The sequence below is a fragment of the Streptomyces sp. NPDC058371 genome (assembly GCF_042723265.1).
GTDB lineage: Bacteria > Actinomycetota > Actinomycetes > Streptomycetales > Streptomycetaceae > Streptomyces.
Genome location: NZ_JBHXJC010000004.1, coordinates 509,956 through 564,118, shown reverse-complemented (window position 1 = coordinate 564,118; position 54,163 = coordinate 509,956). Strand labels below are relative to the sequence as shown.

At 69.5% G+C, this 54,163-nt stretch carries 48 protein-coding genes and 1 pseudogene; 22 read left to right on the top strand and 27 right to left on the bottom strand.

Going from position 1 to position 54,163, the window contains the following annotated elements; translation table 11 throughout:
* Nucleotides 1-298, top strand: a pseudogene (locus ACFWM2_RS17295) (hypothetical protein); the annotation flags it as partial.
* Between the two features lies 1 nt (nt 299).
* Here the strand turns inward: ACFWM2_RS17295 and ACFWM2_RS17290 are convergent.
* The 3 genes from ACFWM2_RS17290 to ACFWM2_RS17280 all read right to left on the bottom strand — a co-directional run bounded on the left by ACFWM2_RS17290 (nt 300) and on the right by ACFWM2_RS17280 (nt 3,660).
* Nucleotides 300-740 (bottom strand): hypothetical protein, encoded by a 441-nt coding sequence (locus ACFWM2_RS17290; protein WP_383279726.1) that lies wholly within the window; start codon nt 738-740, stop codon nt 300-302.
* Between the two features lie 171 nt (nt 741-911).
* Nucleotides 912-3,194: an RHS repeat-associated core domain-containing protein gene (locus tag ACFWM2_RS17285; protein WP_383279723.1), complete on the bottom strand. Its 2,283-nt coding sequence runs from the start codon at nt 3,192-3,194 to the stop codon at nt 912-914.
* The gene (locus tag ACFWM2_RS17280) at nt 3,139-3,660 is read right to left on the bottom strand and encodes a bifunctional DNA primase/polymerase (protein ID WP_383279720.1); all 522 of its coding nucleotides are present in this window, start codon (nt 3,658-3,660) and stop codon (nt 3,139-3,141) included. The genes ACFWM2_RS17285 and ACFWM2_RS17280 overlap by 56 nt, the downstream gene beginning before the upstream one ends.
* A 337-nt stretch (nt 3,661-3,997) precedes the next feature.
* On the opposite strand from ACFWM2_RS17280, the gene ACFWM2_RS17275 reads away from it, so the two are divergent.
* Entirely contained in the window at nt 3,998-4,906 is a 909-nt protein-coding gene (locus ACFWM2_RS17275) for a hypothetical protein (protein ID WP_383279717.1), read from the top strand.
* A gap of 153 nt (nt 4,907-5,059) precedes the next feature.
* Here ACFWM2_RS17275 and ACFWM2_RS17270 read toward each other — a convergent pair whose 3' ends face one another.
* From ACFWM2_RS17270 to ACFWM2_RS17260, 3 genes are all read right to left on the bottom strand, one after another.
* Nucleotides 5,060-5,698 (bottom strand): hypothetical protein, encoded by a 639-nt coding sequence (locus ACFWM2_RS17270; protein WP_383279715.1) that lies wholly within the window; start codon nt 5,696-5,698, stop codon nt 5,060-5,062.
* Nucleotides 5,699-5,822: 124 nt separating this feature from the next.
* Nucleotides 5,823-6,239, bottom strand: a complete 417-nt coding sequence (locus ACFWM2_RS17265) for a hypothetical protein (protein WP_383279712.1) — start codon at nt 6,237-6,239, stop codon at nt 5,823-5,825.
* A gap of 242 nt (nt 6,240-6,481) precedes the next feature.
* Nucleotides 6,482-6,892, bottom strand: coding sequence for a hypothetical protein (locus tag ACFWM2_RS17260; protein ID WP_383279709.1), 411 nt, complete (start codon nt 6,890-6,892; stop codon nt 6,482-6,484).
* Between the two features lie 540 nt (nt 6,893-7,432).
* Here ACFWM2_RS17260 and ACFWM2_RS17255 point away from each other — a divergent pair.
* Nucleotides 7,433-8,743, top strand: coding sequence for an APC family permease (locus ACFWM2_RS17255; RefSeq protein ID WP_383279706.1), 1,311 nt, complete (start codon nt 7,433-7,435; stop codon nt 8,741-8,743).
* Here ACFWM2_RS17255 and ACFWM2_RS17250 read toward each other — a convergent pair.
* Complete coding sequence (locus ACFWM2_RS17250) at nt 8,656-9,450, bottom strand: thioesterase II family protein (RefSeq protein ID WP_383279704.1); 795 nt, start codon at nt 9,448-9,450, stop codon at nt 8,656-8,658. The two genes, ACFWM2_RS17255 and ACFWM2_RS17250, sit on opposite strands and share 88 nt — an antisense overlap.
* A 508-nt stretch (nt 9,451-9,958) precedes the next feature.
* Between ACFWM2_RS17250 and ACFWM2_RS17245 the strand changes: the two genes are divergently transcribed.
* The 7 genes from ACFWM2_RS17245 to ACFWM2_RS17215 all read left to right on the top strand — a co-directional run bounded on the left by ACFWM2_RS17245 (nt 9,959) and on the right by ACFWM2_RS17215 (nt 18,928).
* Complete coding sequence (locus tag ACFWM2_RS17245; protein WP_383279804.1) at nt 9,959-11,143, top strand: LeuA family protein; 1,185 nt, start codon at nt 9,959-9,961, stop codon at nt 11,141-11,143.
* Nucleotides 11,143-12,555: a 3-isopropylmalate dehydratase large subunit gene (leuC, locus tag ACFWM2_RS17240; RefSeq protein WP_383279702.1), complete on the top strand. Its 1,413-nt coding sequence runs from the start codon at nt 11,143-11,145 to the stop codon at nt 12,553-12,555. The genes ACFWM2_RS17245 and leuC overlap by 1 nt, the downstream gene beginning before the upstream one ends.
* 17 nt (nt 12,556-12,572) lie before the next feature.
* Entirely contained in the window at nt 12,573-13,208 is a 636-nt protein-coding gene (gene leuD / locus ACFWM2_RS17235) for a 3-isopropylmalate dehydratase small subunit (protein WP_383279801.1), read from the top strand.
* On the top strand, nt 13,205-14,377 hold the full coding sequence (locus tag ACFWM2_RS17230; RefSeq protein ID WP_383279699.1) for a pyridoxal phosphate-dependent aminotransferase: 1,173 nt from the start codon (nt 13,205-13,207) through the stop codon (nt 14,375-14,377). Before leuD ends, ACFWM2_RS17230 begins: the two co-directional genes overlap by 4 nt.
* Before the next feature lie 86 nt (nt 14,378-14,463).
* The gene (locus tag ACFWM2_RS17225; protein WP_383279696.1) at nt 14,464-16,416 is read left to right on the top strand and encodes an amino acid adenylation domain-containing protein; all 1,953 of its coding nucleotides are present in this window, start codon (nt 14,464-14,466) and stop codon (nt 16,414-16,416) included.
* Nucleotides 16,413-17,624: a cytochrome P450 gene (locus tag ACFWM2_RS17220; RefSeq protein ID WP_383279693.1), complete on the top strand. Its 1,212-nt coding sequence runs from the start codon at nt 16,413-16,415 to the stop codon at nt 17,622-17,624. Before ACFWM2_RS17225 ends, ACFWM2_RS17220 begins: the two co-directional genes overlap by 4 nt.
* Before the next feature lie 131 nt (nt 17,625-17,755).
* Complete coding sequence (locus tag ACFWM2_RS17215) at nt 17,756-18,928, top strand: aminotransferase class I/II-fold pyridoxal phosphate-dependent enzyme (protein ID WP_383279690.1); 1,173 nt, start codon at nt 17,756-17,758, stop codon at nt 18,926-18,928.
* A 10-nt stretch (nt 18,929-18,938) separates the two neighbouring features.
* On the opposite strand, the gene ACFWM2_RS17210 is transcribed toward ACFWM2_RS17215, so the two are convergent.
* Entirely contained in the window at nt 18,939-19,472 is a 534-nt protein-coding gene (locus ACFWM2_RS17210; protein ID WP_383279687.1) for an Lrp/AsnC family transcriptional regulator, read from the bottom strand.
* A gap of 112 nt (nt 19,473-19,584) precedes the next feature.
* Between ACFWM2_RS17210 and ACFWM2_RS17205 the strand changes: the two genes are divergently transcribed.
* The gene (locus ACFWM2_RS17205) at nt 19,585-20,013 is read left to right on the top strand and encodes a DUF2000 domain-containing protein (protein ID WP_383279684.1); all 429 of its coding nucleotides are present in this window, start codon (nt 19,585-19,587) and stop codon (nt 20,011-20,013) included.
* Nucleotides 20,014-20,156: 143 nt separating this feature from the next.
* On the opposite strand, the gene ACFWM2_RS17200 is transcribed toward ACFWM2_RS17205, so the two are convergent.
* From ACFWM2_RS17200 to ACFWM2_RS17170, 7 genes are all read right to left on the bottom strand, one after another.
* The gene (locus tag ACFWM2_RS17200; RefSeq protein ID WP_383279681.1) at nt 20,157-20,441 is read right to left on the bottom strand and encodes a hypothetical protein; all 285 of its coding nucleotides are present in this window, start codon (nt 20,439-20,441) and stop codon (nt 20,157-20,159) included.
* Between the two features lie 102 nt (nt 20,442-20,543).
* Nucleotides 20,544-21,983 carry an MFS transporter gene (locus ACFWM2_RS17195; protein WP_383279678.1) on the bottom strand — a complete coding sequence of 480 codons (1,440 nt, stop codon included), beginning with the start codon at nt 21,981-21,983 and terminating at the stop codon, nt 20,544-20,546.
* Complete coding sequence (locus tag ACFWM2_RS17190; RefSeq protein WP_383279675.1) at nt 21,980-22,645, bottom strand: HAD family hydrolase; 666 nt, start codon at nt 22,643-22,645, stop codon at nt 21,980-21,982. Before ACFWM2_RS17190 ends, ACFWM2_RS17195 begins: the two co-directional genes overlap by 4 nt.
* On the bottom strand, nt 22,642-23,133 hold the full coding sequence (locus tag ACFWM2_RS17185; protein WP_383279672.1) for an NUDIX hydrolase: 492 nt from the start codon (nt 23,131-23,133) through the stop codon (nt 22,642-22,644). Before ACFWM2_RS17185 ends, ACFWM2_RS17190 begins: the two co-directional genes overlap by 4 nt.
* Nucleotides 23,130-24,395 carry an FAD-dependent oxidoreductase gene (locus ACFWM2_RS17180; protein WP_383279669.1) on the bottom strand — a complete coding sequence of 422 codons (1,266 nt, stop codon included), beginning with the start codon at nt 24,393-24,395 and terminating at the stop codon, nt 23,130-23,132. Before ACFWM2_RS17180 ends, ACFWM2_RS17185 begins: the two co-directional genes overlap by 4 nt.
* 129 nt (nt 24,396-24,524) lie before the next feature.
* Nucleotides 24,525-25,067, bottom strand: coding sequence for a hypoxanthine phosphoribosyltransferase (gene hpt / locus ACFWM2_RS17175; protein ID WP_383279666.1), 543 nt, complete (start codon nt 25,065-25,067; stop codon nt 24,525-24,527).
* A gap of 143 nt (nt 25,068-25,210) precedes the next feature.
* Nucleotides 25,211-26,518 (bottom strand): acetyl-CoA carboxylase biotin carboxylase subunit family protein, encoded by a 1,308-nt coding sequence (locus ACFWM2_RS17170; protein ID WP_383279663.1) that lies wholly within the window; start codon nt 26,516-26,518, stop codon nt 25,211-25,213.
* 74 nt (nt 26,519-26,592) lie between these two features.
* Between ACFWM2_RS17170 and ACFWM2_RS17165 the strand changes: the two genes are divergently transcribed.
* Nucleotides 26,593-27,798, top strand: coding sequence for a GNAT family N-acetyltransferase (locus tag ACFWM2_RS17165; RefSeq protein ID WP_383279660.1), 1,206 nt, complete (start codon nt 26,593-26,595; stop codon nt 27,796-27,798).
* A gap of 4 nt (nt 27,799-27,802) precedes the next feature.
* On the top strand, nt 27,803-29,035 hold the full coding sequence (locus ACFWM2_RS17160; RefSeq protein ID WP_383279657.1) for an MFS transporter: 1,233 nt from the start codon (nt 27,803-27,805) through the stop codon (nt 29,033-29,035).
* A 55-nt stretch (nt 29,036-29,090) separates the two neighbouring features.
* Here ACFWM2_RS17160 and ACFWM2_RS17155 read toward each other — a convergent pair whose 3' ends face one another.
* The 5 genes from ACFWM2_RS17155 to ACFWM2_RS17135 form a co-directional block, all read right to left on the bottom strand.
* Nucleotides 29,091-30,311, bottom strand: a complete 1,221-nt coding sequence (locus tag ACFWM2_RS17155; protein ID WP_383279654.1) for a cytochrome P450 — start codon at nt 30,309-30,311, stop codon at nt 29,091-29,093.
* Nucleotides 30,312-30,458: 147 nt separating this feature from the next.
* Nucleotides 30,459-30,707 (bottom strand): hypothetical protein, encoded by a 249-nt coding sequence (locus tag ACFWM2_RS17150; protein ID WP_383279652.1) that lies wholly within the window; start codon nt 30,705-30,707, stop codon nt 30,459-30,461.
* Nucleotides 30,665-32,521: a carbamoyltransferase gene (locus ACFWM2_RS17145; RefSeq protein ID WP_383279649.1), complete on the bottom strand. Its 1,857-nt coding sequence runs from the start codon at nt 32,519-32,521 to the stop codon at nt 30,665-30,667. The genes ACFWM2_RS17150 and ACFWM2_RS17145 overlap by 43 nt, the downstream gene beginning before the upstream one ends.
* A 13-nt stretch (nt 32,522-32,534) precedes the next feature.
* Complete coding sequence (locus ACFWM2_RS17140; RefSeq protein WP_383279646.1) at nt 32,535-32,672, bottom strand: hypothetical protein; 138 nt, start codon at nt 32,670-32,672, stop codon at nt 32,535-32,537.
* The gene (locus ACFWM2_RS17135; RefSeq protein WP_383279643.1) at nt 32,669-33,610 is read right to left on the bottom strand and encodes an SGNH/GDSL hydrolase family protein; all 942 of its coding nucleotides are present in this window, start codon (nt 33,608-33,610) and stop codon (nt 32,669-32,671) included. The genes ACFWM2_RS17140 and ACFWM2_RS17135 overlap by 4 nt, the downstream gene beginning before the upstream one ends.
* A gap of 700 nt (nt 33,611-34,310) precedes the next feature.
* Here ACFWM2_RS17135 and ACFWM2_RS17130 point away from each other — a divergent pair.
* From ACFWM2_RS17130 to ACFWM2_RS17115, 4 genes are read left to right on the top strand one after another with little or no spacing between them, the layout of a single operon-like run.
* On the top strand, nt 34,311-35,330 hold the full coding sequence (locus ACFWM2_RS17130; protein WP_383279640.1) for a radical SAM/SPASM domain-containing protein: 1,020 nt from the start codon (nt 34,311-34,313) through the stop codon (nt 35,328-35,330).
* A gap of 1 nt (nt 35,331) precedes the next feature.
* Nucleotides 35,332-35,787 (top strand): methylaspartate mutase subunit S, encoded by a 456-nt coding sequence (gene glmS / locus ACFWM2_RS17125; protein ID WP_383279637.1) that lies wholly within the window; start codon nt 35,332-35,334, stop codon nt 35,785-35,787.
* Nucleotides 35,771-37,177, top strand: a complete 1,407-nt coding sequence (locus ACFWM2_RS17120) for a hypothetical protein (RefSeq protein WP_383279634.1) — start codon at nt 35,771-35,773, stop codon at nt 37,175-37,177. The genes glmS and ACFWM2_RS17120 overlap by 17 nt, the downstream gene beginning before the upstream one ends.
* Entirely contained in the window at nt 37,174-38,403 is a 1,230-nt protein-coding gene (locus ACFWM2_RS17115; protein ID WP_383279631.1) for a glutamate mutase L, read from the top strand. Before ACFWM2_RS17120 ends, ACFWM2_RS17115 begins: the two co-directional genes overlap by 4 nt.
* Nucleotide 38,404: 1 nt before the next feature.
* Here the strand turns inward: ACFWM2_RS17115 and ACFWM2_RS17110 are convergent, their stop codons facing one another.
* Entirely contained in the window at nt 38,405-40,000 is a 1,596-nt protein-coding gene (locus ACFWM2_RS17110; protein ID WP_383279628.1) for an AMP-binding protein, read from the bottom strand.
* Between the two features lie 169 nt (nt 40,001-40,169).
* On the opposite strand from ACFWM2_RS17110, the gene ACFWM2_RS17105 reads away from it, so the two are divergent.
* The 3 genes from ACFWM2_RS17105 to metH all read left to right on the top strand — a co-directional run bounded on the left by ACFWM2_RS17105 (nt 40,170) and on the right by metH (nt 45,707).
* Nucleotides 40,170-41,006: a formylglycine-generating enzyme family protein gene (locus ACFWM2_RS17105; protein ID WP_383279625.1), complete on the top strand. Its 837-nt coding sequence runs from the start codon at nt 40,170-40,172 to the stop codon at nt 41,004-41,006.
* Entirely contained in the window at nt 41,003-41,719 is a 717-nt protein-coding gene (locus tag ACFWM2_RS17100) for a formylglycine-generating enzyme family protein (protein WP_383279622.1), read from the top strand. Before ACFWM2_RS17105 ends, ACFWM2_RS17100 begins: the two co-directional genes overlap by 4 nt.
* Nucleotides 41,720-42,182: 463 nt before the next feature.
* A complete protein-coding gene (gene metH, locus ACFWM2_RS17095; protein ID WP_383279619.1) occupies nt 42,183-45,707 on the top strand; it encodes a methionine synthase in 3,525 nt (1,174 codons plus the stop codon).
* On the opposite strand, the gene ACFWM2_RS17090 is transcribed toward metH, so the two are convergent.
* The 6 genes from ACFWM2_RS17090 to ACFWM2_RS17065 all read right to left on the bottom strand — a co-directional run bounded on the left by ACFWM2_RS17090 (nt 45,694) and on the right by ACFWM2_RS17065 (nt 50,964).
* Nucleotides 45,694-46,695: a hypothetical protein gene (locus ACFWM2_RS17090; RefSeq protein ID WP_383279616.1), complete on the bottom strand. Its 1,002-nt coding sequence runs from the start codon at nt 46,693-46,695 to the stop codon at nt 45,694-45,696. The genes metH and ACFWM2_RS17090 overlap by 14 nt on opposite strands.
* A 79-nt stretch (nt 46,696-46,774) precedes the next feature.
* The gene (locus ACFWM2_RS17085; protein ID WP_383279613.1) at nt 46,775-47,785 is read right to left on the bottom strand and encodes a hypothetical protein; all 1,011 of its coding nucleotides are present in this window, start codon (nt 47,783-47,785) and stop codon (nt 46,775-46,777) included.
* A 31-nt stretch (nt 47,786-47,816) separates the two neighbouring features.
* The gene (locus tag ACFWM2_RS17080) at nt 47,817-49,196 is read right to left on the bottom strand and encodes a cytochrome P450 (RefSeq protein WP_383279610.1); all 1,380 of its coding nucleotides are present in this window, start codon (nt 49,194-49,196) and stop codon (nt 47,817-47,819) included.
* A gap of 5 nt (nt 49,197-49,201) precedes the next feature.
* The gene (locus ACFWM2_RS17075; RefSeq protein WP_383279607.1) at nt 49,202-50,341 is read right to left on the bottom strand and encodes a serine hydrolase domain-containing protein; all 1,140 of its coding nucleotides are present in this window, start codon (nt 50,339-50,341) and stop codon (nt 49,202-49,204) included.
* Nucleotides 50,341-50,592 (bottom strand): hypothetical protein, encoded by a 252-nt coding sequence (locus ACFWM2_RS17070; RefSeq protein ID WP_383279604.1) that lies wholly within the window; start codon nt 50,590-50,592, stop codon nt 50,341-50,343. The genes ACFWM2_RS17075 and ACFWM2_RS17070 overlap by 1 nt, the downstream gene beginning before the upstream one ends.
* 87 nt (nt 50,593-50,679) lie before the next feature.
* Nucleotides 50,680-50,964, bottom strand: a complete 285-nt coding sequence (locus ACFWM2_RS17065; RefSeq protein ID WP_383279601.1) for a phosphopantetheine-binding protein — start codon at nt 50,962-50,964, stop codon at nt 50,680-50,682.
* 247 nt (nt 50,965-51,211) lie between these two features.
* Here ACFWM2_RS17065 and ACFWM2_RS17060 point away from each other — a divergent pair, with 247 nt between their 5' ends.
* Both ACFWM2_RS17060 and ACFWM2_RS17055 read left to right on the top strand, forming a co-directional pair.
* Nucleotides 51,212-52,435, top strand: a complete 1,224-nt coding sequence (locus tag ACFWM2_RS17060) for a type III PLP-dependent enzyme (protein WP_383279598.1) — start codon at nt 51,212-51,214, stop codon at nt 52,433-52,435.
* 459 nt (nt 52,436-52,894) lie between these two features.
* The gene (locus tag ACFWM2_RS17055; protein WP_383279595.1) at nt 52,895-54,040 is read left to right on the top strand and encodes an ABC transporter substrate-binding protein; all 1,146 of its coding nucleotides are present in this window, start codon (nt 52,895-52,897) and stop codon (nt 54,038-54,040) included.
* Nucleotides 54,041-54,163 lie beyond the last annotated feature (123 nt).

Here is a 54,163-nt window from a genome sequence, read left to right as displayed (position 1 = left end):
CCTCTGCGCTTCCGACGAGGCCTGGGAGTGGCTGTACGAGGGCCGCATCGAGACGAGGAGAGCTCTCCTGCACTCGGAGCCCTGCACGGTCACGATCAACCAGGGCAGCACACGCATCACTTGGACAGCCCGACCAGTGCTCTTCCTGCCGCTAGCGCACCGGCGAGGCCTTGAACTTCCGTCCTGCGCATATGACTTCAAGATGGCAGCATTCATCGCAGAAACGATCAGTACTCCCCGGACCACCCGTGTCCGGCGGCCCGGCTGCGCAGCCGCCGGAGTAATAGTCCCGCCTTGATTTACAGATGAACGGCAGGATCAATCGCTCTTACCACGTGACCTTCTGCGGTCCCTCCCGTGCATTTCCAGACAGCGGCCTCATGGAAATAACCTACATGCAAACCGAGGCCGTGATCGCCACAGATAGGCCAAACCATGCGATGGTGGCTCATCATGAATTCTTGCACTCCTTCCGCCACGGCACCCAGGACGTCTACCCAATCGGGCGTCGAAACCTCTGCGGATTTGATGCGAACCACGCCAACAGGCCCCAGATCCGGGTCGCGCAAGTAGTCGATGTAGCAGAATTCGTCCCCGGCGGCCGCTTCCCCTGTCTCCTCCTCAGCCGACCTGACGACCATCTCAAACGCCGATCGTGCCATGCAAAAGGTTCGCGCGGTCCATGATTCACAGAACTCTGGTTCCGAAATGTCTCCGAGTTCACCGTACAGTTCGGACATCCATGTCAACACCCCCTCCGGTAGCTGCTCCCCGTGCCGCCAGACCGCTCGCAGCATCCGGTCCTGCCAGTCCGAGAAATTCGACATACTCGCCGCCCTCCAATTGCAATAGAAGCCGGGGGAGAAACTGGCCCTCCAATTCTCCCCCGGCGATGATCAACCCGAAGGTCCTCAGGTGAAGAGGCCGTAGACGTTCAGGGTCGGGTTCCTCACGCAGATACCTTGAACGGTGAATTTACCGCTGAATTCAACGTTATCTGTCCAGTCGAACCAGAAGGTCATCCCCATGGCCCTGTACTTCCCGCGATCCGACTCCGGTCTACCTCTCCCGTTCGGAACGCCCCAGGAGCCATGGAAGGTGTATTTTCCCGACTCCAGGTGGCCGTAGCTCTGATTTCTTGCGGCGTTGTACAGCGGAAGGACGATGCTGTACACGAACTTCAGAGAGCCGTACTTCTTCCATATACTTTTCAGCTTCACGTACCAGGTCAGGCTGCACTTTGACTTCCCGGTGCAGTTCCTACTGATGCCCAGCGTGTAGTTCTTCGTCTTCTTTGTCTGGTTGCGGTAGTTCAGCTCACCGCTGGTGTCCGTCTGACCGATCGGGTCACCGGGGTAGATGTAGGCGCTGGTGTTGCCGCCGTAGACCGGGTCGGTCTGGAGGAAGCGGCCGGTTGCCGGATCGTAGACGCGGACACCCATGAGGGTGTACCCGGCCAGGCCGTCGTTGGCTCGCTGGTAGGCGCCCAGGGAGCCGTACTTCGCTGCGGCGGCGGCGTCCAGTGGGTTGCCGTACTCGTCGTAGCGCTGGACCTTGGCGACGGCGGTCTCAAGGTCCAGCTGGACGGAGATGTCACCGTGCAGGTTGGCCAGTTGGAGGACCGCGTCGCCGGTGGCACTGGTGGTGATAGCCAGGCCGCCGGAGAGGTCGGACACATGGCGGCTGACCTTGGAAGCGGAGCCCGCGGTGGTGACTGTCCACGACGGAGTGTCGCAGCCACAGCTGTAGTGGTTCACCGTGGTGCTCGTGGTCGACCAGGTGGTGCCGCTGTCGCTGGTGGTCGCGGTGGCGGAGGAGGCCAGGCGGCCGGAACCGTCCAGGCCCCAGGTGGTACGGGCGGTGCCCACGATCTCGCTCGCCACGAGGTCGTTGGTGTAGTAGGCCAGGGTGTCGCCCGCCAGCTGGGTGGTGCGGCCGAAGGCGTCATAGCTGTAGCCAGCGGCCTTGAAGCGGCCCGCGGTGTCGTACGCGTACGCCTTGGTGGAGGTGGTGGCGGTGCCGTCCGCAGCCGTGAGCGTGGTGGTCAGCGAGGTGCGGTTGTCGTCGGTGTCGAAGGCGTAGGCACGCGAGGTCGTCGTCGTGCCGTCGTCATCGGTGGCCTGGGCCAGGCGTCCGGAGGCGTCGTACTGATAGGCCGTGGACAGGGTTCCGCCGTCGGTCTGGGTGTGGTCGGCCTGCTTGCCGTGGATGGTGTAGGTCGCGACGTCGGAGAGCACGGTGGTGCCCGTGGAGTCCGCGTAGGTCACCGAGGTCTGGTTGCCTGTCGTGTCGTAGGTCTTGGCCAGGGTGTAGCCATCGGGGAGTGATTCACCCGTGAGAGCGCCGTCGGCGTCGTAGGCGGTGGCCGTGGACTTCCCGGCTACAGAGTCGGTGACGGACAGGGCCTGGCCGGTGGTGTCGTCGTATGCGTAGGTGGTGGTGGAGGGCACCGAGCCGGACGCCGTCACCGGGCGGTCGAGGATGTCGTAGGTGTAGGAGGTGGTGTTGCCCGCTCCGTCGCTGTACGAGAGCGTCCGGCCCAAGGCGTCGTATGCCGTGGTGGACGTCTTGCCGTTCGCGGCGGTGGTGGCGACTTGGCCGGTGGGTCCGTCGTAGGTGATCGTGGTGGCCGGGGTGCCCGTTCCGGTGCCGCCGGTGACGGTCGTACCGGTCGGACGGCCTGCCGCGTCGGGCGTGGTGGTGGTCGTGCGGGTCACGCCGTTGGCGCTCTCGGCCTTGGTGACGACCTGGCCCCACCGGCCGTAGGAGTAGACGGTGGTGATGGCCTCGGCGGGGTTGGTTCCACCGCCCGAGATGGTTGCGGCCGGGGCCGTCTTGCAGAGCAGGCCGTCCCACTCGGTCGAGGCGCAGGTGCCGGTGGCGTCCGCGTCGTAGTAGGTGTACACCAGGCTGCCCGCGTCCGAGCCGGACGATCCGGGGGTGCGGGTGGTGGCCACCCGGCCCGTGTCGTCGTAGCTGGTCACCAGGCCGGCGGACTCGCCGCCGCCCGTGGTGGTCAACTCGGCCCCCGTGGACCAGTCGTAGGTGGTGGTCGTGGCCCTGGCCTCCGCGTCGGCGGCGTAGCCGGCGATGACTGCACCCGTGGTGGAGGAGGTGACCAGCTCGGAAACCGCCGCGTCAGCGGGGGCTCCCTCGTCGTAGGCGTAGGAGGTGTGGGCACGAGCCGGAATCACCGTGCCGGCCGCCAGGGTTGACTCGGCGGTGGCACCGGTCAGTTTCTCGGCCAGGGGGGTTCGCCTGCGGTCGCCGGGTCGGAGCTCTCAGCCACTGATACCGGTAACCGGCCATGGGCATCGGGCCGGGGACAACGACCACGGACTTGGTGTTCAGGTATCGGTAGCAAGGTGGGGTCTGCGTCTCTCTACCGAGGTAATGAGTGAAGGATTTCTGGCTGTCGGAGGAGAGGAAGAATCCGACGCAACGAGCCTTGTGGTCCACCAGAGCAGGACCGAACGGCGCGACTCGGCGGAGCAGTTGGTCGAAGGTCTCCAAGCCAAGACGCTCGTTCACCACAACTACGTCGAAGAGCCGGCCCGTCGGCAACATGCAGGGCCTGCACGGATCCTCCGTCCAGACCGCTCGGCACTTCTCCGGATCATCGGCCGCCGCGGAGAGCCACTCCACTCCCCTGCTGGTCATCCTTTGCACCGTCATCCCACCTCGATCGGAGTGCGTTGCGGCTTCGGTGCCGCTGTGACTCCAGAGTGGGGCGCCTAGCCTGACCAGGGCAGATGACAAGCGTGGACGAGGGATGACGTGTCAGCGCATGATGCGTCATCCCTCGTCACCCCGGTCTCGGGGACGATCTCTTTAGTCGCCTGCCACAGACGGTGACGGGTGCGTACATTCGATGCCCGGAACGAGTCGTCGTACCAACACCCGTGCAGGGAAGGAACGGACACGTCCCCCGATGGAGTCGATCAGCGTTCACTTACGTGAGGCCCGCACAGGTCGAGGGCGGAGTCAGCCGAGATTGGTGCGCGAACTGCGCCAGGCTGCCGCTCGGCGTGGTCATCAACTTCCGTCGGATGCGAGCGTCAAGCGCCGTATTGCCAGTTGGGAGAACGGGCACAGTACGCCGGATGACTTCTACGGCCCGCTCCTCTGTGACGTCTACGGGGTTAGCGCTTCGGAACTCGGGCTGAGCCACAGTTCGCAGCAGGACTCCGCCCTCTTGGACGCCGGCTACCCGGCCAGTCCGGATGCGGCGATCCAAGCCGTCGGGAACCTGTGGCGAGCGGACCTCAACCGGTACGAGCCTTTGTTGGAAGCCGAGCCATCCGAGCCGACGTGGAGTGAAGCGTCCCTTCGCTGGTTGGTGGCTCCCGAGCCCGCGATTCCCCGTCCACGCGCAGAGGGTCTGCGTGTTGGGCTGGGTGACGTCGCCGCCGTCAAGACCACCGCGGACATGTTCGCTCGGCTCGACGACCAGTTCGGTGGGGATCACGCGCGCCATGCCCTAATCCAGTACCTCAGTAACGACGTTTTGCCGATGTTGCGAGGGAAGCACACGGAGCAGGTAGGGCGAGCCCTCTTCTCAGCTGCCGCTGAAGCAACGCTGCTTGCCGGCTGGATGTCCTACGACTCCTGCCATCCCGGCCTCGCTCGGCGGTATTTCCTCCAGGCACTCCGGTTAGCCCAGGACGCCAACGACCGGCAACTTGCAGGGAGCATCCTCTCCGCGATGAGTCACCAGGCCACGTTCCTCGGTCAGTACACACACGGCGCGACACTCGCCCGAGCCGCGCTCATGGGCATTTCCCCGGTGGCCACGCCGACCCTGCGTGCCCAGTTCCACGCCATGGAGGCCCGCGCGCTTGCGCGTACCGGTGACGTCGCCGCATGCGAGGCTGCGCTGAGCGCGGCGCTCCGCCCGATGTGTTAGCTATCTCGCGGAGTTTCGACAGAACCTTTCAGCGACGAGCGACAACGCAACTTCGCGAGAATTTACAGAACAGGTCAGCGAGCACAGACCATGGGGGGCCTCCGCGCTCGAACGAAATCTCTGATTCTCACCTCAGAGAGAGTTCCGGGAAGTTCAGAGCACCGTGAAGCTGTCCTTAACCACGCTGTAAGTCTTGAGCGCCTGAACCTCGACGTCAGCCTGATACCAGGTGTTGATCTGGTACGACTTACCGTAGGCATTGAAGCCGAGAAGCAAGGCGTGCCAGTGCACTCCTTGCAACTTGAAGGTGTATTCCCAAACAACCGCGGGCCAGCCACGGAAAGTGGCCTCTAGAAAACGAATCTTCCGATAGTCCCCGGCCTGGGGGACATTACGCTCGGAAGCCTCCCAGGTCTGCATCAGGTCACCTCGGGCCGGTGAAGACTTGGCCACGAGTTCCTGATTTCCGGCCGGGGAAGTGTAGTGCACCTCGGTCCCCGTCTTCAGATCCCGCCTCCAACCCTTGGGCGTGACCCACGCGTACCCTCCAGCCTCCGTGTGTGCTCCAGCTGGCAACGTGGGTGCGGCGCCGATGACCACAGGCGACGCCGCTGCCTTCTGGTCGTTCAAAAAGAACGAAGTGCCGAACCCGGCCCCAAAAACCAGAAGTACGGAAGCAGCGACGACCAGCCAATTCTTACGGACTGGAGCGACGATGCTTCGGATTTCTGTGGCTGAACTGTTCCTTGAGTTCCCAACCGAGGCTTTTACAGTCAGTTCGATGTCGAACAACGAGGCAAGGTACCTGCGCCACAGAACTCGGTCCTTGTATCGACCGTTTCCGATGAAGTGGTCCAGTGATTCAAGGTTTTCGTTCCTGGAATCAGTCAGAGACGCCCAATAGCGTTGGCGGAGATTACTCACGGCCGACCTCCGCTCCATCCGGCAAAGTCGCGGACTGCTGGGCCGGCTCCAGGGCCACAACGGCGCTGCGACTCCCGTTTATCGCCGCTTGGACGGTCTTTGCGCTGCCAAGTTGCCGCAACAGCGCCGGAGCAGAGGCTCCCACCGCGACCGCTGCGAATGCTCCAGTCAGTTGCGGGGAAAAGATCCATCCGGCGCTTGCACCCAGAGAGAGCCGAGTGAGTGCCGCCAGTGCATCGGACGGTGCGTCGATGTACTTGCCGAGCGGCGGTAGCTGATCTCTCGTCTTGTTCTTCGCCAGGGCGCGATGGCGAGCCGCCTGCCATGCCGCGATGCGCCCGTAGAAGACCACTATCTCCACGACGAGGCCGCCAAGTGCGCCACAACTTACGCACGTCGTCCACTGCATGGCCTCCCCCTGGGCAATGCCTATAGCTCAGTCAGCACAGCATTCCAGAGCGGAGGTTTGTCCGGGAAGGTAATGGACCGGAACCTCTTGTGATCTTTTGCGGATACTTGATCCAAGAGGGCGGAGTCCCAGCGCGCTTCACCCAGCCGCATGGCCGCGTAGTACAGGCACCCGAAGAATGCCCGCAGCCGTCGGCCGCTCGCACGCTCGTAGCCACCCACGTAGGTGAGCGCAGTGAGCAGCTACCGAGGCTGCCGAGGGTTGACCACCACCCGACGGTCAACCTCCTGGACCGCCCGCTTGCCCCGTTTGCGCCGCATCCGGCTCAGCGGGTTGGACGTGAGGTGTTCCAACTCCACCGGAAATTCGAGTGCGTTGAAGACGGACGCACGGCGACGCCGGTACGTCCGGGTCGCCGCAGGCTTGCCGTCGAGCCTCCGCCCCAACCCGTCGATCAGCTCATGCACTCGGTCGATCTCCTGCAACTCCCCCACAGGGAGCGAGGCCTTCTCGATCCACCACACGGCCGCCGCGATCTCCTCCGGCTGCCGCTCCCGGCGAGGAACCGGCAGGACGTACGAGCGCAGCGCCCGCCGCAGTACCTCGGGAGCAGGCCCGCCCCGCCCTGGTTTTACGAGGAAGCACAGCACCACGTGGGCGAACGCGCTCGGCGCGACCTGTCACGAGGGGCGAGTTCGCACGGTCTGCGGTCCGGCCGGGTGGATGCGTTGTTCCTGTTCGGTTGAGGGCTGCGGCATCCACGTTCGGTTGAGGGCTGCGGCAGCGGGGTTCGGTCGAGAGCTGCGGCATCCGCGTTCGGTTGAAGGCTGGGGCATCCACGTTCGGTCGAGGGCTGCGGCAGCGGGGTTCGGTCGAGAGCTGCGGCAGCCGGGTTCGGTCGAGGACTGCGGCATCGGGGGTCGATCGAGAGCTGCGGCAGCCCGGTGCGATCGAGGACTGCGGCAGCAGGTTGGTGCGAACGAATGGTCGGAGTTGGGCACCTGTGACCGCCGTATGGCTGACGCGGGCCTTGATCAGGGGGGCTCTCCGAATGTTCGTACGATGCGCGTTCGTGATTTGTGGATCGCTCCTTAGACTCCCAGTGCGAATGTGGAGCAGGCGCGTTCCCGGCCGTGGTCAGGGGCGTGCAGCACGGGGGAGGAAGCATCCATATGCACGGGGGACGCTTGGGTTTGGGGCAGGGCACTGCCCTGTACATGGGGGCGGTGCTGGGGCCGGGAGTCCTGGCGCTGCCCGCGCTGGCGGCGGCTGCGGCGGGCCCCGCCTCGATGATCTCGTGGGCGATTCTGCTGGTTCTGAGCATTCCCGTCGCCCTGACGTTCGCCACGTTGGGCGCCCGGTATCCCGACGGCGGTGGTGTGTCGTCCTTCGTCGCCCGGGCGTTCGGTCCCCGGGCATCGGCCTGTGTGGGCTGGCTGTTCTATGCCGCGGTGCCGGTCGGGGTGCTGGCCGGCGCGCTGGCCGGGGGCAACTACGTCGCGGAGATACTGGGGCTGGCGCCGGGCGCCGAGTACGGTGCGGCGGCGCTCATTCTCGCTCTGGCGGTCGCGGCGAACTTCGTCGGTCTCCACGTGTCGGGCCGACTGCAGCTGGTGCTCGTCGGCCTGTTGGTCCTGCTGCTGGTGAGTGCGACCGTGTTCGCGGTCCCGCACGTCGAGTCGGCGCACTTCACCCCGTTCATGCCGGACGGCTGGATGTCGGTGGGCTCCGCTGCGCTGGTGCTGTTCTACGCGTTCAGCGGATGGGAGGCGGCCAGCCATCTCTCCGCCGAATTCGCCGACCCCCGAAGGCACTTGCCGCGCGCCACGGCCATCACGCTGTCGTTGGTCAGCGTGCTCTACCTCGGCCTGTCGTTCGTCACCATCGGTGTGCTCGGCGACAGCGCCGGCGCGTCCGAGGTGCCGTTGATGACGCTGCTGGACACGGGGCTCGGCAACGGCGCCCGTGGGCTGACCGCGGCGGCCGCGATATGCCTCAGCCTGGGAGCGGTGAACACCTTCATCGCCGGGGCGGCCCGGCTGGGCGCGGCCCTGGGCCGGGACGGGGCGTTGCCGGCCTGGCTGGCGAAGGGGGGCAGCGCGGGCCAGGTTCCGCGGCGCAGCCTGTCGGTGCAGGCCGTGCTCATCGGGGTGCTGACGCTCGTCGCATGGCTGGTGCCCCTGGACCTCGATCCGTTGATGCGGGCGACGTCGGCGTTTCTGGCGGCGGTCACCGCCGCGGGGATGGCCGCCTCGCTGCGGCTGCTTCGACGCGGCACGCCGCTGTGGTGTGCCGCGCTCGTAGCCGTCGTCTTCACCGTGGTGGTCATGGCGTTCAGCGGATGGCTGCTGATCCTGCCGTTGCTGGTGGGGATTGGAGCGATCCTGTACGTGCGCTCCCGGCGGTGGACGGTTCCTCAGGCCGAGGAGCTCGAGTTCGCGGTGGATGTCGCCGCGGCGGCGACGAGTTCACCGAGTGCGGTCTCGGGCTCGGAGCGCTCGTAGAGGTAGAAGTGGCCTCCTGGGAAGCCGCGGTGCAGCGGCGGCGCGGTGCAGCTTTCGTCCCAGCGGGCCAGCTCCTGCGGTGAGACCGTCGAGTCGTCCGTCCCGTACCAGACCTGGTGCGGAATTGCTGTCGGTCCGTCCGGCAGGGGCACGTATGTGTCCGCAAGATGAAGGTCGTGTCCCAAAAGGTCGACCGCGATCTCCACGAAATCCGGATCGTCCAGCAGTTCCGGTTGGATTCCGCCGAAGGTGCGCAGGTCGTTGAGCAGGGAGTCCTCGCTGCGGACGGTGAAGGGCCGCTTCGGCATGGGCGCGGTTTCGGCGGTGGATACGGCCGATCGGGATGCCGACACAATTACCGTGTGGAGAAAGTTGTGCTGCGCGGGCGGAAGCAGGCCGGCGACATTGTGGGCGAACAGAGCGCCGAGACTGTGCCCCAGCACGATGGTCGGTCTGTCGACGACCTCCGTCGCGTCTTCCACGAACCGGGCACAGGCCTCTGAGAAATGTGCGGCGGGGCGTTGATCGGTCTCACCCGACCGGCCGTTTAGCTCAAAGAGGAATGCCTCGCATCCGGCAGGAAGCCTGCGAGCCAAGGGCAGGAACGACAAAGCGGAACCGCCTCCGTGATGAAACGCGAGAAGGCGAACCGGAGCATCTCGCTCCCCTTCCCGGTAGTAACTCTTGACCTTCTCCACTGCGGCCATGTCCGCTCCTTTCACAAAGCGATGTCGACTCTGCCACTTACCGCGGTGGAGATGTCAAGGGTTCCGGAAAAAAGTCCCCGCACTTCATCTCGTGGCCACATTGCCGCTGGCTGGAAAGAGCCGCTTACACGACAGAGTTAAATGCGTCACCCAGGAAAATCGTACCGCCCGTCCGGTGCTCGGCAGGAAATACTCCGCCCGCTCGCCACGGATGCTCAAATATTTGACTTGCGTCCGGAAACCGCTGGTCACAGGCGCGGGTTGCCCTGGCTCTGCGACAGAAACAATTCAGTCAATTACGCGTCTCGGGCCCCCGTCGGTGCGCCTGGGAGGCGCGTCACCTCACAAATTATTGATGGACTGGCGCAATCAGCGTGTTGTACGGTGATTCTTGTCGCTATGTGGCTACTCCAGCCACCCATCTCGCGTTCCGTTGGAGGCCACGCACGGTTCGACTCATTCGGACAGCCCTTCGCCGCACAGAGAAGTTCATAACGGGAGGATTTCTATGCAGCAGGAAAGTGCCGCGCGCCGAATTACCGTCTTCGACACCACTCTTCGGGACGGCGAACAAGCCCCCGCTAATGCCATGAGCCCGCAGGACAAACTTAGGCTCGCGCTTCAGATCGAAGCGCTCGGTGTCGATTCGATTGAAACCGGATTCCCGGCTTCCTCGCCCAGTGAATTCGAAGCCACGAGGCTTATTTCACAGAATTTGACCAAGGCCAAGTTCGTCACCTTCTGCCGTGCGGTGCGCGCCGACATCGATAAGGCCGTCGAAGCCGGCGGTGTCGATCGGCACGAAGTTCAGGTAATGGCCACGGGAAGCGACCTGCATCTGAAGCACAAGCGGCAGATTACGCGTAAGGAGGCCATCGACGAGGTCGTGGACGCCGTCTCCTACGCCCGCAGTCTCGGCGTCGAGTCCGTCTCCGTGCCCATCGAGGACGCCAGCCGCGGGGAACGCGACCTGCTCCGCGCCATTACCGTCAGCGCCGTCGAGGCCGGTGCCGATTGTTTCGTGATCGGCGACACCTCCGGATGCATGACGCCCGAAGAATACGCCGGCCTCATAGCCGACTTCCGTGAATGGGCCCCTTCACCGGTCCGTATCTCCACCCACTGCCACGATGACTTCGGCCTCGCGCTCGCCAATGCCGTCGCAGGCCTCAGGGCGGGAGCCGACGAGGTCCAGGTGACGCTCGGCGGCATCGGAGAGCGGGCGGGCAACACCGCCCTGGAGGAATTGGCCGCTCTTCTCGCCTACAAGGGCGAACAGCTCGGCCTGCGCACCGACATCAGGACCGAGGGTATGTACGCGGCCTACGCGACCCTGCGCGACATCATCCGGCTCGAGGAACCCCGGAACAAGGCGATCTTCGGGACGTACGCCTTCGGTACCGCGGCCGGCGTCCACCAGCAGGGGGTCCTGCGGAACCCGGCCACGTACGAGTACGTCGAGCCCGCCCGCTTCGGCCGGCAGCGCTCCATCCTGATCGGCCGTCACTCCGGGCGTTCCGTACTGCGTCACCTCCTGGACGAACTCGGCGTCAAGGTGGACGAGGACCGGCTGACCGAGCTCTACCGCGACCACGTCGCGGAGCGCGTGGGCGGCGACTGTGACGAACTGTCCGTGGTCAAGGAGCGGCTGGCGCGCGAGCTGGGCGCCGTTCCCGTCGCCACGGAGGTCTGATGGGTCGCCCGCGCACCCTGGCCGAGAAGGTCTGGGAACGGCACATCGTGACGCCCGCGGCCGATGCCGCGGTGACCGAGGACGACCTGCTCTACATCGATCTGCACCTCATGCACGAGGTCACCTCGCCGCAGGCCTTCGACGGCCTGCGGTTGACGGGCCGGCAGGTACGGCGCCCCGACCTGACGCTGGCCGTCGAGGACCACAACGTCCCCACGGACACCACTGAAGTGCGCGATCCCATCGGGCTTCTCCAGCTCGAGACGCTGCGCCGCAACTGCGCCGAGCACGGCATCCAGCTGTACCGGATGGGCGATGACCGCCAGGGCATCGTGCACGTCATCGCGCCTCAACTGGGCCTGGTCCAGCCGGGGATGACCGCCGTGTGCGGGGACAGCCACACCTCCACGCTGGGGGCCTTCGGGGCGCTGGCCTTCGGGATCGGCACCAGCGACGTCGAGCACGTGCTGGCGACCCAGACGCTGTCCCTGTCCCGGCCGCGCACCATGGCCGTGGAGTTCACCGGCAGCCTGCCCGCCGATGTCACCGCGAAGGACCTGATCCTCGCCCTGATCGCCCGGATCGGCCCGGGCGGCGCGCAGGGGCACGTGCTGGAGTACCGGGGCGAGGGCGTACGGACCCTGTCCATGGAGGGCCGGATGACGATGTGCAACATGAGCATCGAAGCCGGCGCCCGGGCGGGGATGTTCGCACCCGACGAGGCGACCTTCGCGTACCTGTCCGGACTGCCGCACGCTCCGACCGGCCGGGCGTGGGAAGAGGCCCTCGTCCTGTGGCGGTCGCTGGTGACGGACCCGGGAGCGGTGCACGACCGCACCGTAACGATCGACGTCTCCGCCCTCTCGCCCCAGGTGTCGTGGGGGACCAACCCCGGCCAGACGGTCCCCGTCTCGGGCACGGTCCCTTCCCCCGACGAGTTCGCCGACGCGGCGGAGCGGGCCGCGGCCCGCCGGGCCCTGCAGTACATGGGCCTCACCGCCGGCACCCCGATACGGGACGTGTCCGTCGACGCGGTGTTCCTCGGGTCGTGCACCAACGGCCGGCTGGAGGACCTGCGGGCCGCGGCCGACGTGCTGCGCGGGCGGGAACTGGCCGAGGGGGTCCGGATGCTGGTGGTCCCGGGCTCCGCCGAAGTGCGGCGCCGGGCCGAGGCGGAGGAGCTCGACCAGGTGTTCAAGGCGGCGGGCGCCGAATGGCGGATGCCCGGCTGCTCGATGTGTCCCGGGCTCAACCCGGACCGCGCCTCGGGACAGGAGCGGGTCGCCACCACGTCCAACCGCAACTTCGAAGGACGGCTGGGCGGCCAATCCAGGGTGCACCTGGTGTCTCCTGCCGTCGCGGCGGCGACAGCGGTCGTCGGCCGCCTGGCCGGCCCTGGAGACCTGACATGACCTCACTGTCCGGGGCACTGCAGCCTCTTGTCCACCATGTCGGCCGAACGGTGCCCCTGCGCCGCAGCAACGTCGACACCGACCAGATCATGCCGGCCGAGTTCTGCAAGCGCGTGGCGAAGTCCGGGTTCGAGGACGCGGTGTTCCACCGCTGGCGCGCGGAGCCGGACTTCGTCCTGGAGCGGCCCGAGCGGGCCGGCAGCAGCGTGCTGCTGGCGGGCCCCGACTTCGGCACCGGAAGTTCGCGCGAGCACGCGGTCTGGGGTCTGCGCGACTGGGGGTTCGTCGCCGTCCTGTCCGCACGGTTCGGCGACATCTTCCAACGCAACGCCCTGAAGAACCAGTTGCTCGCCGTCACCCTGCCGGAATCCGTGATGGAGACGCTGTTCGACGCCTCCGAGCGCGATCCCTCCTTCGAGGTCGCCATCGACGTCGAGGCACTTCAGGTCCGGGCAGGCGGCCACACCTGGCCGTTCGAGCTGGAGCAGCGGACACGGTGGCTGCTGCTCCACGGCTACGACGACATCGCCGTCACCCTGCGCCAGGCGGACAGCATCACCGCCTACGAGACGGCACGCCCGCACTGGATGCCCGCGCTGCCTTCGCTCCGCGAGCCGGCCGCTGCCGTCCGCACCGCTCAGGAGGGGACATGACCACCACTGTTCCACCCGCCGCGCACCTCCCCCGCGGAGCCGCGCGCCTCAACGGCCTGCCCGCCGGCTCGCTGGCGCAACTGCTGCACCTGGGACGGGAATGGGGCGCCCTCGACCTGGCGGGAGGCGTGCCCGGCGCACCCCGTCCGCCCCGGGCCGCCCTGGACGCCGCCGTCCGGCAGCTGCGCGAGGGCGACCAGCAGTACGAGGACACGAACGGCAACGCGGAACTGCGCGCCCAGCTCGCGCAGCGGCTGCCCTACCCGGTGGACCCGCGGACCGAGCTGACCATCACCACCGGCGCCTCCGAGGCGCTGTCCGTGGCCATGCTCGCCACGGTCGATCCGGGCGACGAAGTGGTGCTCCTGGAACCGTTCTACGAGAACTTCCTCGCGGCGCTGGCCCTGGCCGGCGGCGTGCCCCGCTTCGTGAAGCTGCGGGCGCCGGACTGGCGCTGGGATCCGCAGGAACTGGCGGCCGCCTTCGGGCCCCGTACCCGAGCCGTCGTCATCAACTCCCCCGCCAATCCCACCGGCCGCACCCTGACCCGACAGGAGCTGGAGGAACTCGCCGGGCTGTGCGAGAAGTGGAACGTGAGCGTGATCTCCGACGAGGTGTACGCCCCCTTCGTCTACGACGGGGTGCGGCACGTGTCGGCCGCGCAGGTCCCTGGTCTGCGGGAGCGCAGCATCGTGATCGGCAGCCTGTCGAAGGCGCACGCGCTCAGCGGCTGGCGCATCGGTCATCTGCATGCCGGTGAGCGGATCACCGAGCGGCTGCGCGCGGTGCACCTGGCGACCAGCTTCAGCGCGAGCGGGCCGTTGCAGCGGGCGGTGGCCGCATCCGGCATCCTGCAGGACGCCGCGTGGAATCCGGCCGCGGAGCTGGAAGTGCTGCGGGACCGGACGGTGGCCATGTTCACCGCGGCCGGGCTGCCGTGCCGGGCGCCGGAAGGCGGCTGCTACGTCATGGCCGACATCAGCCGGATCACCGACGAGGACTGCGAGACCTTCGTGCGGGAGCTGGCCGCGCGGCGTCGTGTGCTGGTCGTACCGGGGCGATGTTTCTTCCGGGACCACACCGCCGACTCCGGTCACGTCCGCATCGCCTTCAACAAGAGCCACGAAGTGCTGGCGGAAGGCGAACGCCGACTGGCCGACGGTCTGTGACGGCGCTGCCGGGGCCGCCGACACCGGCCCACCGGCAAGCCCGTCCACTCCCGTCCTTTCCCGTCTTCTCCCGACGAGAGACTGTGATGACTGAAACGATCTCTGACCTGTTCACCCTGATACGCAACTCCGATGACGTCCTGAGCATGTGGCCCGCCGCACGGCCGCTGCCCGCCGGCTGGCAGCCGGCGGGTTTCCAGGGCAGCCGCGAGGCGTGCGTGACGCACGCCGACGCCCTCTCCAGCGAGCCGCAGGTGCCCGAGGCGGCGCCCGGCAGCCCCGGCACCCTGCTGGAGCTGTTCCGCACTACGGCGCGCCGGCACCCCGACCGCTCCGCCGTGAGCGACGACAGCACCCGGCTCACCTATGCGGAACTGGACGAGCAGTCCGACCGGGTCGCCGCCGCCCTGCTGGAGCGCGGCGCCGGAACGGGCCTGCGCGTCGCGTACTACCTGCAGCGCGGCGTGCCCGTCTTCGTCACCCTGCTCGGCATCCTCAAGACCGGCGCCGCCTACGTGCCGGTGGACACCCGCTATCCCGACACCCGCCGCGACCTGATGCTGAGTGAGAGCAGGCCGGTCCTGGTGGTCACCGATCCCGGCGGGCGCGAGCAGCTGGCCGGCGGCGGGGCGGACGCGGGCGTGTGGGAGTTCGACCTCGACGACGTGCCGCCCGCACCGGCGGCACTGGGCGACGTCCACCCGGCGTACGCCGCCTGCGTCCTGTTCACCTCGGGCTCCTCCGGCACGCCCAAGGGCGTGGTCCTGGAGCACGGCAACATCGTGCACTTCGCCACGAACAGCGCGCTGCCCGCCCTGACGCCCGAGGACCGGGTCGGTCACGTCTCGAGCCTCTCCTTCGACGCCTTCCATTTCGAGACGTGGTGCGCCTTCGCGGCGGGCGCGGAGATCGCCGTCCTGCCGACCATGCCGGACCTGCTCAACGTCGACCTCGGCAGGGAGCTGCGCAGGCGCCGCATCACCGCCATGCTGGTGCCGACCATGGCCCTCAACCACGTGGTCGCCGAGGACCGTGAGACGTTCGCCTCCCTGCGGGTGCTGCACACCGGTGGCGACGTGATCCTGCCCGAGGCCTGCCGACAGCTGCTGAAGAGCTCGTTCTCGGGAGAGCTGTACAACCTCTACGGCCCCACCGAGGGGACGACCGCCTGCTCGGCGCACCACGTCACCGAGGTGTCCGACGGCGGCGAGAGCGTGCCCATCGGCCGCGCGCTCACCGGCACCACGCTGCACGTGCTGGACGCGGACCTGAACCCGGTGGACGAGGCCACGGTGGGCGAACTCCACATCGCCGGCCCGGGTGTCGCCCGCGGTTACCTGGGCAAGCCCGGCCTGACCGCCGAGCGGTTCCTGCCCGACCCGTTCGCACAGGGCGGCCGGATGTACGCCACCGGGGACCTGGTGCGCCGCGAGTCCGACGGCACCCTGCGCTACGTGGGGCGCGCCGACGACCAGGTGAAGATCCGCGGCTACCGGGTCGAACCGCGTGAGGTGGAACGGCTCCTGAGCCGCCATCCACAGCTTCGCGACGTCGCCGTGCTGGCCGCGGGTACCGGATCCGACCGCCACCTGGTCGCCCTGGTCGTGCCGCACGACGAGCTGTCCATGAAGGACCTGCGCATCTACGCGCAGGAGGAGATGCCCGACTTCATGGTTCCCGGCTCGCTCGTGCGCGTGGCGGAGATCCCCGCAAACGACCACGGCAAGCGGGACACCCGGCTGCTGGCCGCCATGGTCGAGGACCATCTGCGCCACCGGGCGGAGCACGTGCCGCCACGCGACGAGACGGAGACCTACCTGGCGGAGCTGTGGGGCGAGCTGCTGGCGGTCGAGGGGGTCGGCGTCCACGACGACTTCTTCGCCCTCGGCGGCAACTCCCTGCTGGCCTTCCGGATGCAGCGCCGGCTGGTGCGCCACCTGGGAGTGGAGATCAGCGCGCGGGAGATCCTGACCACGAGTGAACTGGGTGCCCTGGCCGGCATCATCCGGACCAAGCGCGAGGAGCCGGTGACCGTATGAGCACGGCAGTGACGATCGATCTGACCGATCCGGACGCCTTCATCGCCGGGCGCCACTACGACATGCTGGCCTGGCTGCGCGAGCACGACCCGGTGCACTGGCACGCCATGGAGGGCGGCGGGTTCTGGGCGGTGACGCGCTACGACGACGTCGCGCGGCTGTACAACGACCACGAGACGCTCAGTTCCGAGGGCGGCCCCATGCTGGGCGGCTCCTTCCGCAGCCAGGCGGACCCGTCCGCGGGCCGGATGCTGGTGGCGTCCGACCCGCCGCGCCAGCGCCACATCCGCCAGGTGGTGCACCGCGCGTTCACCCAGCGCATCCTGCAGCGGGTGGCCCGCCAGGTCAACGAACTCGTCGAGGCCGCGGTGGCACGCGCCCGGGCGGACGGCGGCTGCGACTTCGCCACGGACATCGCTCCCGAACTGCCGGCCGGTGCCGTCATGGCGATGATGGGTGTCTCGCACAGCGCGGCGCGGGAACTCATCGACCTCACCCGCAAGATGATCGGCTTCCGCGACCCCGTCTATGTCGACACCTCCGACGACGAGCGGCTGCGGCTCGCGGTCATCCAGGCCGACATTTTCGAGTTCTTCGCGGAGATCGTCCGCGAGCGCCGCCGCAATCCCGGGGACGACCTCGTCAGTTTCCTCATCGAGGCGGAGCGCAACGGACGCCCCTGGCCGGAGGAGGACATCCTCTACAACTGCATGAACGTCGCGGTCGGCGGCAACGAGACGTCCTCCTACACAGCCTGTTCCGGACTGCTGGCCCTGCTCGAGCACCCGGAGCAGTTGGAGCTGCTCCGCAAGCAGCCGGACCTGATGGACAGTGCCGTCAACGAGATGCTGCGGTGGAGCTCCACCAACGCCTACGTCATGCGGGTGGCCACAGCCGATCAGTGGATCGGCGACCGCCAGGTGCGCAAGGGCGACTCCGTGACGCTGTGGAACGTCTCGGCCAACCGCGACGCGGCCCAGTTCGAGCGCCCCGACGTCTTCGACGTCGCGCGGACCCCCAACCGGCACCTGGCCTACGGGGTCGGCATCCACCGGTGCATCGGCGCGATCGTCGCGCAGACCGAACTGGGCATCCTCTTCCGGCACCTGACCGATCCTCAGTTGCAGATCGAGACGTCGGGCCCGGTCCGGCGGCTGCGGTCCAACTTCATCCAGGGTGTGACCCGCATGCCCGTGACGCTGGGCTGACCAGCGCGGCCGGGGCGTGCGGCAGAGCGCCGTACGCCCCGGCCGCCGTCGTCCTTCTCTCCCGTCCGTCCTCTTCCCCCTGCCGGACCGACGACGGTCCGGCTCCGCATCACGAGGAGCGTGTCGCTGACATGTCCGTACGCTGGACACCCGCGGAACGGATCGGCCACCTCGGGACGTCCATCTTCACCGAGATGACGCAGCTCGCCGAGCGCACCGGTTCGATCAACCTCGGCCAGGGAGTCCCGGAGCTGGCCAGCTCCCCGCAGATCCTGCGCCATGCGACGCAGGCCATCGAGGCGGGGCGCAACCAGTACCCGCCGGCGACCGGTCTGCCCGAACTGAAGGAAGCGGTGGCGGCCCACCGGCTCGCCAGGACCGGAGTCGCCTACCGGCCCCAGGACGAGGTCCTGGTCACCACCGGGGCCACCGAGGCGGTCGCCGCCGCGCTCCTCGCGTTCTGTGACCCGGGGGACGAGGTCGTCACCTTCGACCCCTGCTACGACGCCTACCCGGCCGGCGCCCGGATAGCGGGTGCCCGGGTGAGCCCCGCCGCGCTCACCGTCACCCCGGACGGGTTCGCGCTCGACCTCGAGGCCCTGCGCGCGGCAGTGGGCCCGCGCGCCCGTGTGCTGCTGCTCAATTCACCGCACAACCCGACCGGCAAGGTCTTCACGCCCGAGGAGCTGGCGGACATCGCCGCCGTGTGCCAGGCACACGATCTGACGGTCGTCACCGACGAGGTGTACGAGCACCTGGTGTACGACGGCGGGCGTCATGTCTCGATCGCCTCCCTGCCCGGAATGCGGGAGCGCACCCTGGTGATCTCCTCGGCGGGCAAGTCGCTGAACGTCACCGGCTGGAAGATCGGGTGGGCCTGCGGCCCGGCCCGGCTGGTCGCGGCGGTGGCCTCGACCAAGCAGTTCCTGACGTATGCGTCGGGCACTCCGTTCCAGGCCGCGGTGGCGGCCATGCTGAGTTCGGGGACGGAGTGGGTCGAGGGTCTGCGGGACGACCTGGAGCACAACCGGAACGTGCTGGCCCAGGGGCTCCGCAAGGCCGGGCTCGGGGTGTTCCCAGGGGAGGGCGGTTACTTCCTGCAGGTCGACGTACGGTCGTGGGGCTACGAGAGCGGCACCGCCTTCTGCCGTGAACTCCCGCACCGCGCGGGCGTGGTGGCCGTGCCGACGAGCGCCTTCTACCAGAGCTCGGACGCGCCCGACTGGCTGGTGCGGTTCGGCTTCTGCAAGGGCCAGGACGTGCTTCAGGAGGCGGTCCAGCGCCTGACGGCGGCAGCCCGCTGACCTGATGGGTTCAGTCGTCCCGGTCCGCTTCCTTCGCGGGCCGGGACTGGCGTGCTTTGCGGCCGCGCGGCCCGGCAGCGGGCGACACGTCCGGCAGCGCGGACATCAGCGACTTCGACGCATGACGGAAGATCACGATCGTCCTGAATCCGACGATCTCGCGCCGCTGGCTGAGCCGGTCCATCAGGAAGGCGTGCAGGGCCTCGTTGTTCTGCACCGCGACATGGATGAGGAAGTCGTCGCTGCCGGCCACCACGAAGACGCCGACGACCTCCGGAAGGCTGGCGACCGATTCCTCGAATGCGCTGATCACGGCCCGGTTGAGGGGTCTGACCTGCGCGGCGACGAAGGCCTGGTAGTCCCGGTTCAGCGCGGCGAGGTTCAGCTCTGCCCGATAGCCGGTGATCACGCCCTGCTCCTCCAGCACCCTTACGCGCTCGAGCGAGGTGGAGGGGGCGACCCCGACCTGGCGGGCCAACTCACGGTTGGACTGCCGAGCATTCAGTTGCAGATTCCTGATGATCGCCGCATCAAGTTCGTCCATGTGCCGCATTGTGCCACCGGAGCAGTCAAACGTTCGGAGGTTCTGCAATTCAGCGATTCATCCGGCTACCCTTTTCACGGAAGACAGACTGGTTTGACGACGAGTGGGGCGCATGACCAAGCAGACGAAAGTGACTCTTGTCCTCCGGGACGACCTGCCCGTGTCGCATGCGGTGAACGCGTCGGCCGTGCTCGCCCTCTCCCTCGGCGGCCGGCTCGGGTCGTCCCTGGGCCATGACGGGGAGGACGCCTCGGGAGGTGTCCACGCCGGGCTCAACACCCACCCCATCCCCGTCCTCTCCGCCTCGGAAGCCGAGTTGAGAACGCTGCTCGAACGGGTGGGCGCCGCCGACGAGGTCCAGCTGGTCGCCCTGAACGAGACGGCCCGCCAGGCCCGCGACTACGACACCTATCTGGCCGAGCTGAAGACGACCCCGGCCAACACCCTCGAGTACCTCGGAGTGATCGTCCACGGGCCGAGGAACAAGGTGTCCAAGCTGACGCGGCACCTGCCCCTGATGGGAGCATCGGTCGCCTCGTAACGCCGCCGACCGGCCCTCTGCGCCCCCGCGAACTCCCTGAGGAGCAGCACCGCTTCAGGGACCCGCCCCCTTTGACTGCTGCGCCCACGGCGAATCCCCCGTGCCGTGGGCGCAGCTCTCCCTCCGGCGCAGCCGGCCCCGGCCTACCAGGCCACGGGCAGCTCCCGCACTCCGTACACCAGCATGTCGCCGCGGAAGCGGAGCTCGCTGTCGGGGACCGCCGTCCGCAGCCCGGGGAACCTGCGCGGCAGCGCCGGGTAGGCGATCTGAAGTCCGGCGCGCGCCAAGTTGGCGCCCAGGTACTGGTGCGTGCCGTAGCCGAAGGCCAAGTGCCGCCGGCCGTTGGCCCGTTCGAGGTCGAGGCGGTCGGCATCCTCGAAGACCTCCCCGTCGCGGTTGGCCGAGTCGTTGGCGCCGGTGGCCGTCACCGGCGCGGATGCGCCGGCCGGCGATCTCGACGAGTGAAAGCCTCGACACGGCTGGAGGCTCAAATCAATGGTTCTGCGGTTTGATGGGACCCTTCCGTCACGTCAGTCGCGTTTGGTGCCGCTCAGCGAATCGGCGGTGACACCGCTCGCGGCGTACTGCTCTTTGCCACGCCGGGGAAGGAGCAGCGCGACGCAGCCGCAGAGCGCCGCCGCGGCGAATCCGAAGCAGCCCCACAGGCTGTACGGGCCGCCCCACAGGCCGCCCGGAGCGCTGCTCTGGATCGCGGTCACCGCCGCGACACCCAGTGCCCCGCCGGCCTGCTGGCAGGTGACCAGAGCGCCTGACGCCGTTCCTTGGTGGTGCATGTCGGCGGCGGCACTGGCCAGCATGGTGGCCGCGGGGTACGCGACCGCGATGCCGGCTCCCACCAGCAGCGCCGCGGGCAGCAGATGGGCCACATAGCTGCCCTGCTCGACCGTGGTGTAGAGCAGCTGCCCCACCGTGATGACCGCGAGCCCGGTGAGCAGCAGCAGCGTCGTCGGACGGCGGTTGGCCAGCCGGGCGGCCGGGGTGGACAGGAGGCCGACCGCGATCCCCTGGGGCAGGAACGCCAGGCCTGCGACCAGTGCCGAGTGGCCCTGTCGCTCCTGCAGATCCGTGGCGACGAGGAACATGGCCCCCGTGATGCCGGCGAACGCACCGCCCAGCGCGAGGCATGCCGCCGCCATGCGGCGATCGGACATGAGGCTCAGCGGCAGCAGCGGCACCCGCGCCCTGGACTGGGCCACCAGGAACGCCAGCGTCGCGACGAGGCCGGCACCTGCGACCGCCGTGGCCTCGATGGTGGAACCTGTGCCGACCCTGCCGACCCCGTACACCACGGCTATCAGCCCACCCGTGATCAGCAGCGCGGGCAGCCAGGGAATCGAGCCCCGCTGCTGTCCGGCGTCGGGTTCGGGATCGAGGACACGCGGCGCCACGGCCAGCACGAGTGCGGCGAGGGGGACGTAGAGGAAGAACGCCCCCCGCCACCCGAATCCTTGGGTGAGCAGGCCTCCGATGACGACACCGAGCGAGAACCCGGCTGCTCCCATGGCGCTGAAGACGCCAAGTGCCCTGTTGCGGGGCGCTCCTTCGGGGAACCCCGTGACGATCAGCGCCACGGCGGCGGGCGCGGTGACAGCCGCCCCAACGCCCTGCACGGCGCGTGCCACGATGAGCGGCAGCGCCGCCTGGGCCAGCGTGGCGCCCAACGAGCCGACGCCGAACACCGTGACGCCGACCAGGAACATCTGCCGGCGCCCCCACCGGTCGGCGAACTTCCCGCCGATGAGGAGGAGCCCCGCGTAGGTCATGAGGAACGCGCCCGCGACCAGCTGCAGTTGGTCGGGGCGGAGCTCCAGGTTGCTCTGGATGCCGGCCAACTGCACGTTGATGCTCGACAGGCTCATGCCCTCGAAGAGCACGGCGCTGCACAGGACCAGGAGTTTCGTCCATGCGCGCCGGTCGAACAGGAAGACGCCCACCTGGGGGGAACTCATGACGGCCGCTGCTCCTTCTGTTGGGGGAAACGCGTCGCATCGGCCACGATGCGGTAGGCCTCGCACAGGTCGTCGCCGTCGTAGTGGTAGCGGGCGATCTCGCGAACCGCGGGGGCAGCGTTGACCGCCACGGTGTCCTGCAGCGCGCGGAAGAGGGGGATGTCCGATCCGGAATCCCCGTACGCTACACACGATCCCCGGTCGAGCCCCCAGGACGTGCGGATGCGGTCCATGATGTCGACCTTGTCCGCCGGCGTCAGGATCCCGGCGGGGTCGGGCGCGGTGCGCAACGGCAGCGTCGGGAAGCGGGAGGCGGCCACCGCGTCGACGCCGAATGCCACCAGCCGCTCGGCGAAGAAGTCGGGCGACATCGTGACGACGACCGAGTGTTCCCCCCGCCGCCGGATGTCCGACATGACCTCCGCCAGCCCTCTCATCCAGGGAGCCTCCGTGAAGGCCCGGGCCACCAGGTCCGGGGACAGCCCTCGCCAGAGCCGGCCCAGTGCGGCGGCGAAGCCGCGGGTGTCCAGCCGGCCGTCCGCGAAGGCCGCCTCCAGCTCGAGCAGTTCGGGCACGCAGCCCGCCGTTCTGGCGATCTCCAGACTCGCGGTGGTGCCCCGCAGCAGCGTCCCGTCCATGTCGAACAGGTGCAGCCGCGTCATCGCTCCACGCTCAGCGCCGACCCGCTTACGGCCCCCGGATACAACTCCCATCCCGCGGGGGCCTGCTCACCCCGCCACGCGGCGAGCAGCGCGGCGCTCGCCGGAAAGAGGGGCTGCGGCAGCTCGGCCGCCGGGGCCCAGGTCCATCGGTCGAAGACGTCCGGTTCCGTCACAGCCGCCACGGGGGCATCCGCTCGTGTGCGCGCCAGCACGCCGACGGTCAGATGCGTGCGGGCCCCGGCGGTGTTCAGTGCGTACGCGAACACCCGCACGTCCGCCACCTCGTGGATGCCGCTCTCCTCGGCGATCTCCCGCACGGCGGCCGCCTCGAAGTTCTCGCCCGGCTCCAGATGACCGCCGGGCAGGCACCACGAGGCCGGCTCGCCCCTCTTGACGCGGTGGCCGATCAGGACGCGGCCGTCCGGCCGCAGCAACACCGCGCCGACGCCGATGACAGGGGGCCGACGCGGTGCCGGGTGTGTCGTCACCTCTGCGCCTCCAGTGCCCGCAGCGCCGAGTCCGCCGCGTAGTGACCGCTGATCATCGCTGCCACTATGCCGCGGAACAGCCCACCCGCGTCACCCGCCACCCAGGCGGGGGCATCGAGCAGCCGCAGGTCCCCGTCCACCTTCGGGTACCAGCCGACTCCTTCGAGGGTGGGCCCCACCAACCGGGTGTCACTGTCCCTGACAGCGGGATAGGCGGCGGCGAGACGGGTCAGGCCGCGCGTCATGATCTCGCGGAGCTCACCGCCGTAGACCCGGTCGAAGGTCTCGACCGCTGTCGGTTCACCCGCGACCAGGTCCTGCATGGACACGGTGAAGAAGGACTCCTCGTCCGCCATCGCGGCGAGCGCCGGAGCCATGGCCCGGGCAGCCACCGACTCGTCCATGATGCGCGTGTTGAAGCCCACGTTGGAGCGCCCGGTGGGCGGGCAGTCGGAGCGTCCCGACACGGTCCACAGGCCCTGCGTCTCGGTGAGCGCCGCCTCTCCCTGACGGCAGGCACAGAACGTACGCCACTCCACGCTGCCGTCCTGCTCGCGGAAGCGGAGCTTGGGGTCGAGCTGCTTCATGTCCTTGAAGAAGGCCTTGTCCGCCGGCTGCTCGATCCGGAACCCCACCTCCAGGCGCTTGAAGGAGCGTTCCTCGGTGAGCGAGCGCAGTCCGAGCGGGCCGAACCGTCCGCTGGCCACGATCAGCCGGCCGACCGTCAGCTCGGACGTCTGGCCCTTGGCGTCGCACAGCGTCAGCCGGAACGTGTCCGAACCCTCGTCGTGGACGGCCTTGGTGACCTCGGTCTGCGTGATGACGGTGGCCTCGGCCGCCGCGACCATGTCGGCGGTCAGCCGCAGGCGGGCCTCCAGGGGGAGGTAGTCGGAGGGGTACTCCTTGAGGATCCACTCCCCGGCGCCCACGGTGTACGCGCGCGGATCCGCCGGGAACGGCGGGGTGTCCAGGCCGTAGGAACCGAGCAGCTCACAGGTCCAGGTGTACGCGGCCTGGAGGTCGTCCGGGCGCGGCAGCGTCCACAGTTCGCTGGCCGAGGGGAAGAACGAGAACTTTCCGTCCGAGAAAAGTCCCGCGCCGCCGTGGCCACGCGTCATGTCGACGGCGGCATGGCGGTCGCGCTCGCCGACGGGTTTTCCACTGTCGATGAGCGCGATCTTGTACGGCGCTCCGGCCAGCCGCTGGGCGGCGGCGAGTCCGGCAGGGCCGGCACCAATGATGGCAAGGTCGAAAGTGTCCACGGTTCTCCAAAGGGCAAGGCCGATCGCCCCGCGCGTCGAGCACGGGGACAGGGCGACGCGAGCAGGGTGAGGAGCGGCGGGAACGGCCGCGCGAAGATGAAAGGAAGGGAAGAGGAAGAGCGGGGAGCGTCAGGCGGGTGCGGGAAGGTTCACCGCGTGGATCTCATTGAGATTCCGGTGCCGCTCCGCGTAGTCGATGCCGTATCCGGCGACCCAGTGCTCGGTGATGTCGAAGCCCACGTAGCGGGGTTCCACCGGCTTGGCGACCGCGCGTGGTTTGCGCAGGAGCACACAACAGTGCAGCGAGGCGGGCGACTGCTCCCTGAACTGCGCCATGAGCCAGGAAAGAGTGGTCCCGGTGTCCAGGATGTCCTCGAGGACGAGGACATCGCGACCGGTCAGGTCCTCGCCGATGTCCTTCAGCATCCGGGGGGTGCCGAGTGCGCTGCCCTTGCCGTAGGTGGAGACGGCCACCCAGTCCATGACGATCGGCAGATCGATCGCCCGGGCCAGGTCGACGGTGAAGGCGGCCGCACCCTTGAGGACACCGATGACCACGAGTTCCCGGCCACGGTAGTCACGGGTGATCTCGGCGCCGAGTTGCTGAACACGCGCGCTGATCTGCTCACTTGTGAACATCACCCGCGACAACTCCGCGTGTGTGGTCTGCATCCCCATCGTCTCCCCCGGTCCGACGATCACCCGGAGAGGACAACAGGGCAGGTTGGTCACGGACCCCGTTGTCGCTCCGAGTTGACAAGCACAACGGACCGTCAATTTACACGAGTTCATTGACGACTTGTTGAAATTTTCGATCAACTGCGTGTGAAATCAAGCCCACTGTCGACCGGCTCCATCTCGAAAATCTCCGTCGCCAGCTCGGCCGCCACGTCGAGGTGGGCCGAGCGCGGCACCGACTCGGGCGCGGCACCGGGCCAGAAGCACTCCACGTACCCCTCCCGGTGGAGGTAGTTGGCCTGCTGACCGCTGGAGACCGCCCCCGGGGTGGCGAAGACCTCGTAGGAGCGCACCGCTGCGTCGACCGTGCGGGCGGGCCGGATCCGGGCGATACGGCCGGCCGGCGCCTTGAGGACGGCGAGGGCGGCCAGACCGACCGGCCGGACCTGCGGCAGCGGGCCGTCCAGGCGATCCAGGTAGGAGCGGATGTGCAGCTCGTACGGGGAGAACCCCAGCGCCCGCTCCACCAGGTCCAGGATGCCGTCGCCGGCGGTCCGGGCGCCGACCTCCATGATCTGGGGAGGCTGGTCCCCTTCGAGGCGAAGCTCCACGTGGGCCACCCCGCGATCGAGACCGATCGCCGTGCAGGCGCGCTCCGCGAGGTCGATGACGTCGGCGCGTTCGGAGTGGACGCTGGGCACGCGGTGGCCTATCTCCGCGAAGTAGGGCCTGGGGCCGTGCGACTTGTCGGTCACGGCCAGCACCTGGGGACGCTCGCCGTGGGTGAGCACCTCGACGGAGACCTCTTCGGAGAGCGAACAGAACTCCTCGACCTGGATGCCCTCGTTCTTCACCGTGAACGTGGCGGCATTGGCCGTGATGATGCCGCGCACGGTGGCGTAGGCATCGGGGATGTCCGCCTCGTCCGTGATGAGCCGGACGCCGAGGCTGCCGCCGAACGCCGCGGGCTTGATGACGCAGGGCAGCCCCAGCTCGGCGACGGCCGCACGGACGGATTCGAGGCCGTCCACCGTGATGTAGCGCGGTGTGGCCACGCCGGCGGCCAGCAGGCGGTCCTTCATCCGGTTCTTGTTGATGGACGAGTCCTCGATGGCCTGACGGCTGAGGAACGGCAACCCGTAGTGGTCGGCGATCGCCCGGCCGGGCAGCAGTCCCGGATCGAAGAACGGCACGACTCCGGCGGGGGTCATCCCCGTCTCCTTCTCGAAATCGACCACCGCCTTCAGCGAGGCTTCGGGGTCGCTGAAGTCACCCAGGAGAACGTGGTCGAAGAACTTCGCGGCGCGTGCGTCATGGGAGCGCGCGATCGTGACGACGGGGCCGTCGAACACGCGCAAAGCGGCGACAACCGCCCTCTCGCGCAGAGCCATTGTCGCCCCGAACACAAGCAGGTACTGGTTTTCTCTGGCAGCAGATGATCCCATGAACGTTAGAGTAGGGCAGCGTCTGACGCCCTCAGCGAAGGTCCATCGAACCCGACCGCGGGAGTTAACTGGCAATGGGGGCCGACTACTTCGCCGACCCACTGGGCGGCCTGACCGACGAGGAGTGGGACGAGGCGGCCGAGGGCCACTTCTACTCGTCGGCCTTCTGGCTTCGCCTGGTGGCCTTGGAACCCGGAGCGACCTCCGGCGGTGCCCACGTACAGCTGTCGGCCGGCGGCCGCGCGGCGGTCCCCATCGCGGCGACGGAACCGGACGGCATGTCCAACCCGCACCTGCGCTGGCACGACCTGCTCGCCGAGAGAGGGCTGCCGAGTCCCGCCCCCGGTGGAGTCCTGGTGTCTCAGCGCCGGGGTTATCTGGCGCATCTGCTGACCTCGTCCGGAGCGGACCGGGCCGAGGCGGCCGCCGCTCTGCTGGACACGGTACGTTCGCTGCCCGACCCCCAGGGCCCGTCCGGGGCCCCGTCGGGCTCGGCCCGCGTCGCCATGTACCTCACCACGGACGACGTCCTGGCCCTACGGGCGGCGGGAGTCCGGGCGCTGCCGGTCGCCCTGACCGCTGACGCCTCGCTGGAGATCCCGCCGGGCGGCTGGGAGCAGTGGCTGGAGACCATGGGGTCCGGCCATCGGCGACAGCGGGTGCGCAGCGAGGTCCGCAAGTTCGAGCAGGCCGGGTACCGGGTCGAGCACCGCGTGCTGCGCGACTGCTACGCCGATGTGGGCCGGCTCGCGGCCAGGACCGAGCAGCGATACGGCATCGCAGGCAGCGCGGACGCCTACATCGAGGCGTTTCGCAAGCATGCCGAACTCGCCGGGGACCGGGCCGAGGTGCTGCTGTGCTCCCTGGACGGCGAACCGGCCGTGGGCTGCTGCCTCTACGTCCGTGACGGGGACACGGTCTATCTGCGTGCCGTCGGCTTCGAGTACGAGCAACTCCGCGGAGCCGCCGAGTACTTCAATCTCGCCTACTACATTCCCGCCCGGATGCCCGGAGTGCGCCGGCTGCACGCCGGTATCGCCACCCCGGGCGGAAAGGCCCTGCGCGGAGCCGACTTGAAGCCCTTGTGGCTGCTCGACCTGACACCCGACAGCCCGCTCGAAGCGCACGATGCCGAGATCCGGGCGCACAACGCGGCGTTCGCTCAGCGCCTCACGGACGATTCTCCCGCCGTGGCCAAGGCGTTGAGCTCCGAGGAGTGGCAGGCCCTCTGCGCAAAGGGCGATTGGCCGGCCCCCGGATCCGCCGTGCGGCAGGCCTGAGGGGATGGACGCCACCGAGACCCAGGGCCCCCCGCGCAAGCGGTTCGGCCCCCTTGCCCAGCGCAACTTCCGCCGCTTCTACGCCGGTCACAGCATCTCGCTCCTCGGTACCGGTATGGAACGGATCGCAGTGGCGTTCGCCGTGCTGGACAGCGGCGGTTCCGCTTCCGACCTGGGACTGGTCATCGCCGGCGGAGTCACCGCCAACGTGCTGTGCCTGCTGGCGGGCGGAGTCGTGGCCGACCGGTTCGGCCGGCGCGGGGTGATGCTGGTCAGCGACACGCTCCGGTTCGTGTCCGAGGCCGCCTTCGCCGCGCTGGTGCTGACGGGCCACGCGCCGGTGTGGGCGATGCTGCTCCTGCACGCCCTGCAGAACGTCGGCACCGGCTTCTTCACCCCGGCGATGGCCGGGCTCACCCCCGACATCGTCCCCGCGGCGGAACTGCAGCGGGCCAACGTGCTGCTCGGCCTCGCCAAGGACATCGGTGTCGTGGCGGGCCCCGCGCTCGCCGGATTCCTGATCGTGACGACCAGCCCCGGAACGGTGCTCGCCCTGGACGCCGGCACCTACCTGGTCAGTGCGATCGCGGTGGCGCTGGTGAAAATCCCCCCCTACGCCAAGCGCACCGCCCGAACGCCGCTGGCCGACCTGCGCGAGGGCTTCACCGAGTGGCGCCGGCAGACCTGGATCTGGCTCACCAGCGTCACCTTCGCCCTGTTCAACGCGCTGTTGTACGCGCCTTTCCTGGTGCTCGGCCCGATCGTCGCGAAGCAGGACCTGGGCGGCAGTGACGACTGGGGGATCGTCCTGGCCGTCCTGGGGATCGGTTCCATCGTCGCGGCCCCGGTGCTGATGCGATGGAGGCCCAAGCGGCCGGTCGTCGTGATCGTCCTGGCCCAGGCCGCCTGGGCGCTCCCCATCGCGTGCCTCGCGCTGCCGACCCGGTTGCCCTTCACGGTGGCGGCCGTGTTCGTCGGGGGCGCGGCCCTGGCCGTCTTCAACGCGATCTGGACCACCCTCCTCCAGCGCAAGGTGTCCAGCGAGCTGATCGCGCGGGTGTCGTCCTTCGACGCGGTGTGCTCCTACTCCCTCTCCCCCATCGGGCTGGTGGCGGCGGCCGCGGTGGCCGATGCCGTGGGCGGGGCCGGGACCGTGCTCTGGGCGGCCGCGCTGTGGCAGGTGCTGAGCACGGTGGTGCTGCTCTCCCTGCCTGCCGTCCGCAAGGTCACCCTCTGACCGTCCGCTCCCCCTGCCCGGCGGCCCCGCGTCGGCCGGCGGGCAGGGAACGCGGTCACCGCAGGCGCACGGGCAGGCTCTCCAGGCCTCGCATGAGGGTGCTGGGCCGCCACGTCAGCTCTTCCGGCTCTCGCGCGAGCGCCAGTCGCGGGAACCGGTCCAGCAGGCTGCCGAGCGCTATCTCGCCCTCCATCCTGGCCAGCGGAGCCCCCACGCAGTAGTGGATCCCGTAGCCGAAGGCGAGGTGGCCCGTCGGATCACGCGTGATGTCCATCCGGTCGGGCTCGGGGAACTTCGCCCCGTCCCGGTTGGCCGACGCCAGGGAGATCATGACGAACTCCCCCTCCGGCACCAGCACGTCCCCCAGCTGCAGAGGCTTCGTGGTGTAGCGGTACGTCGCGATGTTGAGAGGCCCCTCGTGCCGCAGGATCTCTTCGATCGCACCGGGCAGGAGCTTGCGATCGGCGCGCAGGGCGGCCAGTTGGTCGGGGTTGCGCAGCAGCAGCCGCACGCTGTTGCCGATCAGGTTGACCGTGGTCTCGTGCCCCGCGACCAGCAGCAGGAAGGCCATGGCACGCAACTCGGCGTCCGTCAGGGCGACATCCCCCTCGCGGGCGTTCACCAGCGCGGTCAGCAGGTCGTCCCCGGGGGCGTCCCGCTTCGACTCCACCAGCCTCGTCAGGTAGTCCACCATCCGCTTCGCGGCGTCGGCCATGTCCTCGTGCCGTGCCGCCGAGGTCATGGTGACGGAGGTGTCCCGGAATTCGTCCTTGTCGGTGTCGGGGACGCCGAGCAACTCGCAGATGACCGTGGTGGGCAGCGGAAACGCGTAGCTGGACAGCAGATCGACCTCGTCGTGCCCGGCCATCGCGTCCAGCAACTCGTCGGCGGCCTGCTGGACCCGGGCGCGCAGCCGTTCCAGCCGGCGCACCGTGAACGCCTTGTTCACCAGCGCCCGCAGCCGGGTGTGGTCCGGCGGATCGGTGTTGAGCATGTGCCCGGCCAGGGCCAACTCGGCCTTGAAGGACTGCGGCTGGTCGGAGGTCGAATGCCGCTCCAGCAAGGGCACGGCGCGCAGGATGTCCTTGCTCACCACCGGGCTGGCCAGCACGGTGCGCACGTCGTCGTAACGCGTCACCAGCCATACCTTGATGCCGCGCGGCAGGATGACCTCCCGTACCGGCTGCTCCGCCCTCAGATACGCGTAGAGCCTGTGCGGATTCTGCAGGAAATCGTCGTCCAGCGTTATCGGCGTTGAGAGTTGAATTTCGGTCAAGGTCCCCTCCAGCTGTCGAATTCCGCGCATCGTAAGCAGGTGTGATCAGGTGCGATCAGGTGCGGGACGGTCGGCCCCGCCGGTCTTGATCACGGTCGGCAGGGGACCCGCCCCCACCCCGCCGGCCGTTTCGCGCGGGCCCGTACGTTACGGACCGCGGCCCGGATCTCCGGCCCCCGCGCGGTCCGGTGGCGCCGGGGCGGCGGGGAGCCAGTAGGTCGCCGCCGCCGGATCCGGGCGGCGGGCGAGCGGATCGCGGAACAGGCGGAGCACGCCGCCCACGGGCGCCACCAGCACGAAGTAGAGCAGGGCGAGCAGGGCCCGCCCGACGCGCCCCGGGCCGGACGGGGCGTTCAGTCGGCCGGGATCTCCTGGCGCCAGTCCTCGTCGTGCCATGGCGGTTGGTCCTCCTTGAGCAGCAGATGGCGGCCGATCACCAGGGCGTCCATACCGGTGCGCATGAAACACGCGTACGCCTGTCGCGGGGTGGCGACGATCGGCTCACCGCGGACGTTGAACGAGGTGTTGACCAGTACCGGGCAGCCGGTCGCGGCCTTGAAGGCGGTGAGCAGCCGGTGGAACTCGGGGTTGTCCCGCTGGGACACGGTCTGCACCCGGGCGGAGTGGTCGACGTGGGTCACCGCGGGGATGGCCGAGCGGGGGATCCGCCGTGAGTCCAGCCCGTGTCCGGTGCCCTCGGGGAGCTCGACGTGGTGTCCGGCCGCGATCCGGGCGACCAGCAGCATGTACGGGCTGGGCTGCGTGAGGTCGAACCAGTCCTTGGCGTCCTCGGCCGGCACAGCGGGGGCGAAGGGGCGGAAGGACTCCCGGAACTTGATCTTGAGGTTGAGGGTGGTCTGCATGTCGGGGTACCGGGGGTCGGCCAGGATCGAGCGGGCGCCCAGGGCCCGGGGCCCGAACTCCATGCGGCCCTGGAACCAGCCCACGACCCGTCCCCGGGCCAGCAGTTCGGCCACCCGATGCGGCAGGTCCGGCCGCTCCAGCCGCTCGTACGGGAGTCCTTCCCCGTCCAGGAAGCCGGCCACCGTGTCGTCGTCGTAGCAGGGGCCGAGCAGCGCTCCCGCCATGGCGTCGCGGCCGGTGCCCAGGTGCGGGCGGGACGGCCCGCCGCGCCGGGCGGACACGACGAGGGCGGCGCCCAGCGCACCGCCCGCGTCCCCGGCGGCCGGCTGCACCCACATCTCGTCGGTGACACCGGATTCGGCGATCCTGCCGTTCGCGACGCAGTTCAGCGCGACGCCCCCGGCCAGGCACAGCCTCTTCTCACCGGTGCGCTCCAGCGCGGTGCGGGCCATCGCGAGCAGCGCCTGCTCGGTGACCTGCTGCACCGATGCGGCAAGGTCGCACTCGCGGTCGGTCAGGTCGGACTCGGGCATCCGGCGTGGGCCCGCGCCGATCAGCCGTTCGAACGCGGCCCCGGTCATCACCTGCCCGTGCAGGTACTCGAAGTAGCGCAGGTCGAGCCGGAACGAGCCGTCGGCCCTGAGGTCGATCAGGTGGGTGCGGATCAGGTCCGCGTACCGGGGGACGCCGTAGGGCGCGAGCCCCATCAGCTTGTACTCGCCCGAGTCCACCTTGAACCCGCAGAAGTACGTGAACGCCGAGTACAGCAGCCCCAGGGAGTGCGGGAAGCGGATCTCGGCGACCGGCCGCAGCCGCTCACCCTGCCCGTGCCAGATGCTGGTGGTGGCCCACTCCCCCACCCCGTCGACGCACAGCACGGCGGCGTGCTCGAACGGGCCGGCCAGGAAGGCCGAGCCGGCGTGCGACTCGTGGTGGCGCACCACCTCGACCGGCGGGACGGGGCCCGCGCCCGGCACGGCCAGGCGTCGCCGTACGGTGCTCGCGGCCCGCGCCTTCCAGGTGAGCCACTCCGGCAGCGTCCGGGAGAAGACGGCCGCGCCCGCCGGGGCGGTGCCCAGCCAGGTGGCCAGCACCCGGCGGAACTTGAGCCGGGGATCCTCGTAGTAGGCGATCGCGTCGAGTTCCCCGGCGGTGAGTCCGCCCTCCCGCAGGCAGTACTCGATCGCCTCCGCGGGGAAGGACGCGTCGTGCCGTCGGCGACTGAAACGTTCCTGCTGCGCCGCCGCCAGCACCCGCCCGTCGCGGACCAGGGCCGCGGCGCTGTCGTGGAAGAACGCGGAGACTCCCAGCACGGTCCGGCCGGGCGCCGTCACGGATGTGTTCACCGGTGCGTCCCCTTCAGAACAGTGGGTAGATCGTCGGGTCGTCCGGCTGCTTGGGCAGCTTGCTGCGCCGCCAGAACAGCAGCGCCGCCAGCCAGCGCCGCCGACGCGTCGGACGGGGTGCGGGGCGAGGGCCGGTGCCGGGCGCGCTCATCGCAGCTCCAGCTCTTCGGCCAGGATCCGGGCCACCAGGTCGTACCCCGCGTCGGTCATGTGCACCCGGTCGGCGAACAGCCAGTCCTGCGGGGTCGCCCGGCTGGCGAGCAGCTGGTTCGTGTCCAGGAACGGCACACCGAGCTCCTGGCACCGCTTGTCCAGCGCGGCGGCGTAGTCGCGGCCCACGTCCATGGCCACGATGTCGGCGTGCACCCCGCGGAAGTTAGACGCCTTGTCCAGCTCGGCGAAGAGCTTCTTCTCCTGCTCGGCCGGTTCGTCCCGCACCCAGGAGGCCAGCGGCTGGAGGGCGAACACCAGCCTGGCCCCCATCGCGGTGGCGAGTGCCTGCCAGGTGCGCAGGTGGGCCGCGGTGCGGTCGGCGGCGCGCTGCACCCGCTCGGCGGGGCCGGGCACCGCGGCGTCGGCGGCGGGCGCCTCGCCCATGTAGTGCGCACCGTGGACGCCCTGCTGCTCCTCGGGCAGCCGGCTCACCACCAGGTTGTTCACCCCCGAGTACAGCACGATCTCCGAGACCGGGGGCAGCATGTGATGGAACAGGGTGAGGAGCAGCAACTCCTGGGCGGAGTTGAATGCCTGGCCCCCGAAGGTGAACCACGGCTCGGCCGGTGCGTATGTGCTCCACAGCCGGGAGGCGACGGTGGCCGCGTCCGTGCTCGCCCCGACTCCGAACACCGAGGAGCTGCCCGCGAGCAACCGGACGGGCCCGTCGCCCTGGTGGGTGCCCGGGGAGGTGCGCCGGTCACCGGAGACGGTGAAGCGGAACCCCAACCGGTCGGTATGGAAAGCCTCGTTGGACTCGTCTGGCTTCTGGAACCAGAGCAGATACGGCTGTTCCGGTACCGGGAAGTAGTAGTGCTGCATGTGCGGGAGGAGCTGATTTCGGTACGACAGGAGCCGGTTTCGTACGAGCCGCATAGGCGTGCTCCCTTCTGTGGATGGCGATCGACAGGCCGGCCGCGCGGCACGCCTGCGGCCCGGCACGCCGGTCCGCGGCGACCGCGCGGCGCTCACGTCGGGCCACGGGCGCACGGTCCGGCAGCACTGAGCGGGCTCCGTCACTGCCGGACGAGCTCGGGAGCCGCGACGGGAGTGGGAGGACGCGCGACGTGGTCCGCGTCGGACGGCAAGGCGATCGTGCGGGCCGTCATGGCCACGGATCTTCGCACAGTGCAGTGCGCAGAAAAAGGCCCACCCTGCTTTTGGGGGAGAACGGGTGAAGTCCGCGTGTTTGGTCCTGTTTCGCGGCCGCCTGTCGCGGCGCCCCATCCGCTCCAACAGGCTCCGGACCGGCCCCCCTTGACGGATGGTCGGGACGGCCCGCACGCCTGTCGACATCCCGTGCTCCCGCCCGGACCGCAACCACACCCATCAGGCGGGGAGTTGGCCTGCCGAGCGGCTACGAATGCCACGCGGGACGCCGGGGGGTTATAGCAGACCGGGTCCGTTCTTACTCTCAACTTCCTTCATTTTTCCGTATGTTGACCGATTCCACTCTTTGGACGAGTCCTTGTGACGCGCCGTCCCATATCCCTATGCTCGGTTCGTACGTGATCGCACGCATGTACCAGTCGAACCGACACATGGGGGAACCACTTTGTCTTTCAAGTCACTTGAGATGAGCAAAACCGGTTTCGGCAAGCTGCGCGCCATCGAGATAGGCGTCACCTCGCGCTGCAACTTCCGCTGTTCGTACTGTGGCGCCTATGACCTTCAGGAGCGCCGGATCCTCTCTCTCGACGAGGTCAAACAGACGGTGGAGACGCTGCCCGACCTGGAGCGCGTCAAGCTGTCGGGCGGTGAGGTACTGCTCGAGTTCGACCTCTGCGAGAGCATCATCGCCTACTGCTCCGAAAAGGGCATTCACACCCAGGTCAACTCCAACGGGACGCTGCTGACGGACGAGAAGTTCGCCCGTCTAGAGGCTGCGGGTCTGGGCGTACTGCACTTCTCTCTCAACCACACCGACGCCGCGAGCCACTCGGCGTTCTACAAGGTCACCGAGAAGATGTTCCCGAAGATCGTCAAGGCGATCAGCCGTGGGGTGGCCTCCTCCTCCATCGACACCGTCGTCGAGACCATCCTGTTCGACGAGACGCAGGCGCGGATGGCCGACGTGCACCGGTTCGCGGCGGACCTGGGGGTGCGCAAGCACGAGATCCAGATGGAGATTCCGGGGGTCCACCAGGGCTACGAGAACACCCTCTCCCCCGAGGCCATCTGCGACACGATCGCGACCCTGATCGAGGCCCGCAGCCCGCAGACCTCGATCTTCTTCAGCTGCCTGTCCGCCTACTTCCGTCCGGGCACCGAAGCCTGGAAGCGCCTGCAGCCGCTGCTGCGGGACCCCGGTGTCGTCTACGCCAGCTGCATCGAGGGCAAGGCCCAGCTGCACCTGCACTCGAACGGTGACGTGCTGATCTGCGAGCTCGGCGCCCCCGAGGTGATCGGCAACGTCTTCGACACCAACCTCCTGAGCATCTACGAGGAGAGCCCCAAGCTGCAGGAATTCGTGCAGAGCAAGCACGAGGAGGACACGTTCTCCTGCTTCCGGCACTTCGACGTCCAGGGCAAGAAGAGCGACACGTCGGTCACGCTCCTTCCCATGCCCACCCTGGCGAGCCGTCCCCAGTCGTGAGGTGAGCAACGGGTCCGCCGAGGAATTCCGGGGGCAGACACCTGCGGGTGTCGCCCTCGGAGTGATCGGGCACGACATCCACGTCGTCGCCAACCGTGTTCTGGCCCACGGCCTGGCCGAGAACGGGTTCCGTGTGTTCAACATCGGGACGAACACCAGGATCGAGGACTTCGTCGACGCGACCCTGGAGACGGGCAGCCGTGCCGTACTCGTCTCGTCGATCAACGGCGAGGGCGAGACGGCGTGCGTGGACATCGGCCGGATCTTCGCCGAGCACGGACTTGCCGACGTCCTGCTGTACGCCGGCGGGAACCTCGTCGTGGGGGACCGGCCGGCAGAGGAGGTCCATCGGATCTTCGCCGGGTACGGATTCCATCGGGTCTTCCACCGTCCCCCGGACTTCCACGGCGTCTTCCACGCACTGCGACAGGACTTGAACCATGGCAACGCCCACTAGGGAAGCGCAGGTGGACGGCCTCGACCGGGAGCGCTCCGCCCTGTTGCGGCTCAATGGCGAGATCCGGCTGGGCACGGACACGGCGCGCGACTACCTGGCTTCCCTGCCGGCGAGCAGGTTCGCGTCGCACGCTCACCGCCGCGCGCACCGCCGGCCCTATCTCCAGCCGCGCGGGGGCTTCCCGACCCTGGAGCAGCAGCGGAAACTGACCTGGGCCTTCCACGAGGCCGAGGCCGACTTCATCCCGCTGACCATCGACAGCCACACCCGGCACAACGACTACGCGGCGGCGGCCCGCCACCTGAAGACCGGCATCGCCACCGGCCGCGACCTCCTCAACGGCTTCCCGTTGATCGCCCACGGGCACCTGGCCACGCGCGAACTGTTCCGGGACGTGGACCGGCCGGTCAGCTTGCGCCACGGCACGCCGGACGCCCGGCTGCTGGTGGAGACTGCGCTGGCCGCGGGGATCAGCGAGATCGAGGGCGGCGGCCTGTGCTACACGCTGCCGTACTCGCGTGACTTCCCGCTGGACCAGGCGCTCCTGCACTGGCAGTACGTCGACCGGCTCTGCGCAGTGAGCGGACCGGCCGGACTCCCGCTGCACCGCGAGTCCTTCGGCCCCCTCACGGCGACCCTGGTGCCGCCGATGATGGTCGCCGCGGTGCAACTGTGCGAGCTGCTGCTCGCCGCCGAGCAGGGGGTCACCTCCTTCTCCGTCGCCTTCGGGCACACCGGCAGCCTGGAGCAGGACCTCGCCCTGGCGCGGGTGCTGCGCGAACGGGCCGATGCCGTCCTGGCCCGGTTCGGCTTCGAGGACGTACACGTCAGCCTGGTCTACCACCAGTGGATGGGCGCCTTCCCCGCCGAACCCTCGCTCGCCTGGCAGCTGATCGCGGTGTGCTCCACCGCGGCGTCCCTGCTGGGCGCCGACAAAGTGGTGGTCAAGACGCCCGAGGAGGCACTGGGCGTCCCGACGGTGGAGGCCAACAGTGCCGCGGTCCGGGCCGTGCGCTATGTCCTGGACATGTTCCCCGAGGGGCGTGGGGTGACCAACTCGACGGTCGACGAGGAGGCCGCCCTCATCGGCGACGAGGTGGACCGGCTGCTGGAGCGGATCTTTGACGATCCGGCACCGAGCTTCCTCCAGTCGGTGTTCCGCGCCGTCCTGGCCGGCACCATCGACATCCCCTTCGCCCCTCACCAGCAGAACGCCTCGCGGCTGGTGACCGAACGCGGCGCGGGCCGGCGGATCAGGATCCTGGACCCCGGGTCGGTGCCCGTCTCGGCAGCCGATCTGCGCCGGGAGCGGGCGCTTGCCGGAGCGGGCGGCGCGCAGGAGGGCCCCCTGTGGGAACGCCTGCTGCGTGACCTGCACGTCCTGGCATGAGCGGGCAGACCCTGACGGCAGCGGCGCCCGTCTGGCTGATGGACGTCGGCAGCACCGTGATCAAGCTGCTGCGCACCGGCCCGTCCGGCGTGACGGGACCACCCGTCCGCGAGACGCGGCAGCGGGGCGTCGCCCCCGGCGACCAGGCCGCGCGCCTGCTGGCCCGGTCCGGCTTCGCACCCTCCGCCGGTGCGCTGCGCGCCTGCAGTTCGGCCGGCTCCGGCCCCACAGTGGGCGTCGTCGGCCTGACCGGGCGCTACAGCATCGCGGCCGCGGTCCGGGCCACCGTGACCGCGGGCGCCGACGTCTCCTACACCCGCACGCTCCACACCCCCGTGGAGGCACCGCTGCCGTTGGTCGACGTCCTGGTGATGGTGGGAGGGGTGGACGGCACCGACCACGGCCGTCTCGAGCGCGCCGTCCGCGCGATGCGCCTCTCGGAGCACCCCCACCGCATCCTGGTGTGGGCCGGTGCCCACGACGCCGCCGCGGCCGCCGCGCTGCGCCCGCACCACCGCGCGGGGAACGTCATCGACGGCCAACTGCGCGCGGACTGCGGGCCGCTGGCCCAGACGCTGCGCCACATCCACCTGGCCGACATCGTGGACCGGCAGGGGCTGCGGGCGCTGTCGGAACTTCTCGGCGCCCCGGTGCCGGCCACCCCCGACGCGGTGGGCGACGCGACCCGGGAGCTGGCCGCAGAGCGCGGCGGGACGGCTCCGGTCCTCGTCGTGGACGTCGGCGGTTCGACGACCGACGTCCACCGCTGCGCGGCGGCCGGCCCGTCGGCTCCCGGCCCGGGCTGGGGCGAGAGCCAGGTGTTCAGCGGTCTCGGGGTGGCCGGCGCGCGCCGCTCGCTGCTCGCCCGGCTCACGGACACCCCGGTCCTCGACGAGTTCGTCGGTGCGGTCGCGCCCGCGGACCGCCGCACCCGGTACCTGCGCCTGAGGGAAGGGGACAGCACGGCGCTACCGCCGCAGGACGCCGCCCTCGCCTGCCTCTTCCTGGCCCTGCGCCAGCTCCCCGAGGAGCACCGCGCGAGCCTGCCGTGCGACACCCGGCTCCTGGTCACCGGAGGCGCCGTGGCGGGCCTGGCCCCGGGGCGCCTGAGCGCTGTGGCAGAGGCGGCCTGCGGCGCCGGGCCGTTCACCCATCCGCCCGCCGTGGACACCACGCCCGGGCTGTGGGCGCGCGGACTGCTGGCCCGACGCCCCGCACCCGCCTGACTCAGTGGTCGTCGCCCGGCCCGCCCGCCCGGCCGGCCGCTTCCACGGCGAGCTCCTGCCGGTCGATCTTTCCTCCGTTGCCGGTGGCGGGGAAGCCGTCGCGCCGCCACAGGTACCGCGGCACCATGTGGGAGGGCAGCTTGTCCCGGAGGAAGCGCCGCAAGGCGTCCTCGTCGACCGGTTCGGCGCTCGTGGAGGAGTAGAACAGCGCTATGTCCTCGCCGATCTCGATGTTGCGCACGCCGACGGCCGCGCACATCTCGACCGCCGGGAATCCCACCGCGACCTCCTCGACCTCGGTCGGGCTGACCCGGTAGCCGGACGTCTTGATCATGGTGTCGCGGCGCCCGACGAAGTAGAGGTATCCCTCCTCGTCGCGGGTGACGATGTCTCCGCTGAAGACGACCCGCTCACCGGGGAACCGAGGCAGCTCCCGAAACCGGACGGCGGTCGCCTCCGGCGCGTTCCAGTACCCCTTGCTCACGCAGCCGCCCCGGTGGACGAGTTCGCCCCGCTCCCCCGGGCCCACTTCGCGCAGCTCCTCGTCGAGCACGAGGATCTCCACGTCCGGTATCGCCCGGCCGATCGAGTGGGGCCGGGTGGCGAGCTGGTCCGGTTCCAGATACGTCGAACGGAACGCCTCGGTGAGCCCGTACATGAGGAAGACCTCGGCCGCCGGGAACGTGGCCGCCAGGTCGTCGAGCATCCGCCGGGACACCGCTCCGCCGGACGTCGACACACAGCGCACCGCGGACAGGTCGTACGAGGGGCGCCGACGCAGCAGCCGCGGGTCGAACAGCCGCGTGATGATCACCGGCATGACGGGCAGCACCGTGATCCGCTGCTCGTGCAGGAAGCGGAAGGCGTCCGCGGGGAAGACGAGTTCGTGCAGGCACAGACAGGCACCGGTGAGAAGGGCCTGCCACAACTGGTTCAGCCCGTAGTCGAAATCGAGCGAGAGCAGGCTGCCGATCCGGTCGTCGGGGCGGACCCCGAGGTACTGCGCCGTGATCCGCGCGCCGTCCGTGATGTTGGCGTGGGTGACCATGATCCCCTTGGGGCGCCCGGTGGATCCCGAGGAGTAGATGATCGCGGCGACGTCGGGGCCGATCGACGCCCCGGTACGGTTCTCGCGCTCCGCGCCCTCCTGGCGTTCGCGCCCGCGCAGCCTGGGCAGGATCAGCTCCGGATCGACCGCGGCCTCCTGGCCGTACAGCAAGGGGAGTTCGGGCACCGCGCCGGTGACCTCGCGGGCGCGGACCTCGTCCGTGATCATCAGGCGCATGCCCGAGTCCCGGACGATGTGCGCGACTCCCTCGCGCTTCAGCCGGGGCAGGACGGGCACCAGGACCGCGTCCGCCAGGAGGACCCCGAGTACGGCGAGGGCCTGGTCGGCGCTCTTCGCCATGCAGACGCCCACCCGGTCGCCGCGCCGCACCCCGGCCCGGCGCAGCGCCGCGGCAGTCTCCATGGCCGCCTCGCGCAGTTCCCCGAAGGTGAGTGACCGGTCGTGGCTCTGCACCGCGGGGCGCGAACCGTGCTGCTGTGCCGCCGTGTCGACGAGCGCCGCGACAGTGGAAACGGTGAAGATCGTCATTCCGCGGATCCTAATGACCCCTTGCCGGCCCGTCGCCGCCTTGCCCGAAATCTCCGGCGTTGCCTGCCTCACGCCCGACAAGTCTTGCTGCGGCCCGCGCCCGGCTGACACGATGAAGGAGCCGGGAGCCATCAACCGGCATAAGGATCAGGGCACTTAGGGGGATGGAGTGCAGAGTGTCGCACAGCGAACCTTCACCATGGTGAAGTTCGCCGGCCGCCGCCTCACCATTGGCTCATCGGATCCGGACCATCACGCGGAGCCGCCGCACGAGGTGGAGATCGACGCCTTCCGGCTCGCCGACCGCTGTGTGAGCGCTGCGGACTTCGTTCAGTTCCTGCAGGACGAGGCCGCCGAACCGCTGGACCACACCCTCATCGACTGCATCGACCCCGCGTTCATCGTGCACCGCGCAGGCGCCTTCGAACTCCGCCCGGGCTGCGGCAACTTCCCCATGATCCAGATCAGCTACTGGGGTGCGGCCGCCTACTGCAACTGGCTCTCGCGCAGTGAAGGCTTCCCCCTGGCGTACGACTTGGAGCAGCGCACCGCCGACCTCGCCGGCGGCGGCTACCGGCTGCCCACCGAGGCCGAGTGGGAGGCGGCCTGCCAAGAGGGGCGACCCGAGGACCCCCAACTCGCCCCCGACGCCCACAATTCGGCCGATGCGGGCCCGGCCTGCCGGGCGCTGCGCGCCGGCGAGACACTGGCCGGCGGCTTCCTGCCGGGATCCCCCGCCCCCGTGCCGGTGGCGAGCCTGCCACCGGACGCCGCTGGACTGCACCAGATGCTCGGCAATGTCCGGGAATGGTGCCACGACCGTTTCGGCGCCTACGACGCCGAGTTCCAGCGCAATCCCGTGGGCTCGGCCCGCGGAGCCTTCCGGGTGGTCCGCGGCGGCTCGTTCGTCGACCCGGCGCACACCCTCACCGCCACGACCCGCACCGCGGCGCACGAGGACACCCGGTGCGAGGTCTACGGCTTCCGGGTGGTGCGTCAGGGATGACCGCCCACAACACTCCTCTCGTGCAGGCCACGGGGGTCGGCACCCTTCCCGACTTCGTCCGGGTCCCGGCGGGCGAGCTGCCCACCGGCCAGGAGACCGCGGGCTTCGGCCTCTCCGTCCTGCCGGTCACCGTCGGCCAGTACTGGTCCTACCTGGTCGATCAGCAGCTCCTCGACGTCCCCCGGCCGTCCCTGCACTCCTTCGCGCGGCAGCACGGCACCGGCTTGCGCACCGGCCTCGCCGGCGCGGTCGTCCTGGACCAGGAGCTCGACGACCTGCCCGTGACGGGCGTGACCTGGCGCGGTGCCGTCGCCTACTGCACCTGGCTCGGCGCCCGGACCCGGACGCACTGCCGCGTCCCGACGGCCGCCGAGTGGCAGTACGCGGCAGCCGGCCCGCAGCGGTCGCGCTGGTCGCTCGGCGACACCTTCGACCGCGCGGTCTACGCCCCGCAGGCCGATGCGCCCCGCCCCGTCGGCACCACAGGGGCCAACGCCTTCGGCCTGCGGGACATGACCGGCAACGTCTTCGAGTGGTGCGCGGACGAACTCACCGCCCCGTCGGGCGCCCGGCTGGGCTCGCGCGTCATCAAGGGCGGCTCCTACACGGTGCGCAACCCCGAGAGCTTCGAGAACACGACGGCCTTCACCGCCGACGAGCTGAGCACGCTGCCCTACATCGGGTTCCGGGTGCTGCGCACCGGCGGCCAGTGAGCTGACAGCGAGCTGGAGCCGCTGGTGCCGGCTGAGGCCGAGCGGCAGGCGTTGGACGACCGGGTCGGGCGCCGGACGACCGCGCAGGGGCCGGCCCTACGGGCCCGGTTCCTGCGTGACCGGCCGGCGGGGCCCTCGGACGGCCCAGGCCCGGGGTGGCGCGGATCATCACCGACGCCCAGGTCGAAGAAGTCGTGGTCCGCACTCGTGAGGAGACTCCCGAGGGCGGAACGCACCGGTCGAAGCGGTGGCCGGCCAAGGCCGCGGGGGATCTCACCGGCGAGCGTCCCGCGGATCCGGCACGCCTTCGATCACCGAATACATCGGACTTATTCGTCCGGAGCCGGCACCACAGTCGTACCTGCGCCGCTTGCGGACGGCGAGGCCGGGTATCGTGAGAAACGGTGTGCCGGTCCTCCGGCAGCCGCCTAGCCGACAGCCGTCGCAATCTCAGGAGCGTCCCATGTCCTTGAGTCCTGACCTCACCGGCGTCTCCCCCTCCTCCCGCCGCGCTCGGGCGGACGCCCTCCGCGAAGCCCTCGCTTCGCGCGTGGTGGTGGCGGACGGTGCGACGGGCACGATGCTGCAGTCCCTCGAGCCGTCGCTGGAGGACTTCGAGGGCCTGGAGGGCTGCAACGAGGTCCTCAGCGTCACCCGTCCGGACCTTGTCGACTCCGTGCACGTGGCGTACCTGGACGCGGGCGTCGACTGCATCAAGACCAACACGTTCGGGGGCAACTACTCGGCACTGGCGGAGTACGAGATCGCCGACCGGGTCTTCGAACTGTCACGGGCCAGCGGGGAGCTGGCCCGGGCGGCCGCGGACCGATCGTGGCTGTCCAGCGGGTCGCAGCGCTGGGTGCTCGGCTCGATGGGGCCCGGCACCAAGCTGCCGACCCTGGGGCACGTGGAGTACGAGGTGTTGCGCGACGCGTACCAGGCGAGTGCCGAGGGGCTGCTGGAAGGCGGCGCGGACGCTCTGTTGGTGGAGACGTCGCAGGACCTGCTGCAGGCGCGGTCCGCGGTGCTGGGCGCGCGGCGGGCGATGGACCGGCTGGGGTTCACCGTGCCACTGATCTGCTCCGTGACGGTGGAGACGACCGGCACGATGCTGCTGGGCTCGGAGATCGGTGCGGCGCTCACGGCGCTGGAGCCACTGGGCATCGACATGATCGGCCTGAACTGTGCGACCGGCCCGGCCGAGATGGGCGAGCACCTGCGCTATCTGGCCCGCCACTCGCGTATTCCGCTGTCCTGCATGCCGAACGCGGGGCTGCCGGTGCTCGGCAAGAACGGCGCTCACTATCCACTGACGGCGCCCGAGCTGGCCGACGCGCAGGAGAACTTCGTCCGCGAGTACGGCCTCTCGCTGGTGGGCGGCTGCTGCGGTACGACGCCCGAGCACCTGCGCCAAGTGGTCGAGCGGGTGCGGGGGATGGTGCCTGCGCCGCGCGATCCGCGTCCGGAACCGGGTGCGGCTTCGCTTTATCAGTCGGTGCCGTTTCGTCAGGACACGGCGTATTTGGCGATCGGTGAGCGGACGAACGCGAACGGGTCGAAGAAGTTCCGTGAGGCGATGCTGGAGGCCCGCTGGGACGATTGTGTGGAGATGGCTCGCGATCAGATCCGTGAGGGCGCGCACATGCTGGATCTGTGTGTCGATTACGTGGGTCGTGACGGTGTCGCGGACATGGAGGAGCTGGCGGGGCGTTTCGCGACGGCTTCGACGTTGCCGATCGTGCTGGATTCCACTGAAGTGCCGGTGTTGCGGGCCGGGTTGGAGAAGCTCGGTGGTCGGGCGGTCATCAACTCGGTGAACTATGAGGACGGTGACGGGCCGGAGTCTCGGTTTGCGAAGGTGACCGGGCTGGCCCGGGAGCACGGGGCGGCGCTGATCGCGTTGACCATCGATGAGGAGGGCCAGGCCCGCACGGTCGAGCACAAGGTGGCGATCGCCGAGCGGCTGATCGAGGACCTGACCGGGAACTGGGGCATCCACGAGTCGGACATCCTCATCGACACCCTGACGTTCACGATCTGCACGGGTCAGGAGGAGTCCCGGGGTGACGGCATCGCCACCATCGGGGCGATCCGTGAACTCAAGCGGCGTCACCCGGATGTGCAGACCACGCTGGGCCTGTCCAACATTTCCTTCGGTCTCAACCCGGCCGCCCGTGTCGTGTTGAACTCCGTGTTCCTCGACGAGTGTGTCAAGGCGGGCCTGGACTCGGCGATCGTGCACGCCTCCAAGATCCTGCCTCTTGCCCGTTTCGATGAGGAGCAGGTGAGCACGGCCCTCGATCTGATCTACGACCGCCGGGCCGAGGGGTATGACCCGCTGCAGAAGCTGATGGCACTGTTCGAGGGTGCCACCACCAAGTCGTTGAAGGCGGGCAAGGCGCAGGAGCTGGCCGCGCTGCCGCTGGACGAGCGGCTCAAGCGGCGCATCATCGACGGTGAGAAGAACGGCCTGGAGGCCGACCTGGATGCGGCCCTGCAGGAGCGTGCGGCGCTGGACATCGTCAACGCGACGCTGCTGGACGGGATGAAGGTGGTCGGTGAGCTGTTCGGTTCCGGGCAGATGCAGCTGCCGTTCGTGCTGCAGTCCGCCGAGGTCATGAAGAGGGCGGTGGCCCATCTGGAACCGCACATGGAGAAGACCGACGACGACGGCAAGGGCACCATCGTGCTGGCCACCGTGCGCGGCGACGTCCACGACATCGGTAAGAACCTCGTCGACATCATCCTGTCCAACAACGGCTACAACGTGGTCAACCTCGGCATCAAGCAGCCCGTGTCCGCGATTTTGGATGCCGCTCAGGAGCATCGCGCGGACGTGATCGGCATGTCCGGTCTGCTGGTCAAGTCCACGGTGATCATGAAGGAGAACCTGGAGGAGCTCAACCAGCGTGAGCTGGCCGCCGACTACCCGGTGATCCTCGGCGGCGCGGCCCTGACCCGGGCCTACGTCGAGCAGGACCTGCACGAGATCTACGACGGTGAAGTCCGCTACGCCCGGGACGCCTTCGAGGGGCTGCGCCTGATGGACGCCCTGATCGGTGTCAAGCGCGGGGTGCCCGGGGCGGTCCTGCCGGAGCTGAAGCAGCGCCGGGTGCGGGCCACCCCGCAGCCGGCCGTCGAGGAACGCCCCAAGGAGGGCCCGCTCCGCTCCGACGTCGCCGTCGACAACCCGGTGCCCACCCCGCCGTTCTGGGGCACCCGCGTCATCAAGGGCATCCAGCTCAAGGAGTACGCGTCCTGGCTGGACGAGGGCGCCCTGTTCAAGGGCCAGTGGGGCCTCAAGCAGGCCCGCGCCGGAGACGGTGCGACGTATGAGGAACTCGTCGAGAGCGAGGGCCGGCCCAGGCTGCGCGGCCTGCTGGACAAGTTGCAGACCGACAACCTGCTGGAAGCAGCCGTCGTCTACGGCTACTTCCCCTGCGTGTCCAAGGGCGACGACCTGATCCTGCTCAACGACGACGGCAGCGAACGCACCCGCTTCACCTTCCCGCGCCAGCGCCGCGGCCGTCACCTGTGCCTGGCCGACTACTTCCGCCCCGAGGAGTCCGGCGAGCGGGACGTCGTCGGCCTCCAGGTCGTCACCGTCGGCTCCCGGATCGGCGAGGAGAGCGCCAAACTCTTCGAGGCCAACGCCTACCGCGACTACCTCGAACTGCACGGCCTGTCCGTCCAGCTCGCCGAAGCCCTCGCCGAGTACTGGCACGCCCGGGTCCGCTCCGAACTCGGCTTCGCCGGCGAGGACCCCTCACAGGTCGAAGACATGTTCGCGCTCAAGTACCGCGGCGCGCGCTTCTCACTCGGCTACGGCGCCTGCCCCGACCTGGAGGACCGCGCCAAGATCGCCGACCTGCTCCAGCCCGAACGCATCGGCGTCCACCTCTCCGAGGAATTCCAGCTCCACCCCGAACAGTCCACCGACGCCATCGTCATCCACCACCCCGAGGCGAAGTACTTCAACGCGCGATAACCGCCCAGTCGTCCAGGGCGCTCAGCACCCGCGTCATGCCCTGGACGTCGTTGGCTTCCCTGGCGGCGTTGAGCGCCCGGCGCAGCAGCGCCGCCCCCTGGGGTGCGCCCCCCTCGGGGCGGCGTCGCAGCAGACCGGCGAGTCCCAAGCACAGCAGCACTTCCGCCGTCGAGGCCGCTGTCGGTTCCAGGTCCGCGAGGGCCTGTCGGTAGACGCGCTCGGCGTCCTCCCACTGTCCGGTGGAGGCCAGCGCTTCCCCGTCCAGCACGCAGGCCCAGGCGAGGGTCGAGGTGGTCAGGGGGCGCAGGCGGTCGTCCACGGGACCCGAGCACAGTGCGCAGAGCCGCCGCAGGTACGGGCGGGCCTCGTCGTGACGGCCGGCGCCACTGAGCGCGCGTGCGGTGGTCGCCAGCGCGCGCAGAGTCCCCTCCAGGTGGTGCAGCCGCTCGAACTCCGCCGAGGCGCTGTCCGCCTGGGCGACGGCCAGGTCGGTGTCGGTCCGGGACAGGGCCACGGCCACGTGCAGCCGCCCCCAGGCGGTCTGTTCCGCGTCGCCGGCCCGTTGTGCGCACAGAAGTGCTTCCGCCGCGCAGATCCGGGCCCGCTCGTCGGACCCGTGGACGGTGAGGTGGTGCCGGGCGGCATAGTTGAGGAAGGCCGCCTCCCCGCGCGGGTCCCCCAGTGCACGCGCGGCCTCCCGGCCGAGGGTGAACACCTCGTCCCACAGGTCGGCGTCGGGCCAACAGTCGAACGCCCAGTGCACCGCCTCGGCCACCTCCGTGACCATGCGGTGGGCGCCGGCCTCGGCGGCGGCGCGCAGGGCGCTCAACCAAGCGAAAGCTTCCTGCCGCAACCAGCCCACCGCGGCCTCCTTGCCGTCCGCGGGCGCTCCGGGCGCCAAACCACGCCCCGCCAGGGCGGCGTCGTCCAGCAACCGGCGCTGGTGCGCGAGCGCTTCGCGGCCCCGGCCCGTACCGTTCTGCTCCACGGGAACACGGCGCCGGTCAGGAGCGGCGGATGCCGTCGTCCGGCGTGGTCCCGGCGTGTTGCGTCTGCCCACGGTCTGGTCACTCTCCTGGCGGGGTGACGGCTTCCGGTCCGGTGGAAGAGGGCCCTGTGGCCGAGGCGCATGCCTGCAGCACCCGCCCCGTGAAGGCGTACTCGGCAGCATCGTTGGGCAGGTCGATGATCACGTCGGTGACGCCCAGCTCCCTGGTCGACCCCAGCCAGGCCGCCACCTGTGCCACGGAGCCGACCAGTTTCGGGGCGTCGATTCCCCGCGCCGGCGCCCCGTACCAGAGGAGCTCGTCGTGCAGCTCCCGTTCCTCGGCGAGGCCGTAGCTGGCGGCGTGCTCACTGGAGACGACCTGGGACATGAACAGGCGCCCGGCGATCTGCTGTCGCCGGTCCGGCTCGCTCAGCCGGGCGGCGGCCTCCCAGGCCTCCTCCTCGGTGTCCCGCGCCACGATGCCGACCAGCATCGAGATCCGCTCCACCTTCTGCTCCTTGCGGGCCCGCTCGACACTCTCCGCGAGCAGGGGGCGCGGCCTGGCCATCATCAGCACGCAGTCGGCCGGGACCAGGCCGGGAGTGGAGGAGGACGGCGTCAGGAGCAGCGACCGGCCCACCGCGGGGTCGCTGCGCCGGGTCAGCTCGGCCTGCAGCTGCTCGGCGAAACGGGCCATCGCGGCACGTGCCGCGATCTTGTCCCCCAGATCGTCCGCGCGCGAGGAACGGGTGGCGCCCGCCACGAGGTTGACGTGCGTCGGGCGCTGGAAGCGGTAGCCGAGGTCGGCGACACGGCGTGCCACCGACTCGGCGCTCTCCTGCTGCGGGCGGACGGCGACGATCGGTTCGAGTGCCGTCGACCCCGCCAGTACGTCGAAGGCGGCGAGCCAGGGGTCCAGGGCCACCGGGAAGTCGTAGACGAACGCTCCGGTCAGCCCGACCTGTTCGGCGGCTCCCATGAAGGCCCCGAGCCGTTCCAGGTAGGCGTGGGGTTCCAGGGTGCCACCGAAGCCGAACCGCACGGAGTGCGGGGGAACGATGAAGTTCAGCGACATGGGCCACGACGGCACGAGGGATTCCTTTCGCTCGGCTCGGTCCCGGTCATCCGTGCACCCCGGCCCGGGGCCTGACCTCGCGTACCGCCACGGGTACGCCTCCGTCGGGCCACATCGTGGCGACGCCCGTGGGCGACACGACGTCGGTGGTCAGCTCGAAGTCGATGCGCCGCGCCAACTCGGCGATCAGCACCTTCAGTTCGAGCTCGGCGAAGGCGTATCCGATGCATTTGCGGTAGCCGCCGCCGAAGGGGACGAAGCTGTAGGGCACGGGGTTGTGGTGGTCGGGAGCCTCCTCGTCCCACCGCTCGGGGCGGAACTCCAGTGGATCGGGCCACAGTTCGGGCATGCGATGAGTGACGTACTGCGAGTACAGCACCTTCGCCCCGGCGGGTATGAGGTGTCCGGCGAACTCGAAGTCCTCGACCGCCGTCCTGCCGGTCAGCACCCCGGGTGTGTACAGGCGCAGGATCTCCGAGACCGTCCAGTCGGTGTAGCGCATGCCCCGGATCAGTTCGGCCGTCAGCACCTCCTCGCCCGCGACCTGCTCCACCTCCTCCCGGATGCGGTGCAGCACTTCGGGATGCTTGAGCAGGGCGTACACCGCCCATCCCGCCGCCGAGCTGCTGGAGTCGTAGCCGGAGGCGATGAGGCTGATGACCTGGTCGCGCACCTCGAGGTCGGCGAGGTGGTCGCCTTCGAAGTACGACTCGAGCAGGGCGTCCAGGACGTCGCCCTGGTCATTGGGCTCGGCCCGCCGCTTGGCGATCTCGGTCCGTACGTACCGGTCGACGCGCTCGCGGGCCGCCATGGCCCGGCGGTAGGCGGTGCCCGGCAGGTCGTAGTCGAAGCGCAGGAACGGCGACCGGTTGATGTAGTTCAGCGCGGTCTGCAGTTCGCGGCCGATGTCGTCGGTGTGGGCCTTGAGCCGGTCGCCGAAGAGGGAGTGGATCGCGATCCGGCGGATGCAGGAGCGTACGTCCGCGAAGGCGTCCACGGCGTCGCCGGCGTGCCACCCGCTGATCATGCGGTGGACCTCGTCCACCATCGCGGGCACGTAGCCCTCGATGCGCTTGCGCGTGAAGGCGGGGCGGACCAGGGCCCGGCGCCGGCGGTGGTCCTCCCCGTCGCTGACGACCATCGCGTTGGCGCCGACCACCGGAATCAGCAGGGTCAGCACGTCACGCGAGAGGAACTTGGGGTTGCGGGGTGAGTCCGTCAGCAGCAGCTCGTTGGCCTCGGCTCCGAACATCAGCACGTACTGCTGGCCGCCGACGCCGAACTTGCAGACGGGTCCGTGGACGCGGTGGAGTTCGACCAGCGCGTCGTAGGGCTTGCCCAACAGGCCCTTGATGTAGCGGCGGTGGCCCAGCAAGGTGGGTCCGGGCAGGCGGTTGACCATGTCCCGGGTACGGGAACTGCCCATCGTCGTCACTCCGTTTCCGTGCCGGCGAGCGCGGCGCTCCGGCCCGCGCGGGGCAGGCGCGGCAGGTCCAGATCGTCGTAGAGGGCCCGTACGAGTGCGTAGCGGCGGGCGAAGGTCTTGACGTCGTCGAGGCGGCCGTTCCAGTACACCGCCACGACCAGGTCGAACAGCGGGTCCACCAGCAGGGTGGAGGTGTTGCCGCCGGCGTGGCCGAACGTCCGGGCCGAGGTGCGGCGCCCGAAGATGGCCGGCTGCGTCATGATCCCGAGGCCGTAGGGGAAGTCGGTGTCGCAGATGGAGCGGTCCGGGGATCCGGGCCAGTGCGTGGCCGTCAGGGCCTCCACCGTCGACGGGCGCAGGATCGGGGCGCCCTGATGCAGGCCCTTGGCCAGCAGCACCTCGCCCACCACGCGCAGGTCCCGCATGTCGCCCCACACGCCGACACCGGGCAGGGGCAGCGCGCTGGCCAGTTCCATGTAGCGCAGGCCGTCCTCCTCGCCGGGCGGTGCGGTCACCTTGACCCGCCGGTCCGCGGGCAGGGCCGGGTCCAGGCCCAGGGTGGCGCTGAGACCCAGGCGTTGGAACATCCGCCGGTAGCTGTCGCCGGACTGTCCGCCGTCGAGCGTGTTGAGCACGCGGTCCAGCAGGTACCACGTGGTCACGGGGTTGTAGACCATGGTGCTGCCGGGCACCGGGCCGACCGCGGCGTCGCAGACGACCGCCCAGATCAACGCGTCGATGTCCGACCAGGCGAAGTCGCCGAGGTCGGTGCCCGTGGTGTCGATGGACATGACCGGGTCGGCGACACCCAGCGTGTGGGTGAGCAGGTCCCGTACACGGACCCGCTCCTTGCCGCCGCCGGTGAACTCGGGCAGCACCTTGGACACCGGGGTGTCCAGGTCCACGGCGCCCGACTCCCAGGCCTGGGCGAAGGCGAGGGCCCCGACCGGCTTGGAGGAGCACGTCCAGGGGACCATGCTGTCCAGGGTCAGCGGGTGGCCGTCCCCGTTGTCCCCGACGGCGAGGTCGACGACCTGTCCTCGGTGGGAGACGGAGAGCTGCACGCCCGTCTCGATGCCCCGTTCGATCTCGGCCTCGAGCAGCCGCTGCACCGCGGAGAGCTGGAAGGGCTGGGTGGCGGTCATCACGCCTGAGCCCCCTCTGCGGTGGGGTGGACCAGCAGATAGACGTCGCGCAGCGTCAGGCGGTCCCAGCTGGCGACCAGGTCCGCCTCCACGTCGGCGGGCAGACCGTCACCGATCTGGTCCAGCCAGGCCAGGACCGCGTAGTCCCCCGCGGCCAGCCGGCTCAGCGGCGTCGTCTCGTGGTCCGACAGCGTGTCCGGTATGTGCACGGGACGGACGAATTCCTGGAAGGTGGGTATGTCAGAGCTCATCAGTGGTGTATCCCCCGTTGGTTCGACATTGGGATCACACGCGCTCGCGCCGTGCGAGCAGGCGCGGTCCGCGTGATCTGCGCGCGATCACCGAGCGGTGTCGGTGCTGCTGTCCAGCATGGAGCGGACAGCCGACTCCAGGGAGTGCAGTGACTCGAAGGTCTCTCTGACCAGGAGTTCGTCGGGAAACTGCACGCCGAATCGGTCTTCGATGGTGAGGACCAGTTCGATCGCGGACATCGAGTCGAGGCCGATGTCGGGCAGCCGTACCGTGGTCCACTCGACATCCGGCGGCACGTTCCGCAAGTGGTCGACGAGTGTGTCCCGCAATCGGTCCGCAACGGCCGGGTCGCATGCGTCTGTACCGCTCAAGAGCCCCCCTCTTCACCAGGACTTGCCTGGATCGCTCCACGGGTCACGCGGCTCACCAGCCGCTCACATAGTGATCCGTAACAAGCCATCTCGCACATACGAACGGGAGTACAGTATGGGCGTGATCCACGCTGCCGCAAGCACCGTCCAGGACAGCAGAGTTGACCCGGCGGCGACGTAATGGGCCGTGCTCGTTCCGGGGCGGTCCTCGGTTGGGAGCCATCGGAAGAGGAACGGACGCCCCGACGTGATTGACCGCGTTCTCCGCGACACCGCTGAACGCTTCGGCACCCCCGTGTACACCTACGACCTGGCCGAACTGCGGCGCAGGTCAGTGGACTTGCGGTCGTCGCTACCCGACTTCGCGGGCCTGTACTACTCGCTGAAGGCCAATCCCCACCCGCTGGTGGTGGCCGAGCTGCGGCGGGCGGGGTGCCGGGCAGAGGTCTCCTCGGCCGGGGAGCTGGGCGCGGCCCTGGAGGCCGGGCACCGTCCTGAGGACATCCTGTACACGGGTCCGGGGAAGTCGCTCACGGAACTGACGCAGGCGCTGACCGAGGGTGTCACCACGTTCTCCTGCGAATCGGCGGCCGAATTGCGTCGCTTGGGCCTGGCGGCCGCCTCTGCGCGGCAGCGGGCGAAGGTCCTGCTGCGGCTGCAGCCGCCCCTGGGCAGCAAGGCGGGCCTGTCCATGGGGGACGGCCGGCAGTTCGGCTTCACGGTCGAGGACGCGCTGCGCGCGTGCGCCGACTTGCCGGCCGGGGTCGAGCTGCGCGGCTGTCACGTCTATCTCGGTTCCCAACTGCCCGACACGGACGCCCTGCTGGAGGCGTTCGCCCGCGCCAAGGACACGGTGGAACTGGTGAGCCGGGCGGCGCGCACCCCGCTCGATGTCGTCGACCTCGGCGGGGGTTTCCCCTGGCCGTACGCGACGGCCGGCTCGGGCGCGGAACTGACCGGACTGCGGGCCGGACTGGACAAGCTCCTGTCCACCTGGGACACGGGGCCCGCCCCTCAGGTGTACTTCGAGGCGGGCCGGCGGCTGGTCGCCTCGGCCGGGCATCTGCTCACCACGGTGCTCGACGTCAAACAGCGCCCGGAGGGCACGATCGTCGTGCTGGACGCCGGCATCAACGTCTTGGGCGGCATGAGCGGACTGGGCCGGGTGCTGCGCCCCGCTGCGGGGTTCGAGAACCTCTCCGCCGGCGACGACCGCGAACCGGTCACCGCCGACGTGGTCGGCCCGCTGTGCACTCCCCTGGACCGGCTGTCGGTCCGCGCGACCCTGCCGCAGCCGCGCGAGGGCGACCTGCTGAGTGTCCCCAATGTCGGTGCCTACGGGCTGACCGCCAGCCTGACCCGTTTCCTCAGCCGTCCCCCGGTCACCGAGGTGGTCCACGACGGGGGCCGACTGATCGGGGCGTCACGGCAGGTGCTGACCACCGAGGACGTGTCGCCCGCCGCTGGATGAGAGGGCGGTGGGCGCTCATGCGCTCAGGTCAGGCGCGAGGGGCCGCAGTTCGGCCATGTCACGACCTCGCAGCGCACGCCCGGCGGATCACGCCGCCCGCTCCCGCGCGCGGCGGCGATCATCTCGACGAAGAGGCGACACCGAAGACGTCCGTGCCGCCACGGAATTGAGGCGGACGAGGAGCCTGGTCCGTCGAGGCCTTCGCCCACGGCCGCCCTCACGTCACCGCTCGTCCACGCCCTCCGGTGGATTCCCCGATCCATTACGGCAGTTGGGCGGCCGACCGCGCCCTGGGTGCCGGCCCCGTTCCACCGTTCGGTTGAACGGGAGTTCCATCTCCAGCACGTGGGCCGCTCCGTACGGGCGACGCGCGGTGGCTCTCGGCGGGATCAGAATCAGGGATGACCATGGCGCCGTGGTCCGTGTGATCTGAACCTTCCCGTCAGAGAGGTGCCCAGAGTGTCTCGCTTGTTCAGCAGACGACATGTACTTGCCACCGGTACCGCCTTCGGTCTCGGGGCGCTCGGTGCCACCGCGGCACCCGCCACAGCGGCATCCACAGCCGCGGACTCGACCACCCCGTCGGCGCCCGGTACCGGTGCCGAGGAGACCAGGACGCTCGACGAGCTCTACCAAGCCGCGCTGGCCGAGGGCGGCAAGCTCGTCATCTACGCCGGCGGGGACACCCAGGCGCAGCAGGAGTCCACCAGGGAGGCGTTCCGCGGCAGGTTCCCCGACATCGACCTGACGCTGATCGTCGACTACAGCAAGTTCCATGACGTGCGCATCGACAACCAGTTCGCGACCGACACGCTCGTCCCGGACGTCGTACAGATGCAGACGTTGCAGGACTTCCCGCGGTGGGACGATCTGGGGCGCCTGCTGCGCTACAAGCCGGCCGGTTTTTCGAAGGTCCACGACGGTTTCAAGGACGCGAACGGCGCCTGGGTCGCCATCCAGACGGTCGCCTTCAGCTTCGTCTACAACATCGCCCAGGCCGGCTCGGACGTCCCGAAGACCCCGCTCGAACTCATCGATCCGAAGTGGAAGGGCAAGCTGGCGGCGCGCTACCCGCACGACGACGACGCGTCCCTCTACCTCTTCACGCTGTACGCGGAGAAGTACGGCTGGGACTGGGTGGCCGCGCTCGCCGCACAGGACGTCCAGTTCCAGCGCGGCACGCTGCCGGCGGACGCGGTCGCCGCCGGTCAGCGGACGATCGCCATCGGCACGGGCGGCACCCCCCTCACCTCCACCACGTCCCCGACGGCGTGGGTGCTGCCCGACGACCACCCCTTCATGTCCTGGGGTACACGGGCCGCGATCTTCAAGCAGGCCAAGCACCCCACCGCCGGCAAGCTCTATCTGAACTGGCAGCTCTCCCGGCAGGCGACCGTCAACGGCTGGTCGGTACGCACCGATGCGACGCCGCCCGCCGGACTGAAGCCCCTCTGGGAGTACCCGAACGCGAACATCGACGGCTTCCGCCGGTTCATGTCCGACCGCGCCGACGTCGAGCGCTGGAAGCAGACCTTCGCCCTGTACTTCGGCGAGGTGACGGGCGCCGACACGGCGGGTTGGCTGGGACTCCACCCGGGCGCCTGAACGCCGTTGGCGTGGTGGGGGGGGGGGGGGGGGGTGAGCCCCCCCCCCCCCCCCCCCAACCACCCCCCCCCCCCCCCCCCCCCCCCCCCACCCCCCCCACCCCCCCCCCCCCCCCCCCCCCCC

Bases quoted from the DNA above. Each gene is read 5' to 3' on its own strand.
- ACFWM2_RS17165 (WP_383279660.1), top strand. From the start codon at position 26,593: ATGGGGGCCGACTACTTCGCCGACCCACTGGGCGGCCTGACCGACGAG.
- ACFWM2_RS17140 (WP_383279646.1), bottom strand. From the start codon at position 32,672: ATGAGCGCGCCCGGCACCGGCCCTCGCCCCGCACCCCGTCCGACGCGT.
- ACFWM2_RS17265 (WP_383279712.1), bottom strand. From the start codon at position 6,239: ATGCAGTGGACGACGTGCGTAAGTTGTGGCGCACTTGGCGGCCTCGTC.
- ACFWM2_RS17220 (WP_383279693.1), top strand. From the start codon at position 16,413: ATGAGCACGGCAGTGACGATCGATCTGACCGATCCGGACGCCTTCATC.
- ACFWM2_RS17115 (WP_383279631.1), top strand. From the start codon at position 37,174: ATGAGCGGGCAGACCCTGACGGCAGCGGCGCCCGTCTGGCTGATGGAC.
- ACFWM2_RS17135 (WP_383279643.1), bottom strand. From the start codon at position 33,610: ATGCGGCTCGTACGAAACCGGCTCCTGTCGTACCGAAATCAGCTCCTC.
- ACFWM2_RS17195 (WP_383279678.1), bottom strand. From the start codon at position 21,983: ATGAGTTCCCCCCAGGTGGGCGTCTTCCTGTTCGACCGGCGCGCATGG.
- ACFWM2_RS17130 (WP_383279640.1), top strand. From the start codon at position 34,311: ATGAGCAAAACCGGTTTCGGCAAGCTGCGCGCCATCGAGATAGGCGTC.
- ACFWM2_RS17290 (WP_383279726.1), bottom strand. From the start codon at position 740: ATGTCCGAACTGTACGGTGAACTCGGAGACATTTCGGAACCAGAGTTC.
- ACFWM2_RS17280 (WP_383279720.1), bottom strand. From the start codon at position 3,660: ATGACCAGCAGGGGAGTGGAGTGGCTCTCCGCGGCGGCCGATGATCCG.
- ACFWM2_RS17245 (WP_383279804.1), top strand. From the start codon at position 9,959: ATGCAGCAGGAAAGTGCCGCGCGCCGAATTACCGTCTTCGACACCACT.
- ACFWM2_RS17120 (WP_383279634.1), top strand. From the start codon at position 35,771: ATGGCAACGCCCACTAGGGAAGCGCAGGTGGACGGCCTCGACCGGGAG.
- ACFWM2_RS17250 (WP_383279704.1), bottom strand. From the start codon at position 9,450: ATGGCCGCAGTGGAGAAGGTCAAGAGTTACTACCGGGAAGGGGAGCGA.
- ACFWM2_RS17080 (WP_383279610.1), bottom strand. From the start codon at position 49,196: ATGGGCAGTTCCCGTACCCGGGACATGGTCAACCGCCTGCCCGGACCC.
- ACFWM2_RS17070 (WP_383279604.1), bottom strand. From the start codon at position 50,592: ATGAGCTCTGACATACCCACCTTCCAGGAATTCGTCCGTCCCGTGCAC.
- ACFWM2_RS17170 (WP_383279663.1), bottom strand. From the start codon at position 26,518: ATGGGATCATCTGCTGCCAGAGAAAACCAGTACCTGCTTGTGTTCGGG.
- ACFWM2_RS17190 (WP_383279675.1), bottom strand. From the start codon at position 22,645: ATGACGCGGCTGCACCTGTTCGACATGGACGGGACGCTGCTGCGGGGC.
- ACFWM2_RS17225 (WP_383279696.1), top strand. From the start codon at position 14,464: ATGACTGAAACGATCTCTGACCTGTTCACCCTGATACGCAACTCCGAT.
- ACFWM2_RS17205 (WP_383279684.1), top strand. From the start codon at position 19,585: ATGACCAAGCAGACGAAAGTGACTCTTGTCCTCCGGGACGACCTGCCC.
- ACFWM2_RS17230 (WP_383279699.1), top strand. From the start codon at position 13,205: ATGACCACCACTGTTCCACCCGCCGCGCACCTCCCCCGCGGAGCCGCG.
- ACFWM2_RS17100 (WP_383279622.1), top strand. From the start codon at position 41,003: ATGACCGCCCACAACACTCCTCTCGTGCAGGCCACGGGGGTCGGCACC.
- ACFWM2_RS17110 (WP_383279628.1), bottom strand. From the start codon at position 40,000: ATGACGATCTTCACCGTTTCCACTGTCGCGGCGCTCGTCGACACGGCG.
- ACFWM2_RS17160 (WP_383279657.1), top strand. From the start codon at position 27,803: ATGGACGCCACCGAGACCCAGGGCCCCCCGCGCAAGCGGTTCGGCCCC.
- metH (WP_383279619.1), top strand. From the start codon at position 42,183: ATGTCCTTGAGTCCTGACCTCACCGGCGTCTCCCCCTCCTCCCGCCGC.
- leuC (WP_383279702.1), top strand. From the start codon at position 11,143: ATGGGTCGCCCGCGCACCCTGGCCGAGAAGGTCTGGGAACGGCACATC.
- ACFWM2_RS17215 (WP_383279690.1), top strand. From the start codon at position 17,756: ATGTCCGTACGCTGGACACCCGCGGAACGGATCGGCCACCTCGGGACG.
- ACFWM2_RS17150 (WP_383279652.1), bottom strand. From the start codon at position 30,707: ATGGCACGACGAGGACTGGCGCCAGGAGATCCCGGCCGACTGAACGCC.
- hpt (WP_383279666.1), bottom strand. From the start codon at position 25,067: ATGCAGACCACACACGCGGAGTTGTCGCGGGTGATGTTCACAAGTGAG.
- ACFWM2_RS17210 (WP_383279687.1), bottom strand. From the start codon at position 19,472: ATGGACGAACTTGATGCGGCGATCATCAGGAATCTGCAACTGAATGCT.
- ACFWM2_RS17075 (WP_383279607.1), bottom strand. From the start codon at position 50,341: ATGACCGCCACCCAGCCCTTCCAGCTCTCCGCGGTGCAGCGGCTGCTC.